Origin of the sequence: Geomonas edaphica, assembly GCF_004917075.1 — a bacterium.
GTDB classification, from domain to species: domain Bacteria; phylum Desulfobacterota; class Desulfuromonadia; order Geobacterales; family Geobacteraceae; genus Geomonas; species Geomonas edaphica.
Genome location: NZ_SSYB01000001.1, coordinates 1 through 57,671 on the forward strand (window position 1 = coordinate 1; position 57,671 = coordinate 57,671).

The window sequence follows — 57,671 nt, forward strand, 5'->3', positions numbered from 1 at the left end:
CCCTGCTGCGTCGGTGGTGGTCACACTTGCATCAATAGCGAGGTCCGTATCGGCGGCAAGCTTGCTGCCCGGGACGTTGATGCTGAAGGTCCTGGATGCGTCCACGGTGCCGGTGTAGTTCGTCCCGTCGACGGTAATGGTTACAGTGTCGCCGGTTTGCACGTCACCGCCCACAGTGCCGGTAACGGCGACAGTCCCGGCAGCCTCGGAGATATTCAGCACGTTATCGGAAGTAATGCCATTGACCGTTACAGATGCAGTCGGTGCAGTGACATCTTTGGTGTATGCCTGAGTCGTCGTGGCAGTCGTAGCATTACCTGCTGCATCAGTGGTGGTCACACTTGCATCAACGGTGAGATCCGCATCGGCGGCCAGTTTGCTGCCCGGGACGTTGATGCTGAAAGTCCTGGAGGCGTCCACGGTGCCGGTGTAGTTCGTCCCGTCGACGGTAATGGTTACGGTGTCGCCGGTCTGCACGTCACCGCCCACAGTGCCGGTAACGGCGATGGTCCCGGCAGCCTCTGAGATGTTCAGCACGTTATCGGAAGTGATGCCATTGACCGTTACCGATGCAGTCGGTGCAGTGACATCTTTGGTGTATGACTTCGTCGTCGTGGCAGTCGTAGCGTTACCGGCTGCATCAGTGGTGGTCACACTTGCATCAACGGTAAGATCGGCATCGGCGGCAAGTTTGCTGCCAGGGACGTTGATGCTGAAGGTCCTGGATGCGTCCACGGTGCCGGTGTAGTTCGTCCCGTCGACGGTGATGGTTACAGTGTCGCCTGTCTGCACGTCACCGCCCACAGTGCCGGTGATGGCGGCGGTCCCGGCCGCCTCAGAGATATTGAGGACGTTATCCGAGGTGATGCCATTGACCGTTACAGATGCAGTCGGTGCAGTGACATCTTTGGTGTATGCCTTGGTGCTGGTTGCAGTGGTGGAGTTCCCTGCTGCGTCGGTGGTGGTCACACTTGCATCAATAGCGAGGTCCGTATCGGCGGCAAGCTTGCTGCCCGGGACGTTGATGCTGAAGGTCCTGGATGCGTCCACGGTGCCGGTGTAGTTCGTCCCGTCGGCGGTAATGGTTACAGTGGCGCCGGTCTGCACGTCACCGCCCACAGTGCCGGTAACGGCGACAGTCCCGGCAGCCTCGGAGATATTCAGCACGTTATCGGAAGTAATGCCATTGACCGTTACAGATGCAGTCGGTGCAGTGACATCTTTGGTGTATGCCTTCGTCGTCGTGGCAGTCGTAGCGTTACCGGCGGCGTCAGTAGTGGTTACGCTGGCATCGACGGTAAGATCCGCATCTGCAGCAAGCTTGCTACCCGGGACGTTGATGCTGAAGGTTCTGGAGGTGTCCACTGTGCCGGTGTAGTTGGTCCCGTCAACGGTAATGGTTACGGTATCGCCGGTCTGCACGTCACCGCCCACGGTGCCGGTGACGGCGACGGTGCCTGCGGCCTCGGAGATGTTGACTACGTTATCCGCAGTGACGGTATCGATCGAGATGCTGGCCGTAGGCGCCTTTGTATCTACGGCGAGATCTTTGGTCGCTTCAACGGTGTTGGCGTTGCCGGAGAGATCGCTGAATGTCCCTGTACCTACGCTGACGCGCATCGCGGCATCTTCCGTGTCAGCCGCCGGAGTGTAGGTCGCTGTGTAATGGGTCGCATCCACCTTGGTGAAGTTCGACAGCGAACCGCTTTCAACACTGATGTCGCCTACGGTGAAGGTTGCGTCCACATCCTCACTGAAGCTGAAGGTCACGGTGGTGGTTTCGCCGGCTTTCAGACTGTCCTGTCCGGCGGTTATGGTGACGGTCGGCGGAGTCGCGTCTCCAGGGGCGGGAGTGCTGTTCGTCACTGCCTGGCCGACGAGATTTGCCGCCGCGTTGCCCGCCACATCCTGGATCTTGTTGGTCCCGGCGGTGTAGGAGACCGTCACTGCGTCGCCGTTCGCTACGGCGCTTCCGAGGGTGAGGGTGATCGTCTCCGCGGTGGTGTCGACGGCGACGTTACTGACCGTAACCGGGGTGACGCCGTTCACCAGCACCGAGAAGTCGCCGGTCGCCGGAGAGGTGGATGCGAAGCCCGATGCCGCCTCGTTGTAGGAGAGCACCAGGGTCGAGCCGTTCGCGGTAGCCGATGAAAGGGATGGAGCGGTGGTGTCGATCTGCACGGCTAACGCGGAGGAGGGGAGGGAAGCGTTGCCGGCGGCGTCGGTCACCGTTGCGGAGAAGCTCTTGTTTCCCTGTACCAGCGTCGACGAGGCGATGTCGACGTGCCCAGCCGTGATGTCTGCACCGGTCAAGGTTGCGGTCCCTACCAGCGTGACCCCTTCGTAAAGGTTGACCACATCGCCTGCAAGCGGGGCGCTGCCGCCTGTTCCGTTGAGCGTGACCCGGATGGTGGGGGCGGTCGCGGAGGTGATGTAATCGGAATTGCTTATGCCGCTATCCGAAAAGGCGACAAGGTCGATACTTGGCGCGGCCGGCGGCGTAACATCGACCACACCGACAAAGACGCTGGAACGGGCCGCGGAAGAGGTGTTGCCGGCGGCGTCGGTTGCCGAGATGTCGAAGGTTCTCGTTCCCGTGCTCGGGCTGCCTGCGCTGTTTTGGTACTGCAGATCCCGAACGACCGCCTGTGCCTCGGCTGCGGTCAGCGGCTCGTAGTTCGCCTTCTGGATGGTGAACACTCCCGAAGCAAAGGAGACGTTGACCGCGATACCGCCTACGGTCACCGAGCTAACGGCGCCATCGCTGCCGTTAGCTGCGAGTGTGGTGGCCCCGAAGGTGAGTTTCTCGCTGCTGCCGTCGAGAAGACCGCCCACGGTAACCGTGATCCTGGTGACCTGGTCGGAGGCTTCCGAAACCGTAGCCGGATCGGCGTTGGCATCCAGACTGACGGCCGAGCCGGCCGTGCTCGTGCTGCGGTTTATACTTCCTGCGTCGGAAGGGGCGAGGTCGATCGCTGGGGCGGTGGCATCCTGGATGGTCAACTCCTTGGAGGTCCCGTCGCTCGTCTTGTTACCTGCCGTGTCGCTTATCGTCGCCGTAACGTCGTACTTCCCATCAAAGCCCGATACATCCGCGTTCTTCGGTACGAGAGCATCGCCGCTTGGGATGGTGAGGCTCCAGGTATGGGCTGCGTTGTCGTAGCTTAAGCTGCTGTCGCCGGTGCGGTAGGTGACGCCGTTCACGGTGACGGAGAGGCTCTCGCCTGCGCCCAAGGTGGCCGTCCCGGTGATGGTTGGAGTGGTGTCGCTCGTCGTCTGGGTGTTCACGGTGACCGCTCCGGCCGGTGCGGTGCTGTCGACCACGATGGTCTGCGTCGCCGTGGTGCCGCTCACCGCCTGCAGGGTGTAGGTGCCGTCGGTCAGCGTGGTACCGCTGTAGTCATAGGTCCAAACGCCGGAACCGTTCGCGGTCACGGTGATCCCGGAGAAGGTGTGGCTGGGGCCGGAGAGGCTCAGTGTGACCGTGGCGCCGGGAGAGGCTGAACCGGTGAATTTAAGGGTGTTGTCGCTGGTAACGAAGTCACCTGGGACCGACGTGTCAGTGTTGATGGAGTCGATAGAGGCGGTACCGGACTTGTCGTGCTGGGCGGCGGCGTTGGCAACGTAGGTGTTCCCCGCGTCATCGTAGTACCTGGCCGTGACGGAAATGGTGCCGTTGGCAAGCGCAGAGAGGTTGAGGGCGCTCATGCTCCAGCTGTTTCCGGTGACGGTCACGGTGTCCATGATGGTCGAGACTCCGTCGGTGACGGTGATGACGAGCGTGCTCCCGTCGGCTATGCCCGTCGTGCTCCCTTTAACCACCACGGCGTCGTCCTCGCTGCCGCTCAGGATGCCGTTAGCGTTCCCCTGCCAGTCGAGCGGGCCGGTGACGGCGACGGTCGGTGCGTTCGTGTCCACGGTGAGCTTCTGGAAGGTGGTCGCCGAGTTGCCGGCGGCATCCGTTCCCGAGGCGCGCACCCCGACCGTCCCGGAAAGCGGCGTCGAGGTGGCCACCGACCAGGTCCCCCCGGTCTGCACCGTGGCGAGGTAGCTCTGCTGGTCGCTCCAGTCGCCGTCGTTGTTCGGGTCGATGGTGACCGTGATGCTGCTTCCGGCGGGGAGGTCAGTGCTGCCGGTGATGGTCGGCGTGCTGCTCGGGGTGCGACCTCCCGAGGTGAAGCCGATGGCCGGCGCTACTATGTCCACCGTAAGCGGCTGGGTTGCTATGGCGGTGGAGCCGTTAAGGTTCGTCCCGCTTGCCGTCACCCCGACCGTCCCAGCGAAGCCGCCGTCGGGAAGCGAGCCGCTGTAGGGGAGCGCGGTCCCTGTGTCGATGGACCAGGTCCCGCCCGTCACCACCGCGTAATAGGTGACGCTGTTGGCTGTGGCGGGGTTGTTGTCGGGATCGAGGGCGATGCTGATCACCGAGCCGTCCGGCAGGTTGGTGGTGCCGCTGATCACGGGAGTCGGATCGTTGGTAAGCGTGGCCGAGCCGATGGCCACGCTGGGCGGCGTCGGTTCGTAACCCTGGGAGCCTGTTGCCGCCAGCGACCCTTTCCCTGAAATCGATCCGGTGGCGGCCAGTGCGCCGACGCTTACCGTGACAGAACCGGTTACGGCCAGGGAAGGGGTGACGGAAAGGGTGTAGGTCTTGCCGTCCACGGTGGTGAAGGTCCCCTTGGTGCCGTTGCCGACGGTGATATCGGTCGTGTCGAAACCGGTCACGTTCTCACTGAAGGTGAAGGTGAAGGTGACGGGGTTACTCCCACCGAGGGTGCCCGGGACGTTGTCGGTGATGCTCAGCGTGGGCTGGCTCAAAACGAGGGTCGGGTGCGACACGGTGGTTACCGCCGAGCTGGTCGCGGTGTCGGTCACCTGGGCGGTAACGTTGAGCACGCCGTTGTTCAGCGTCTTGATGTCCGCGTTGGTGAAACGCGCCGTCCATGTCCCCGAGGTGTTGGTGACGTTGGAGGTGAGGGCGGTGACGCTGTGCCCGGCACCGTCGTCGATGGTGATGGTGAAGGAGCCCGCCGCCGCTGTGGTGAGGCTCGTGGTGCCAGAGATGGTGAGTCCGGAACTGATCTCGTCGGGCGCTGAAGTGATGACGTTGTCCCCGGCGATGGTGCCGATGGCGATGGTCGCGGTCGACGCGGTCTGGCCCTGTTTCACCTGCTGGGCCGACTTTATCGCCTGCTGCACGATGTTCCCAGCGTTGTCCGTGTAGGTGCTGGTCGGTTTCACCTTGATGTCGACGGTCCCGCTGTTGCCGCTGATCAGGTTGGTGCCGTTCGGTGTGGTGACGGTCCAATTACCCGAAGCATCGGTGGCCACCGCGGTGGAGGACCAGACGAGCGTGGAGGTCCCGGCCAGGTACACCTCCACGGTGAGGTTCGTGCTCGGGCATTCGCTTGTGCCGCTGATGATGGCCTGGTTCTTCGCGATGACCGACTGGGTCTGGATCGTGATGAGCGGCGGCGTCTTGTCGTGGGTCACCGCTGTGCTGGTCGCCTCGGCCGAGGTGCCGGTCACCGTCGCCTTGACCGTAAGGGTCCCATCCGAAAGCGTGGAGAGGTTGAGGCCGGTGGCGCTCCATGTGGTGCCGGAGACCGTCGGGGTGACGTAGATGGTGTTGCCGTAGATGTCCGAGACGGTGAGGCTCACGCTCGAGCCCCCCTGCAACGTGCCGCTGATGGTGACGTTGTCGTCCTCGAGGGAGTTGAGCTTCGCATCCCCGGTGATCCGGTTCGCCGTGGTGTTCCCGGAGGCGATGGCGGTCTCGATGGTGGATATCGTGACCGCCGGTGTTTGCTGCACAAGGGTCAGCGTCTGGTTCGTGACCGCGGAGTTCCCACCCGTGGTCGCCGTCACCTTCACCCCGATCTGTCCCGAATAGGCGCTCGGCTCGCTCCCCGAGACCGGTGCCGCCGGCCCCGTGTCGACGGCCCATGTCCCGCCCGAGACGGTCGCGTTGTAGGTGATCGCGTCGCTCCAATTGCCGTCGTTGTTCGGGTCGATGGTCACGGTGACCGATGTGGCGTTCGTGGTCCCGGAGATGAGGGGTAAGGTTGTAGTCTGGGTGCTCGCCGAAGTGATGGAGACGTTCGGTGCGCTCGTGTTGATCACGAGTTCCCCGGTCGTTGGGTCGCTTACGCTTAATCCACTGCGGGTCACCGTGGCGGTGACCGGGTAGGTGCCGGAGGTAAGGGCGTTGGGGACGAGAGACCAAGTGTTGCCGTTGACGGTCAGGGCCGGGGAGGTGCCAGTGGTGTAGGTCGTCCCGTTCACGGTGACGGAGAGGACGTCGCCGGTGATGTTGGTCCAGGTGCCGCTGATGGTCGGCGCGGTGGCGTTGGTGGTGAGCGGCGTCACGGTTGGCACATTAAGGGCCGTAGTCGTGGTGATGTTGCCGGCTGCATCGGTACCACTCGCCGAGATCTTCGCATAGGGAAGGATGCCGGTGGCGGAGAGCGATCCGGTAGCAGGCAGGACTGCCCCGGTATCGACACTCCAGGCCCCGGCGGCTCCGACGATGGCGAGGTAGGTGACGGCGTCGTTGGTGGCTGCGTTGTTGTCCGGGTCTACGGTGATCCGTATCGTGGAACCGGCGGGGAGGTCGGAGGTCCCCGATATAACCGGTGTGGCATCGTTAGCCGAGGCCCCTTGGCTTATGGTGACCACCGGCGCGACCTTGTCGTGCAGCACGGAAGTCGTTGCCGCGGTGGAACCGGTGAGTCTGCCCCCGGAGGCGTCACCAGTACTCCAGAGCTCCGCGGTCACGCTGAGGGTGCCGTCGTTCAGCCCGGAGAGATCGCGTCCGGAGAGCGACCAGGCGGCACCGCTTACCTGGGTGTATCCGATGCTGCTGTTGGTACCGTCGCTGACCGTCACCCTCACCCAGCTGCTGTTGGCGACTGTGGAGGAGGTGGTCCCGGTGATGGTGACGCTTGCATCCTCAGGGGAGCCGCCCGGGTAGTGCGAGAGGTTGCCGTCCCCGATCGGCGAGGTGATGTTGACCGAGAGTGCAGCGCTTATCGGTTGGCTCGTCGACATCTGCGCGGTGAAGGCACCGAGCGAGGAGAATGTGGCGTTCTTGTCGTAGCTCGCCCCGACCCCGTTCAGGTCACCGTTGATCGGGCCGGGCTGGGTCTGGGTGAAGTTCACGTACTGGACCACGGTGTCCTTGGTGAACCCCTGGATGCCGGTCGTGCCGCGCGGCCCGGTCACCCCGTTGCGGTCGACGGGGGAGGGCATGGCGAGGACCGTCGCCATGTCGGCCACCGGGATGCGCCAGCTGACGAAGACGTCCGTCTTTCCGTCGTTGCCGAGGTCCGCATCCCCGTTCCAGTTCGGGTCGCTGGCCGAGGAAACCGCCACCACCGAGTAGTTGCTCGAGGTGAAGGCGTACACGCCGTTGTTCGCAAGCCATCCGGCTGGGAGCGGCGATGTGGTCGTGGTGCTGGGGGATGTGTTGAGGCCCGTCCCGGGGTCGAGTATTTTAACCGCCTGGGCGTTGTTGCGGCCGTCGACCGACATGAAGAGATCGATCCTGCCGTCCAGGTTCGCGTCGATGCCGACGATTGCTACGCCGCCGAAGTTGGTGGAGCTCGTCGGGTTGTCGATCCGCATGCGGTAGACCAGCGTGTCGTCCGAGGTGGTGGCCGTGCCGTTGTCGTCGTATGCTGCGTAGAGCGAACCGTGCGCTGCATCGCCCACTATGTCGGTGTCGGCCGCCCCGGCCTGGCTGTCGCCTACCGGGTCCTTGGAGGCACCGTACATCACCGGGACCCACGCCGAGGAACCGCCCAGGGAGACGAAGGAGAGACGATCCTGGTAGGCTGCGGCCCCTTCCTTGGTCAGGAGCGTCGAGGCCTCGATGGGGCCGGTGGTCGACTCGAGGACCCAGTCCGCGCCAAGCGCAGCTGCGCCGGTACTGTTGGTGGATGCGGCGACGTCCGCCCCGGTAACCTTCGCTATCCCCTGGATCAGCGCTTGTCCCTCGCTACCCTGGGCGATGTTGCAGCCGTAGATCAGGATGTCGCCCCCCTTGTCGAGGTGGGAGCTCCAGGCGGCGAGATCTGCGGCATGCGCGGATAGGTTCGCGGTGGTGAGTTCGGTAGATCCGAGGGTGATATCCCCGGTGCTGCCGTGCCCAACGATGTGGATCGCTGAGACGTTGCCTGTTTTTTGCAGTGCGTCGGTGATCTGCTGGATGCCGTCCTTGTTAGGGTCGATGAGGAACACCTGCACCCCCGGGCGGATCCCGGCGATGAGGCTTGCGGCGTCGGGTGTCGTTGCGTCGACGAAGGCGATCTCCACACCCCTGGTGGCGGCAGCGCCTACGTTTGCAGCAAGCGGCTTGACCAGGAGCGAGGCGAAATCGGTCGCGTCGCGATGGACGCTGGTCGCCTTTTCTGCGGCGAGAGGGGAGGTGCTTTCAGCGTGGTGGTCATCGGCTATTACCGCGACGGTCGGCACCGCCGCCGCGTCGAACATGAACCGCTGTTCGAGGGCCAGCAGGTAGCTACCTCCTGCGGAAACCCGGTGTTTCTGTGTCAGCGTGGGGCCGCCTTTTCCCTTGCTTGCGACGTTCTCGGCGACGACCTGCCATGCTTCCTTAACTCTGCTCCAGACGAGGCGATAGCACTTATTCATCATCCTGCTCCTTGGTAACGCACTTAAAGAAGGATCGGCTGCTCACATAAGGCTTCGATCACTTCTGGGCACTCTCACAGGCAAACACGGCAAGCAAGGAGAAGGTTACAGGAAACTCACACGCGACTGCACTATTGCCCTATGTCAGATTTGGGTAAGGAAAACCGGCGCCTAGCATTTTGCAACAAGCGGACCATATACTGACGGCCATGGGTAATAACTGCAAAGTGCTGTTATTACGTATCTTTTGTCGATCGCTGATCCGTATTTTCGGGTGCAAGCCTCTAAGTTTTGGTCAAAATAATGACCGGACTAAAACAGCGTGTCCCCTGAAGGGACAAACGGGTGCGCCGGGAACGGATGGATATCCTTCGGGGGGACAATGGCGGGTACTCGGAGCTTTCAGGAAAGTGAAGACTCGGTTGTATCTGGAAGCAGGTGCCGGGGAAAGGGTGGGGCGGGGCGTAGGCAAAAAGAAGACCCCCCTGGGAGGTAGTTCAGGGGGGCCAGGTGAAGCAACAACGAGGTGATAATGTGAATACCACAGAGGTTTTGCTTTGTAAAGATAAAATAATTAGTTTTTGTAAATTTTGTATAGCGCCCGTAGTATCCGCTTGAAACGCGTCATTGAGCAATGAGCAGGATGCTCCCGTACCTTTTAAAACGGTTTAGGCAGGTTCTGCCATAGCTCCTTCCGTTCATCGTATTTGCTCAACTTATCGATTACGCATTTTAACGGTGCGGCATAGATCGTTTCATAGATGAACTCACCGGCCGAAAGGTCCATGGCAAAGGCAAGGTGTTCTTCTTCAATACTGAAACGGGCATTGATGCTGCCCGTGTTCCCTCGCGCATCCAACCTGATCCACTTTTTGAGGCTGGCCAGATACACGCCGTTGAAACCGTGCAGGATCAGTTCGTTATTGAGCGGCGGGTCAAGCCGCAGCACTTGGTAGCAGAGACCTGCAGGTATGTCCACTGCTCGCAGTAACGCTGCCAGTAGGTGACTTTTCGCGAAACAGATCCCGGTGCCATGGCATAGGACTTCGCTGGCCGTACAGGTCACGATGTCTACTCCGGCGTCACTGGAATGTGTGATGGTGTCTCTCACCCATTCGTACAGAGTGCGGACCCTCTGGATGTCGTCGGTCAGTGACCTGGTAAGATCAAGTGCCTTCTGCCGCACCTCCTGTGCCTTCCAGTCGACGATGGAGTCTGAAACGAGGTAGTCTTCGATCTTGTTGGATTCAAGTTTCATGTATTATCCTGACGCGTCGGGCCCAACTCCTTTACGATTTCGTAGCGAAGCTCGACCATTCCGGTGCCCATCTGCTGGACTGACGTGAGGCGTAGCACAGGGCTCAAGATGCGCCGCGGAAGTAGCGGTTTACCCTTGCCCAAGATGGCCGAGCCGACCTGAACGATGAGCTCGTCAAGCAGTCCGGCGTCGTAGAACTGTCCAGCCAGGTCGCCGCCTCCAACCACCCAAATATTCTTCTCTTTCGCGGCTACGCGCATCTCACTGAACACATCTGCTACGCTCCCTTTACAGAACCTGATGTCGGCTCCCTGAATCACGGGGAGGACACGGTTGGTGAATATCCACGTCGGCTGCGTATATGGCCAAGGGGAACCAGTCTCCGCGGCGACAGAGTCTGCGTTACGGAGAATCCACTCATAAGTGGAAGACCCCATGGCCAATGCTCCGACCTCAGCGATGAACGTCGGGTAGCTAGACTCTTCCAGACTACCAAGCGGAAAGAGCCAGTCCAGCGAATCGGTCTCGGTCGCAATGAAGCCGTCAAGGGTTGAAGCGACATAGTATTGAGTTTTCACGAATGCTCTCTCCCATGTATTTGCGACTCCACGTGCCACTGAGGGCGCAGAGGTTTCTGTCACAGAAACCATATAATTGAATTCCGGATTTTAGGTTCAGCTTGTCGTCTCGTCAACTTTCGAATGAGACATGCTGTGTCGGGACAGGCGGCGCCATGCTGCTGGTGGCTGTAAAAAGTGAAGAGGGGAGAAAAGAAAAAGGGCCTACAGTGTGATCACTGTAGGCCCTTTCTATTTGGAGGCGGCAATCGGATTTGAACCGATGAATGAAGGATTTGCAGTTTAAGTAATCCTTATTTTCAGGCTGTTTCACGGCGGTTCACGTCATTTCAAATTAAAGCCTAACATATTGACAATGCACCATTTTTCGTGTAATTATCTTTTCAGGGTGTTTCACGACATACCGTCCAAGCACAGACTTTTTTACAGCGATATTACAGCGATCGCTGCAAAAAACACGAGGGGAAAATGGCACGAACCAAAAGCACGATGTTCACCGACACCATGATACGGAAGCTGAAACCCGAGGAGGTGAAGTACACTCGCTCCGAGGGGAACGGGTTCACCGTCAGGGTACTTCCTTCCGGGGCAAAGGTCTGGCTTTACCTCTACGGGATGGATGGGAAGCGCTGGGAGCTGAACCTTGGGACCTATCCGCAATTGTCGCTGGAGGAGGCGCGGGACCAGTTCGAGGCGGCCCGCAAGAAGGTGAAGGGGGGAGTGAACCCGGCTACCGAATCCGAGGAGGTGGCGGAAGAGGTGCCTGAGGAACGAAGACGTGACCTCACTTTCGACGAGTTGGCCCGGGAGTACATCGCAAACAACGTCGAGGGGCAGCTTGTCGAATCATCGGTGTACGGCATCAAGCGCATACTGTTGACGACGGGGAAGAAGGGGACCCTCGATGATTTTAAGACCTGGCGCTCCAGGAAGGTCGCGAGCATTACGACGGAGGAGACGGCGAAGCTCGTCAAGGACGTCTCGGTGAGGTCGGCGGCAGCCGCGCGTAACCTGATCCGCGCTGCGCGGCCAATGTTCTCCTATGCACTGGCGCGGGAGATAGTCAAGACGAACCCCTTCATCCTCGGTAGTGTGAAGAGTTTCCTTTCCAAGCCGGTGCAGGTGAGGCTGGTTCCTGGCGTCAGGAGCAGGACCTTCAGCGAGGATGAGATAAGGCATTTCTGGAAGGAACTCTCCAAGGCCACCGGGGGCATTGAGGCGAGGAATGCCCTGCGCCTGATCCTCCTCACTGGGCAGCGACCGGGCGAGGTGCTAGGGCTGCACTCTGACGAGATCGAGGGTAACTGGTGGACGCTTCCAAAGGAGAGGACCAAGGCCCGCTACGACAAGAACCGCATGGACCACCGTGTATTCCTGGTGCCCGAGGCGCTGGCGCTGATCGGTGACAAGAAGGGATACATTTTCGAGTCGCGGGTGAAAAAGCGGGGGGGCGGGGAGGCAGAGCTGAGACCGATATCGACCAACGCCCTCGGGCATCTGGTTCTTGTAAACAAGTACCTTGGACTGCCTCCATGGGGGCCGCACGATCTGCGCCGTACCTGCCGCACCTACATGTCCGACATCGACGGCATCAGTGCGAGCGCCGCCGAGGCGATCCTGAATCACGCCAGGGAAGGGACCAAGAAGAACTACGACCACCACCGGTACCTTCGCCAGATCGAGACGGCCCTTACTCTTTGGCGCGATAAGTTGGTGGAGATCATGGGTGAGCCGTTGGTTCGGGAATTGCCGGATAACGTGATACCAATCAGGCGGCGAAACGTGGAGGCATAGGAGTTGGGCTGGAGGAGGCACAATGCGGACGTGTTGAAATCCAGCCAAAGTAGTGATTTTTAGCTGATGAGTTGACTGATGAATAGGAGAAAAATGTCTCACGGGATGAAGGCTGTGCCTCTGGGGGGCTTCCAAGGTGGGCGCGCAGCAAACAGGATGCTGGAAAGACAGCGAAAGGCGGTTTGACGACCGCCCCCGCTTTTTGATCGCTATAGGTTGTTTTTTAGCCAGTTACCACCTTCTTCGCTGAAACCTCTCCATGCCGCTGCATCGTTGGAGACATCAATGACCAAAAGCTCGTCGTTTCTGTCGAGGAACGGTGTAAGGTGGTCCCTCATTTGTACAGGCGTCTTCGTCGTCTTAACTAGCCACGTCGAGTCAAGGTGATGCCACCACGCCGCCTCTGCCTTGATAGCTGTTATAAGTTTTTTGTAATCCTCGCTGGTCTCTTCCTTATTTAAGTCGTATCCTATCAGTAATGTACCCAAAATTTCTTCTCCTTTGTGTTAGGGATCCCGGACTATCCCTGCCGAGACTTAAGGGCCTTTGGGAATCAGATTTTCCTTGCGAGGCCCTTCTCCTTTGTAATAAAAAGAGAACGCGTTCAGGATCGCGAGGCACCGACCTTGCCATACCGGAGTGGTAGCTCCCCCATCTTTGCAGAGAAGGGGGAGCTTTTTCTTTTGTGAGGTTAACGTAGGAAAAATAAACATGGCAGCTGTAAAAATAAAGGCTTGTAAGGTGACTGTAGAAATTATTTTAAATTAATGGGGTGGTGTGAGACCCTCAATGACAGGTAGGTAGGGTTGGTTTCAAACGGAACTATCAGAGCATTAGTGAGTGCGTCTTTTAGTTTATTATTTTTTTATGAGACTATATTTGGGCTGACTTGTGTTTTATTTAATGATACTGTGCCAAACACTCAGACCGGAGAAGTCCATTTGGCGTCTTTACCCGGTGCGTGAATTTACCGCTGGAGGGATGTATGCCACCGCAAGTCAGAAAATTCTTTTTTGATTTCTACCAACTCGAAACGGCTGCGGGCAATGCTGGTTTGGCGCCCATGGCTCCTCTCCATGTTTTAGAGGAGTTTAAGAGAAAATTTGATACTCCTGGAGAGAATACGGTTCGGACGCTGAACGGGAAAACCCTTGAGCTGCGTAATATTGAGCGCACTGAGTATGGCTTTAGGGGGATTATTGGCAAGTACAGACGATCCCAATTACCCCATGCGGCTGTCCCTGGTGGTGACGAAAGGGAGCTAGAACTAAACGCAGATGAGCATTTAGTAGAGAAGTCATATTTCAAGTTTTTTTCAGATTATTCACTGCTGGTCTTGCAGCGAAACCATTTTGCGGTAGGTCCAGTATACTTAGGCATGTACTTGTCCATTAATGGATATACCACCATACTCAACCCCGTAATCGAACCGGCTGATTTGCAAATGCTGATGAGAAATACTACTCAGGTCAGAAATATCAAGATGACAATTGCCAGACCTGTAAATCCAGAACTTTTCCAAAATATTGAACACGATTTCACTAATTCAATTATTGCCAGTTTGAACTCATCTAATTCAGCATCTATCAATATCTCACTTAGAGGAGATGGACATTCGCTAGACCCAACGAAAAGATATCTGGAAAGATCACTCAAGAATGCTATTCTTGAAATTAAACGTAACTTCGATCTGAAAAAGGCTAATATTGGGCTTGAAGAAAACGGCGTGGTACATCCAGTGGATCTTGTTACTGATCGTCTTGCTACTACCAAAGATATTCAGATGGTAGGGCGATACCCAAGTGCCGTGGATATGTGGGATGGATTGCGTGAGGCAAGGCAGGTTAAAGAAGTTGAATTAGTTGCCTATTTTGGAGCTCTAAATGGGCCAAGGCTCAGGTAAACATACTTACACTCTGCTTGCAGTGGTTGGTTCTGCCTTGGCGGCCTACGCCTCATTGGGACCTCTCGCTCAACTCAGTGTTTCAACCATGCAGCCACTTGCATCTACTGTTGCCACAGTAGCTGGAATTCTGGTCGGATTTTTAATGGCATCAGTAACGATCATCATGTCAGCTAACAACAATGCTTTGGTGCAGAATACTAAACTCACTAATTACTTGCCTGGGTTGTTGCATAGATTGCACGTGGCCATGGCTTGGCTAATATCTGTATGCGTTATTTTTCTTGTGTGTATGGTAATCCCAGAAACTTCCTTCATTCAAACTGATTTGTCAGTCTTGAATGGTAAAAAGTACTTACTTATCGTACTCGATGTTGGTGTGTTTATTTTCTGTATGTCCTTATACAATTTCATTATGGTTTGGAAAGAATTTACTAGATTTGCAAAAATATTATAGATTGTGAGGAAGGAACGTGCCAAAGACAAGAAACGTTGTGAAGCATCTAAGTGTTGAACAGGCTAAAGGTAGGAGAATTTGTCATGCCAATGCAAAACATACGATTGAACCTGGGGAGTACCATCTAGCTCAAGAGACGGCTCCGATGGTCCGGGAAAATATCTGTTTGAAGTGTGCTGGGAAAATACTTGATGTTGCACAGCAACATTTAACTGACTTGCGACAACAGCTGGATGTGTAAAAATTTCCCCACCGCACCAACGCTTTGACTTTGGGTATAGGAGTACTACGTCGGGAAGAGAGGCCCGGCCATCCAGGGTTGCAGCACATCGCTTGATCACGCTTCTCAGTTTGAAGGTGTGGGGCCGCTTCTCATTCGGGAGACGACGAATCGATGTTGCTGGCTTCTGTCGCCAGCATCCATTAGGCATCAGCAGAACATTTCATATTCTGATTGTAAGTCATCATATTCGACTAATAGAAGCAATAATCCCTTCAGAGGTACCCTCATTGCTTGAGTAAATGAAAAGTACTCGCCGGTGGCTGCTATCTCAAATTTGTGTATTTTCTCAAGTATTCCAAAGATAGTAGAGTATGTGTATATAAGTACAGTAGATGAATCTTTCAGTACAATCTTTGAAGATTTTGATAATTGACCGAATAAAGCAGTATTAAAGTATTCGGTTTCAGATGATAGGGCAAACCCTCCAAGAACATTAGTTAAATAGTCAATGTGAACTGATCTCGAATAATGATTATATAAAGTCTCTCTAGTTTGTGCCATCAGGTTATTATTGTCAAACCAGATGCGCCGCTCTATTGCATTCAAATGACTATTCAACTTTTTAGGCTTAAAATGTTTATACCACAGTTCCCTGGCTTCTTCCGAGGCCCTCCCTTGGCAGTACAACCGGAATAACTCTCTGTCTGATAGTATTGACAAAAGTAGCCAGCAGTGTTCCAGTAAAACCCTGATAAGTGATCTTGCCGGAGTATTTAGCCCACTTTCTACTAACTTTAAAATTGAAATAGAATAATTAGATATAACGATTAAAGAAGAGCTAAGCACGAAATTCGGGTTAGGATTACTTGCACCAAGCCAGTCTGCTGGAAGCATCTCTACCTTGTCGTGCTCTACAGCTAGCGCAAGAAACCCGAAAAGAATTCCGCATACGTACCCTATACTTAATAATTCCGATAATTCACTTCTGCTCTCGATAAAAGTCTCTCGTTGACAGTCACTGAAAAACCTGTCGAGAACGTCAAGGTTACTAAGCTTAGCCGCAGCACGGACTTCTTTAGGACCATTCTTCCGAATTTCACGGAAACATGTCTTCAATATGTTTCTAACATTTTCATTTTGAATATTCATTCTTGTATTTGTGGAATATTGCCACTAATCAGGCCTTCATTGCCTCATCGAGATCTTTAAACTGGTTGATCCGAACGCTGCCGTCCGGGAAACGGGCTACTACCTCCAGGTCGCCTCCCATCGCCTTGATCACGTCTCTAAGGGTGGAGATGTACATGTCGGTCCGCTTCTCGATCCGGGACACGTTGGACTGGTTGGTGTGAAGGCTTTTCGCCATCTGCTGCTGGCTCATCTTCCTCGCTTGGCGCAACTCTTGGAGCGGCATTTCCTTCAGAATCTGGTGGGTCTGCTCTTCCGCCTGGGCGCGTGCGGTAGGCGCCATCTTGGCTCGCAGTTCGCTATATTTCCTTGCCATTGCTATTTACCTCCCTGTTCTTCCACTTCTTCCAGATACTCGTCATAAAGCCGGTCGGCTATTGGGACATTGACCTTGTACCAGCGGCTGTTACCGGTCTTGTCGCCTCCCAAAAGCATTATCGCCGTGCGGCTGGGATCGAAGGCATAGAGCACGCGCAAAGGGCGGCCTTGGTGCTGGATGCGCAACTCCCGCATGTGAGAATGCTTGGAGCCGCTGACGCCTGATGAGTAGGGGAAGGGAAGGTTGGGGCCGCACTCCTCGAGGAGGCCGACCACCGTGTCCACATCGATCTGTGCCGCCTCGGTGAGATCCTCCCACCATTGTCCAAATTCGTCGGTAAACTCGATATCCCATACCATAGAAGGTATATACCTTAGAAGTCATATTTGAGCAACGGTTTTTGCTTGTGTCGCCTCTCCGCTATTGGCGTAACGCCAAAGCGAGGAACTACAAGCCTCTTTTCGGTGTCGATCTTCTCTGCGCCCATATCTCCCTATAGGGGGTAGCGGGAATGCCTGTTGTATGCCGTTTTTGAAAATCTAATCTTCACGGGGCCACTCTGGTGCCTTGATCAGATCCTTGGGGTGCGGCCTTTCGTTTTCTGGCCCCCGTCTGCCCCTTCGGTTCCACTGCGCCCCCTATTTCGTGTAATTGAACCATTTGCTGACACGGTGACGGTTTCCCCTATGTGCACGCGCTTGAGCCGCAAGGCGTTTTCGGGGGCGACGGGCAGAACCATTATCTCCTCGTTCCTTTTGAGAAGCACCAGGAGCTCTCCTTCCACCTTGCACATCCCCGCGAAGACGGCGGAGCCTCTGTCTGCTGGGTCGTAGCGGTGGTGTTTCGGTACGTCTGAGGCTTTCAGCCGAATGGTCTCGCGTTCGGCAATGTATTTCTCAGCGGCGGCCTGGCCTGCTGTCATCTCTCCTTGTCTAGAAATACCCCTTTGCACGCGGTAATCCGGTTTGGCTCCTTGCCGCTCCAAACGATCAGGGACATCATGCGGCCGTAGCACCTGACCCCTGTCGGCCAACTGAAGCACACCGAGTTCTGACAGTTCTCGCAGACGGTTCTGGCCTTGGGGCGGCGGTTTCCGTCCAATGCCTTCGACCTTGGGCTTGCCGTAGCGGGCTGCGTGTCCACTTGCTTTCTCCACAAGGATTCCGGACTCCAGCAACTCCTGGCGGTGGCGCTCCAATCCGGCATCGTCAAAGGTGATGGGCAATCTGCCGACGGCCGCCACCCGGACGACCTGTTCCTTGAAGGCTTCGGTACCGTTGACTGCGATGCAACTGCCATACTTTTCCGAAGCCAAGAGTAGGGCGTCCTGCAGCCCCTCTATTGTGTACCCCCTCGAAATTTGAAGCCTGTCCCCGTCATCGCGTACCACGGTCGAGCCGACGTGATAGATGACCGTTCCTTTTTTGGTGATGCCGTCCCGTTCTGCCACTGTCGGTGCATTCTTCCGGCCACCCTTGCCGGTTACGGTGTTTCCTTTCAGGCCGGTTGCCGCATCGCGGGCCCGCAAAGCGGCTAGGGCCTCCGGGTCCCCCTCGACGGCCTTCGCCCTCAACCAGTCGGCCCATGAACGCCATGGGGATCTGCCATCGACGGCCAAGCGCTCGGCTGTGCATTGCTTTTTGATCCTTCGGATTTCCTCTCGCAATGTGTTGTTGATCACGCCATAGAGGACTCGTTTAATCGCTCCGTTCGCTTTCACCGCCTTGATATTATCCCGCTTTAGCTTTGCTATTCGTTTGGCCGAGTCGACCAGGTACTCTTTGCGCTTCGCTATTTTGGTCTTTTCGGCCGCCCGCGCTGTCGCGGCTACTTGTTGGTCGTCGCGAAACTTCGCGTACAGCTTGGCGGTATCCAGCCGTGAATGCATCGGCTGCGCTTGGTAATGCCTGCCGCTTGTTTTTACGGCTTCCAGATGTGAGAGGTTCTGCAGGAAGTTTTGTCTAAGTGGCGGGGGCATAGCGCCTATTTTGTCGGTCGGCGGGGATAGCACCAGGCGCAGTTTCGCTGCATGTACGACGGCGGCGGCCAGGTCATCGGCCACCCCAGGCCTTTTCCCACCGGCTTGTTTAGTCAGACGTGCCTGCATGACCCGTATGGCATCCACCTCGTCGAGCGGCTCAAAAGCCCCCAGTCGTTTCTCCAGCTTGCTTTTCGACAGTTCCCTTGAAACCGAACTGGCCTTGACGCCAAGGCTGTCACCGTCCGTGATGACGAGACCGTTGCCTCTTCCCTCAATTTTCAACCCGCTGTTGGCCAGCAGGGCGTGCAACTCGGCCCAACTTGTGGCTAGAAGCATCTCTTCGACACACTCGCGCTGGATCCACCCCAACAGGCTTTGCACTCCGGCATGGTGCTCCATGTCAGCAGCACGGTTCTCGCTTCCACTCCTCAACACCTGGTGGTTGTCTGGTTGGAGACCGTATTGCTGTTCGAGTTTTTGGCAGAGTTTCCCCAGGGTTGTGTGATCATAGTAAGGATCGTGAATGGTGTGGCGTGTCGGGTGAATCTTGTTAATCGCGATGTGAAAGTGCAGATTGTCCGTGTCGTTGTGGACCACACAGACCCGCTGATGCTCGCTGTAACCTAACTCGTTGCAGATCCTCTCCTCGATCGCTTTCAAAGTGGCGTCAACCGGTTCCTCCCCTGCACGAAAACTAACTATCAAGTGATAGGTTTTGTCTGATACCGCACGTGTATTGCGAGCCTGGGTGTTGAGGACTTCGAGGATGGCGACCTGCCACTCTTCAGATTGACAGTTGCTGACTGCCACAGAGCCGAGACGGTGATGCTTTCCTTGTCTATCGGTTAGATACTTCACCAAACCACCGTAATCGCTCCTGCCCACGGACCTCATTGGTACCTTCTTGGCGATCATGCCACGGCCTCCAGGAACGCAGGTTTTTTAGCGGCTAAAAGTTGAGGTTCACCGCAAGGCCTTTGGTATAACCACGGTGCGCATGATTTCCTGCATCTTGTCCTGTGTGTTCTCGATTTTAGAAAGGAGGGCGAGAATGAGTCTCTCGTCGTACTGCGCCGTGTGCGGGGCGTCGGTAAGCCATAGCTTTAGGAGGCCGCCCAGGCGGCCGAGGTCTCCGTTGATACGTGCTAACTCGTCAACTCGGTCACGGTCCAGGATGTTATGCACCTGGTACCCCAATCCCACGTTCCGCAGATAGGCGGCGACAGGTAGGCCGGTGGTCGCCGCCAACTTCTCGATAGCGGCTTTCTCGTCCGGTCGCACCGGGACGTGCAGTTGTTGCGCACGGGGTGTGTTCTTTTCAGCCATGATGGCCTCTTTGAGGAGTACGGCTTCAAGGTGGGCGACGGCGTCAGCCGTCCAGCCTCGCAGAGCAGGATACCCGTTGAGCACGAAGTGCGAATAAGGGGAAGTGAAGATAGTTAACCGGCTTGCCGGTTAACTAACTTCACATATCCTGCCCCGCTCCGGACAGCGATTATTCCGATACGGTTTTTAGACCATCACAATTTTACCGCAACGTTACATGGAATTAGTGGTATTGAATTAAATTATGCAAAAATTATGAAAGATCAGCGATAGAATTTCGATGCCGGGTTAAAGTAGCGGTACGTAGCGGTAACGTAGCAGTGGCGTAGCGGTAGCGTGGCTGTTACAAAGGCGACAGCGTAGCGATTAAAGAGCTGTAAATTCCGATGGGCAAAATGGGGTGGGCAGACAGATGAAAACTCTTTCTGAACGTATAGCGGCCAGGTGTGTCGATAAAAAGCCGATTCTCTCCAATAAAAAACAGAACCGAGCCGTTTTCCTGACTTTGCGTCCCGACATCATACAGGCGCTCAACGACGGGTGGCCGGTCAGGGCAATATGGGAAACCCTGCATGAGGAGGGAAAGGTGGCTTTCGGTTATTCCGCATTCTGCGGTTACACGAACCGCCTGATCCTGGCTCCGTCCAGCCGCCATCAGAAGCAGCCTACCAATGAGCTTTCCGAGACACACAAAACGGCAAACACTGGAAAGAACGCACCGGAAACAAAAGACACCCCCCAAATAAGCGGGTTCACCTACAACCCTTCGCCCAAGAAGGAGGACTTGTTCTGATGGGCAAGTCCATGCTGTGCTGCAGGCAAGGAATATATGGCGTTCGTTTACCAGGGAGGAGGTCTCGCGTGGAGAGCGACAAATTGATCAGGCGCAGACAGTTGTTGGAGCTGATCGGGATGAGCCATACGACGCAGTGGAGACTGGAGAGGGCGGGGCGGTTTCCGGCGCGGGTAAGGATAGGAACAGGATCGGTCGGGTGGCACTTGGCGGAGGTTGAGGAGTGGGTCAGGGAGCGGGAGAGAAAGAGGGAGCAGGAGGCCGCCCGGGAGGGTAGGGGAGGTGTGACGCTGGAGGCGGGCGTTACCGTCGACGGCTTCCGTGGGAAGAGATGACCTGACCAAGCCCCCCCTTGCTTCGCAATATTTTTTCCTATAAGGTGTACCACCTCTCGTTGTACCATCTCTCTGTCGCCCTCTCATAAAGTTGTGTTGAACACAACTTTTGTTTTGAACCCAACCCCTAAAGGTGTATAGTATGCTTAACGAACCGTTGAAGCGAACCGAGACGAAGAAACTGATCCGGTCCATCTTGAAAGACGGGGATGTCTCCTTTGCTCAACCCCACGCGCTGGAGCGGCTGGAAAAGCACGGCATGTCCACCCTGGATTGCCTGAATGTACTGCGCGGCGGGACCATCGAGGAGGCGGAGTACGAAAACGGGGAGTGGCGCTACCGGGTGCACACCGGGAAGATGACGGTGGTGGTCCGGTTCGAGGACGAGACGGAATTGATGATCGTAACCGCATGGAGGATGCTGAAATGAGATGCCCGGTTTGCGAGCGAGCCGAGTTGGTGGAAAAGGTGCAGAACTACCACTACCGCGAATGCGGCCTCGGTAACGTGGTTCTTACAGGGATCACGGTGAGGAGTTGCCCGGAGTGCGGTGCGCTGGTGCCTAAGATACCCAGGATGGAGGCCCTGCACGACTGCATCGCCCATGCCCTGGTGAAGAAGGAAGAACGGCTCACTCCGGAAGAGATCGTATTCCTAAGGAAGTCCCTCGGTTGGTCTGGTGCCGATTTCGCCGACAACCTGCACTGCGACAAGTCGCAGGTCTCCAAGTGGGAGAACGGGCGGGTGCCGATGAGCAAACAGAACGAGTTGCTCTTCCGCGAGATCGTCGCGCGCGGCAAGAAGATCGACGACTACAAAAGGACCGACGCGGCACGCAAGGAAGCGGGCAAGGTTGGCTCCCTCTTCGTCAGTATGGACGACAGTAAACGCCAGTGGACCGACGAGTGGAGGGAAGCGGCGTAGCGGTACCAGAAAGTGAAGGCATCAGGCGCAAAAAGACCCGGCCACTTTGAAGTGGTGCCGGGTCTTTTTTTACGGCATATGGTCCGGTTATTACGGCACCTATTACGGCATGACAAGGATGCCGTGTCGTCCACTGATGCCTCGATGGAGGGGGGGCGTGCCGGTTCCCGCCTCGCCACGGGGCGGCCGAGGGGTTGCAAAGTTATTGCAGCGATGGTTGGCTGAAAATTTATTACAGCGATTATTACAGCGATAAAAAAAAGGGCTTACGACCTGAAATCGTAAGCCCTTGTTTTTATTGGAGGCGGCAATCGGATTTGAACCGATGAATGAAGGATTTGCAGTCCTTTGCCTTACCACTTGGCCATGCCGCCTTGTGCATCGAAGGAACCCGTATATAACCCGATTCACTTCTCGGTGTCAATGGGAAATTTTTATTTGACGATGACCCGAACGAATTTGTAAAGGTAATCCACGCCGCTCCAGATGGTTATCACGGTCGCGATCCAGAGATAGAACATGCCGACGTTGTGCATGTTCACAACGAGCAGCGGATGATCGATACCGAAGAACCAGTGGTAGTCGTAGTGCAGCAAGAGTCCGATTATGGCGACCAGTTGGAAGATGGTCTTGAACTTACCGAGGTTGCTGGCGGCGATCACGATCCCCTCGGTGGATGCTATGCCGCGCAGCCCCGTGATGATCATCTCGCGCCCGAGGATCACGAGCACCATCCACGCGGGAACCCGGTCGAAGGGAAGGATCATGATGAGCGCGGCCATGACGATCAGCTTGTCGGCGATCGGGTCGAGGAACTTTCCGAACACGGTGACGATCTGCATCTTCCTGGCGAGGTAGCCATCCAGCCAGTCGGTCACCGAGGCGGCGGCGAAGAGGGCCGCGGCCCAGAAGCCGCTTTCCCGCTCGGGCGAAAGCAGCAGGACGCACAGAAGCGGAATGGCCGCGATGCGCACCATGGTGAGGATGTTCGGGAGGTTCATGATCTGGGCTGGGGTAGAGGGCATGCGGTGTCTGCCTTTGCGCTATCGGTAGTTGTTGCGGTAACTGAGTACCTTGGCCACGTAGGTCTGGGTCTCGGGATAGGGGGGGATGCCGCCGTACTTCGCCACGTTGTTGAGGCCGCAGTTGTAGGCGGCGACGGCTAGCGATTCGTTCCCCTTGAAGGTGTCCAGAAGGAACCTGAGATAGCGCACCCCGCCGCGGATGTTGTCCTGGGGGTTGAAGGAATCGGCCACCTTGAGCCCCTGGGCGGTCTTCGGCATGAGCTGCATCAGCCCTTGGGCTCCCTTGGAGGAGACCGCGGTCGGATTGTAGCCGCTCTCGGCGTGGATCACCGCCTTGATGAGCGAACTGTCTACGCCGTACTCGCGCGAGCAGGAGTTGATGATCGGCTCGAACTCGGCCGGATTCCTTGCGTACCCGGGGAGTTTGAAGGCGGTCCGCAGCTTCTTGTCCTTCTTGATGTCCCGCATGAAGATCTTGAAGCGCTTGTCGGTGGGAGCGTCGGTGAAGTGGACGGTACCGTCGGGAGCCTCGTACTTGTATATGTCGGCGCGGACCGGCGTCGATAGGGTGAGCGACAGGGCTGCCGTCATCATGGCGGCCGTCACTGCAATTCGGTGTGACAAATGGAGCATGTGCTTCCTTTTTTAATGGGAAAGAAAATTATGCCACCGAAATATATAGACTAATAAGCATGATAATTCAAGGTCTAATACATCCTTAGAGACGCATAACCTGTCAAAAGTCTTGACAAAAATCTTGGGGGGATCAATAATTTGCGGGTTTTCCAGTACCGGTTCATGCGAAGAACGCAAGGTATCCGCGACGCACCCGAAGCGATCTCCTTTGAGGGCACAGGCCCAACGTTGCCTCCCAGACCCCCTAAAGCTTTTCCTTTTCGTACTCGCGACTGCTGCACGGCTTCGTTTCATACTTCGGGCCTGATGTGGGCCCAATCCAGCTTATGGGGGGAGTAATGAAAGAGAAAACTGATTTTCTTGTGATTGGCAGTGGCATCGCGGGGCTTTCCTTCGCGCTGCAGGCGGCCGCTCACGGCAGGGTCGCCCTGGTTACCAAGAAGGACATTTCCGAATCCGCCACCAACTACGCCCAGGGGGGCATTGCCACCGTATCCTCGGAGGAGGACACCTTCGACGCCCACGTGCAGGACACGCTAGTCGCCGGTGCCGGTGTCTGTCACGAGGACGTGGTGCGCATGGTGGTCGAGGAAGGGCCGCAGGTGATCCGCAACCTGATCGAGTGGGGAGTGCAGTTCACCAAGAGCGGCGACGCCTACGACCTGACCCGTGAGGGTGGCCACAGCGCGCGGCGCATCCTGCACGCCGAGGACATCACCGGCCGCGAGATCGAGCGCGCCCTGGTGCAGGCGGTTTTGAAGCACGACAACATCACCATCTACGAGGACCACATCGCCATCGATCTCGTCACCGAGGCGAAGGTACTCAAGAAGAACCTCGAGGAAAACCGCTGCCTGGGCGCACACGTGCTCGACAGAAAGAGCGGTGAGGTACGCACCTTCACGGCGCGCATCACGCTTCTTGCCTCCGGCGGCGCGGGCAAGGTCTACCTCTATACCTGCAACCCCGACGTCGCCACCGGCGACGGCGTCGCCATGGCCTACCGCGCCGGGGCGACCATCGCCAACATGGAATTCATGCAGTTCCATCCGACCACGCTCTACCACCCGAACGCCCGTTCCTTCCTCATCTCCGAGGCGGTGCGCGGCGAGGGTGCTATCCTCAAGCGCCGTGACGGCACCGCCTTCATGGAGAAGTACCACCACCTAAAAGACCTCGCCCCGCGCGACATCGTGGCCCGCGCCATAGACAACGAGATGAAGACCTACGGCGACGACTGCGTCTACCTCGACATCACGCACCGCGGCGCCGAGTACATCACCTCCCGTTTCCCGAACATCTACCAGACCTGTCTCGAGTACGGCATCGACATGACGAAGGAGATGATCCCGGTCGTGCCGGCGGCGCATTACCTCTGCGGCGGCGTAGCGGTAGACAAGAACGCCGAGACCGACATAAAGCACCTCTATGCCATCGGCGAGGTCGCCTTCACCGGCCTGCACGGTGGCAACCGCCTGGCGAGCAACTCGCTTCTCGAGGCCGCGGTATACGCGGGGCGCGCCTACAAGCACGCGGTGCAGGTCCTGAAAGACGGCGAGTTCAGCTTCCCCCAGATCCCCGAGTGGGACGCCGGTACCGCGACCAACTCCGACGAGATGGTGGTGGTCTCCCAAAACTGGGACGAGATCCGCCGCTTCATGTGGAATTACGTCGGCATCGTGAGAAGCGACAAGCGTCTGGCGCGCGCCATGCGCCGCATCGAGCTCATCCAGGACGAGATCGAGGAGTACTACTGGAACTTCATCGTCACCTCCGATCTCATCGAGCTTAGGAACATCGCCACCGTCGCCCAGTTGATCGTCGCCTGCGCGCAGATGAGGAAGGAGTCGCGCGGCTTGAACTACAACATCGACTATCCGGGCGTCGACGACGTGAACTGGAAATGCGACACCCACATAAAGAAGAAGTTCTGAGGGCTCCATGAGCATAGACGACATCAGGGATCGGATTGACCGGCTGGACAGCGACCTTTTGCGCATCTTCAACGAGCGTGCCTCACTTGCCCTGCAGATAGGGGAGATCAAGAAGGGGCTCGATCTGCCGGTCTACGACCCTGCCAGAGAGAAGCGGATCTTCGCTCGCATGACGGCGGAGAACGAGGGGCCGCTGGATGATCAGGCCATCGTGCGTCTCTTCGAGAGGGTGATCGACGAATCGCGGCGCCTTGAAAGGATCATGACCCGGGGCGAACACTAAAGGAGGTTTGCAGGTGCTGATCGTAATGCGCAAGACGGCCGACGAAAAGGCCCAGGAAGAGATCAAGTCGTACCTCATCGAACGCGGTTTCGACATCCACCAGTCCACCGGAGCAAACCGGGTCATCATAGGCGTCATCGGCGACACCGAGAATATCCCCGAAGCGGATATCCAGGCGTTTCCCGGCGTCCTGCAAGTGGTCCGCATCGCCAAGGAAGAGTGATGCGCCTCAACATAAACGCATACCTCTCGGAGTCGATGAAGGGAGACGGCAAGAGCTTCGAGGAGAAGCGCGGCGCCTACCTCGCGGCTGCGCGCGAATTTCTGGAGCATTTCCGGGAGGAGTCCAAGCGTTCGCACCGGGAGGGTGAGGACGGCATCTCCGTGGTGCAGTCGATAACGGCGATGACCGACGCCCTTGTGACGCGGCTTTTCACCGCGCTCTCAGACGACCTGCAGATGCATAAAAGCGGGCAGCTGGCGCTCGTCGCGGTTGGGGGGTACGGCCGGCGCGAACTGAATCCGTACTCCGACCTCGACCTCCTCTTTCTTTACAGCGGGAAGGAGTCCAAGGTGGTCGAGGAGGCGGCGAACCGCCTGCTTTACTTCCTGTGGGACCTGCGCCTGGACGTCGGCTATTCGGTGCGCACCATAACCGACTGCGTGGAGATGGCGAATAACGACATCACGGTGAAGACGGCGCTTCTCGACGCGCGCCTTCTCACCGGCAGCGAGCACCTCTTCGGCGAGCTGAAGAAGATGATGGTCACCCAGGTGCTCGCCAAGAGAAGCGACGCCTTCATCGGCGAGAAGCTGGAGGAGTTGAGGAAGCGGCGTGAGAAGTACGGCTCCAGCGTCTATATCCTCGAACCCAACATCAAGGAAGGTGAGGGGTGCCTCAGGGACCTGCACACCGCGATGTGGGTCGCCAAGATCAAGTACAAGGTGGACGAGCCGCGCGAGCTGGTTATGAAGGGTGTCCTCTCCGAGGAGGAGATCGGCATGTACTACAGCTCGCTCTCCTACCTCTGGCGCATCAGAAACGAACTCCATTACCTGGCCGGCCGCAAAAACGACCAGTTGACCTTCGAGGCGCAGATCTCCATCGCCCGATTCTTCGGCTATGAGGACCGAGAAAAGACCCTCGCCGTAGAACAGTTCATGCAGGACTTCTACCTCCACGCGAACCGCGTCGAACACTTCAGCTCGCTTCTCATCACCAAGTGCAGCCAGCGCGACGACTCCACCCGCAAGATCCTCGGCTACTTCACGCGCCGTCCCATCGGAGACGGGTTCTACGTCGTTAAGGGGGAACTCGTGGTCCCCGACGAGAGCGTGATCGAAAAGGATCCGGTCCGTCTCATCAAGATCTTCGAGCATGCCCAGAGGCAGGGGGTGGCCCTCGGACTCGCCACGAAGACCCTGATCCGGAACAACCTCGACCTCGTCAACGACAAGTTCCGCCGATCCAAAGAGGCGAATGCCTCCTTCATAAACATCCTGCAGTCCGAGAAGAAGCTCTACGACACCCTGCAGCAGATGCACCACCTGGGCTTTCTGAACCGTTTCATCCCTGAGTTTGAGCGCATCTACTGCAAGGTGCAGCACGACGTCTACCACATCTATACGGTCGACACCCACACCCTCTTCGCCGTCGAGGAGATCGCGAAGCTGTGGCGCGGCGAGCACAAGGAAACCCTGCCGCTTCTGACCCAACTCGCCATGGAGGTCGACAAGCGCTGGCTTTTGCTCCTCGCCGTCTTGTTCCACGACATCGGGAAAGGGGGAGGGGGGGGGCATGCGGAGATCGGTGCCGAACTCACGAAGACCATCGCCCGGCGCATGGGGCTCATCAAGGAAGATTCCGAAAGGCTGCAGTTCCTCGTGCGCCAGCATCTCCTTTTGGCCCACATCGCCCAGCGCCGCGACCTGCACGACGAGCGCATGATCATCCAGTTCGCGCGCCAGATGGAAAAGAGCGAGAACCTGAAGATGCTCTACCTCCTCACCTACGCCGACATAAAGGCCGTGGGGCCGGAGGTATGGACCGAGTGGAAGGCGCTTTTGCTGCAGGAACTCTACGAGAAGGCGTTCACTGTGCTGGAGCGCGGGGACTTCAAACTGGAGGCGTCCGGGGAGCGTGTGCGCCGCGTCAAGCGGACCATCTTCGATCTTCTTGCCGACGACTATCCGGGGCAGTTCATCAAGGACGAGCTGCAGGCGCTCTCCACGAGGCATCTTCTCTCTTACGCCCCCGAGCTCATCGCGGGGCATGTGCGCATCCTGCTGGAGATGCCCAAGACGCAACTGGTGCTGCAGGTGTCCCACGAGGTGGATAAGGGATTCACCAATTGCACGATCTGCACCTACGACGTTCCCGGTCTCTTCTCTATGATCACCGGGGTGATGGCGGCCAACGGCATGAACATCTTAGGCGCGCAGATCCACACTAACAGGAACGAGAAGGCGCTGGATATCCTGCAGGTCAATTCGCCGCAGGGTTTCGTGATCACCGAAGAGAACCGCTGGGCCCGATTCGAATCCGATCTGCGGCAGGTGCTGGAAGGAAAGGTCCGGGTAGGGCAACTGGTGGCGAAAAGGCACCGCCCGAGCATCCTCACCGAGAAGGCGAAGCCGACCGTGCCGGCGCGCGTGGAGATCGACAACGAGGTCTCCTCCGATTACACGGTCATCGACATCTACGCCCACGATAAAGTGGGGCTTTTGTACAGCATCACCAGTACGCTGACGCGGCTAGGGCTCTACATAGGCGTCTCCAAGATCTCCACCAAGGTGGACCAGGTCGCAGACGTCTTCTACGTGAAGGACATCTTCGGCCACAAGATCTCGGATCCCGGCAAGCTCGAGGAGATCCGCAAGGAGCTCCTCGAGGCGGTTGACGGCTAGTGGACAGCTACCTCGACCTCTTCCTGCACTACCTCCTGGTGGAGAAGGGGGCGGCGGCGAACACGGTGGCGGCCTACAGCCGCGACCTCACGCGCTACCTTGCCCACCTGGGGAACCGGGAACCCGGAGACATCCGCCCAAGCGACGTGACCGGGTACTTAACGAGGCTCAAAGGGGAGGGGATCGCGCCGCGAAGCCGGGCGAGGGCGCTTTCTGCGCTCAGAATGCTGCACCGCTTCCTGGTCCGCGAAGGTTACTGCGAGACGAACCCGACCGCCATCATCGAGGCCCCCAAGGGGGTGAAGAAGCTCCCGGCGGTCTTAAGCCCACGCGAGGTGGAGGCGCTACTCGCCGCGCCCCTCGATACCGGCGCCATCGAACTGCGCGACAAGGCGATGCTGGAGCTTCTCTACGCGACCGGGCTCAGGGTTTCCGAGCTGGTGGGCCTCAAGGCGAGCGACGTCAACATCTCCGCCGGTTACCTGATGACGATAGGTAAGGGTGACAAGGAGCGTCTGGTGCCGATGGGGGAGAGCGCGTGCCGTCATGTGCGCGAGTACCTCGGCCAGGCACGTCAGGAGCTTTTGAAGGAGAAGAGCTCACCGCTTCTTTTCATAAGCCGTCTGGGCGAGGGGATGACCCGGCAGGCCTTCTGGAACATCATCAAGAAGAGGGCGCTTCAGTCCGGGGTGAGAAGCGGTATCTCGCCGCACACCCTGCGGCACTCCTTCGCGACGCACCTTTTGGAGAACGGTGCGGATCTGAGGAGCGTGCAGATCATGCTCGGCCACGCCGACCTCTCGAGCACCCAGATCTACACCCACGTGACCCGGGAAAGGCTCAAGCGACTGCACGAAAAGGTGCACCCCAGGGGATGAATAAAAGACTCAACGCAAAGGCGCAAAGGCGCGGAGACGCAAAGAGACCTCCGGAGTTACACCTTTTCCGGTTTCAACCTTTGCGCCTTTGCGGCTTCGCGTCTTTGCGTTAAAGAAGTGTTTCAGTTAACACCAATCACTTATAAGGATGGATGCTATGAAGTACGTGATATTGCTTGGCGACGGGATGTCGGATCACCCGGTCGGTGCACTGAATGGAAAAACGCCGCTGCAGGCGGCAAAAACGCCCAACATGGATTTCATGGCCAAGAGGGGAACGCTCGGGCTCGCGCAAACGGTGCCTGAAGGCTACCCCCCCGGCTCCGACGTGGCGAACCTCGCCATGTTCGGCTACAACCCGGTTGACTGCTACACCGGCCGCTCCCCCCTCGAGGCGGCAAGCATGGGTGTATCCCTCGGGCCGGACGACGTCGCCTTCCGCTTAAATCTCGTGCACCTGGAGCCGCGCGGCGGCAAGCTGATCATGGAAGATTATTCGGCCGGGCATATCTCCACCGCGGACGGCCGCGAACTGGTGGAGGAGTTGCAGCGCCATCTCGGCAGCGAGGAATTCTCCTTCCACCCCGGCGTAAGCTACCGCCACCTCATGGTATGGCATGGCGGCAAGACCCAGATCAAGATGACCCCGCCGCACGATATCTCCGGTCAGGACATAACCAGTTACATGCCGGTGGGAGAGGGGAGCGACCGCCTCATCTACCTGATGAACGCCGCTCAGCTGGTCTTCCACAACCACCCGCAATACAAGCGCCGCGCCGAGAAGGGTGAGACTCCCGCCAACTCGATCTGGCTTTGGGGGCACGGCAAGGCACCCGCCATGGATAAGTTCACCACCCGCTTCGGCCTCTCAGGCGCGGTGATCTCGGCAGTCGATCTCATCAAGGGAATCGGCGTCTACGCAGGCCTCGACATCATCAACGTCCCCGGTGCGACCGGCTACCTGGACACCAACTTCGACGGCAAGGCCCAGGCCGCGGTCGAGGCGCTCAAGGAGCGTGACTTCGTGTTCGTGCATGTAGAGGCGCCCGACGAGGCGTCGCACTCCGGCAAGCTGGAAGACAAGATCAAGGCGATCGAACTCTTCGACGAGAAGATCGTCGGCCCGGTGCTCGAAGGGATTAAGCAGTACGGCGCGTACCGCATCCTTTGCGCCCCCGACCATCCCACGCCGGTCGCCCTCATGACCCATACCGGTGAGGCGGTTCCCTTCGTGATCTATGCCGGTGAAGATCAGGAGAAGGGGAATGTTGCCGGGTACGACGAGGTATCCGCCACCGCGACCGGCATCAAGGTCGACCCCGGCTACAAACTGATGGAGATGCTGCTGAACCGGTAGTAGCGGTCCCTTCGCCCTCCGGGAGAGGGGTAGGGGTGAGGGAGATGCCGGCAAGGAAGCGTGCTGCACGGGCAAACGGGCCAGTTTCGCTGCCGTCCACATAAAATGAAATCGTCTGCCCTGCACCTTCACATTAAGCGTTGACAACCGCCTGGCGTCGGGTTTTAATGGCGAGTCTATGACCGCCCGACCCACGGTCATGCCCCCGGGCGATATCACACTAAGCTTCAGGAGGAATTTGATGAATCCATTAGCCGCGGAGTTAAACGAGTCTCTGGCCCAGCACAGCCCCCATGTACTGGAGATGCTGTCCGATCTCGGCAAGAACCTCTTCTTCCCCAAGGGAATCCTTACCCAGTCGGCTGAAGCCAAGGATAAAGCCCACAAATTCAATGCCACTATCGGCATCGCCACCGAGAACGGCGGCCCGATGTACCTTTCCTGCATCCAGGACAAGCTGACCTCCTTCGATCCGAAGGACATCTTCCCGTACGCTCCGCCGGCAGGCAAACCCGAGCTGCGCTCCCTGTGGCGCGAGAAGATGCTGCGCGAGAATCCGAGCCAGGTCGGCAAGCACTTCAGCAACCCGATCGTAACCAACGCGCTCACCCACGGCCTCTCCATCGTCGCCGACATGTTCGTCGACAAGGGTGACCACCTGATCCTTCCGGACATGCTCTGGGGCAACTACAACCTGACCTTCGGCACCTGCTCCGGCGCCATCGTCAAGAAGTACCCGACCTTTACTGCGGCGGGCGGCTACGACGTCGACGCCTTCAAGGCCGTCTTGAAAAACTCGGCCGAGGAGAAGGGGAAGGTAATCGTGCTCCTTAACTTCCCGAACAACCCGAGCGGCTACACCCCGACCGTTGCCGAAGGTGACGCCCTCGTCGCCGCCATCAAGGAAGTTGCCGAGTCCGGCTGCAACGTGGTCGCCATAACCGACGACGCCTACTTCGGTCTCTTCTACGAGGACAGCCTGAAGGAGTCGCTCTTCGGCAAGCTGGCCAACATCCACCCGCGCATCCTTGCAATTAAGCTCGACGGCGCCACTAAGGAAGAGTTCGTCTGGGGCTTCCGCACCGGTTTCGTCACCTTCGCCGACGGCAACGACTACGAGAACGCACCGGTCATGAACGCCCTCGAGAAGAAGGCGATGGGCATCATCCGTGCCCGCATCTCGAACTGCCCGCATCCGTCCCAGACCTTCGTCATCGAGGCGCTGCGTTCCCCGGACTTCCTCAAGCAGAAAGAGGAGAAGTTCGAGATCATGAAGGGGCGTGCGCTCAAAACCAAGGAAGTCCTCAACAGCGGCAAGTACGACAGCGCCTGGGATTACTACCCGTTCAACTCCGGCTACTTCATGTGTCTGAAGCTTAAGAACGTGGATTCCGAGAAGCTGCGCGTGCACCTCCTCGAGAAATACGGCGTCGGCGCCATCTCCACCACCAAGACCGACCTTCGTATCGCCTTCTCCTGCATCGCCGAGGAGGACATCCCGGAACTGTTCGACATCATCTACAAGGGTGCACAGGACCTGGCTTAAAACCTAACGGACGTTCAACGTTCAACGTTCGACGTTAACAACTCAAAAGCCCCTGACGCTAGCGCGCAGGGGCTTTTTTGTTGCTTCGAAGCAGGGATGATATGTCGTGACGTCAACATTCTCTCTACCCGGTGTTCCGGCATCTAATTCCCGAAGAACAATAAAGGGCCCCCCGAAATGCAGAGGGCCCTTTTTGAGTTGAGGCTGCGAACGTTGAACGCTGAACGTTGAACGTGTTTTAGTTTATGAGTTTGCCGATCGCCCCCAGGCGCGGGCGCATCTTCTCGCTGTCCCAGGACCAGTACTTGATGAAGGCAAGCCCCTTGATCTTCTCCCTGGTCACGAAGCCCCAGAAGCGGCTGTCGTAGGAACGGTCGCGGTTGTCGCCCATGACGAAATAGGAGTTGGGGGGGACCGTGACCGGGTCCTTGAAGTCCCTCGGGTTCATCTCCTTCGGGATCAGGTCCGCCTCCTTGTGCACCTCGTGCGGGTTGGCGTAAAGCTTCCCGTTCACGTAGACCCGCTTGTTCTTCACCTCGACCACGTCGCCCGGAACGCCGATGACGCGCTTGATGAAGTCCTTGGACGGGTCCTCAGGGTACTGGAACACGATGACGTCACCCTGCTTCGGATCGCGCAGCTTGAGGATCTCCGTGTCGGTGAAGGGGATCTTGGTGCCGTAGATGAACTTGTTGACCAGCAGGTGGTCGCCGATGGCGAGGGTGTCCTCCATGGAACCGGAGGGGATCTTAAACGCCTGCACGATGAATGTGCGGATCACCAGGGCGAGAAGGATCGCGATGATGATTGATTCGGCATACTCGCGGACGATGTGTTTCGCCTTGACGGGTTTGGTCGGTTTCGCTGCAGGCTCGGCGGGCTTTTCTTCGCAGACGTTCTTGTAATCTTCCATGTGCTGTTGCTTCCTTTTTGGATGATGGGAGGGCGTAAAACGTCCTCTTCGTGGCTACCCTTCGACTTTCAGGATGGCGAGGAACGCCTCTTGCGGCAGCTCCACGTTCCCGACGTTCTTCATGCGCTTCTTGCCTTCCTTCTGCTTCTCCAAAAGTTTCCGCTTCCTCGTGATGTCGCCGCCGTAGCACTTGGCGAGAACGTCCTTTCTCATCGCCTTGACCGTCTCGCGGGCGATGACCTTGGTCCCGACCGCGGCCTGGATGGCAATCTCGAACATCTGGCGCGGGATCAGTTCCTTCATCTTGGAGACGAGTTCCTTGCCGCGGTAGTAGGCCTTGTCCTTGTGTATGATGAGCGAGAGCGCGTCCACCACCTCGCCGTTGATCATGATGTTCAGGCGCTGCAGCTCGCTCTGGCGGTAGTTCAGGAGCTCGTAGTCGAGCGACGCGTAACCCTTGGTGATCGATTTCAGGCGGTCGTAGAAGTCGAGCACCACCTCGTTCAGCGGCAGTTCGTACACGACCATGACGCGGGTGGGCGTCAGGTACTTGATCTCGCGCTGCACGCCGCGCTTCTCCTCGCAAAGGGCGAGGATCCCACCCACGAACTCGTTCGGGACGTGGATCGAGGCGAGGATGAAGGGCTCCTCGACGTAGGCGATCTCCTGGGTCGGCGGGAGCTGGTTTGCACTCTGGATGCTGATCATGCTCCCGTCCGTCATGTGCACGCGGTACACGACGGTAGGTGCCGTGGTGATGAGCTCCAGGTTGAACTCGCGCTCCAGGCGCTCCTGGATGATCTCCATGTGCAAGAGACCGAGGAAGCCGCAGCGGAAGCCGAAGCCAAGTGCCAGCGAGGTCTCCGGGTCGTAGGAGAAGGAGGAGTCGTTCAGCTTGAGCTTGGCGAGCGCGTCGCGCAGGTTCTCGTACTGGGCAGTGTCGATGGGGTAGAGCCCCGAGAACACCATCGGCTTCACTTCCTTGTAGCCGGGGAGTGCCGCGTCGCAGGGGTTGTGCAAAAGGGTGACCGTGTCGCCTACCTTGGCGTCGGCGACCTCGCGGATCCCCGCGATGATGAAGCCTACCTCGCCTGCGGTGAGCGCCGGGGTCTCGCGCATGTCCGGGGCGAAGACGCCGGCCTTCAGCACCTCGTAGGACTTGCGGTTCGACATGAGCTGGATCTTGTCACCCTTCTTCAGGGTTCCGTCCACGATGCGCACCAGGATGATGACGCCTTGGTACTGGTCGTACCAGGAGTCGAAGAGAAGCGCCTTCAGCGGCTTGCCCGGGTCACCCTGCGGCGGCGGGATCTTCTTGACGATCTCCTCGAGGATATCCTTGGTGCCGATCCCCTCCTTGGCGCTCGCGAGCACGGCGTCGTGGGTGTCGAGTCCGATGATCTCCTCGATCTCCGCCTTCACCCGTTCCGGCTCGGCGGCGGGGAGGTCGATCTTGTTCAGGACGACGAACACCTCGAGGTTGGCGTCGAGTGCCAGGTAGACGTTGGCGAGCGTCTGCGCCTCCACCCCCTGCGACGCGTCCACGACGAGGAGTCCCCCTTCGCAGGCGGTCAGGGAGCGGGAGACCTCGTAGGTGAAGTCAACGTGGCCCGGGGTGTCGATCAGGTTGAGAATGTAATCCTTGCCGTCATCGGCACGGTAGTTGAGCCGGACGGTCTGTGCCTTGATGGTGATGCCGCGTTCGCGTTCCAGGTCCATCTTGTCCAGGAACTGGTCCTGCTTTTCACGGGAGGATACGGTGCCGGTGAATTCGAGGAGGCGGTCGGCGATGGTCGACTTGCCATGGTCGATGTGGGCGATGATGGAAAAGTTGCGGATGTGCTCGATTACCATATGGTCCTTTATCACGCGGAGATTAACTCATGAAGGATATAGAAGCGACCCGTAATTGTAAAGGGATTTCTGGTTCGCTAACCTTTGCCTGTTGGTCATATTTCCACACTCACTGTGTGGAAATGTTTTGCTTTTCCACCGCTGCTGAAGGTATAAAAGTGCCGTCGCGAAAACGTAGTTGTCATGCCGTTCGGCGCAGGCGTTGCGGCCATGAAACGAGTCGTGGGAGGGGATATGGGGATGTACCGTGAGGTGATCGAGCATGAGGTTTTTCCGGCGCTTGGGTGTACCGAGCCGATTGCCGTGGCTTACGCCGCGAGCCTTGCCGCCGCACAGCTGGAGGGAGAACTGGCACGGGTAGCGGTGCTCGCCGACCCAGGCGTCTTCAAAAACGGCTTCGCGGTCACCGTGCCTGAGACCGGCGGGCTCAAGGGAAACGTCATCGCCGCGGCACTCGGGGCGCTCGTCGCCCGCCCTGAACTCAAGATGGAGATACTCTCCGGCGCCACCAAGGAACTGCTGCGACAGGCGAAGCTCCTCGTGGAGCGGGGCGAGGTCTCCGTCTCTCTCGCCGGAAAGGAGGGGGGGCTGCACATCGATGTCACCGTCCACCGGGGGGGAGGCGTGGCGCGCGCCGTGCTCTCCGGCGGCCACACGAACCTTGTACGGTTGGAGCGCGACGGGGAGGTCCTCGTACAGGTCGAGCGCGACTCGGCTGGGGAGGAGAACCACCGCTACCGCGCCGAACTGAAGGAGATGACCCTCTCCGGCCTCATATCCCTGCTCGACGAGGTGAATGAAGAAGACCTCGCCTACCTTAAGCGCGGCGTGGAGATGAACCTGCGCATAGCGGAGGCGGGGAAGGCGCTCACCAAGGTGGGGTATTACGTCGAGGAACTGGTGCGCAAGGGCTTTCTACTCTCCGACGTTGTCTCTTCGAGCAAGATCCTCACCGCTTCCGCATCGGACGCCCGCATGGCCGGGCTTTCCTTTCCGGTCATGTCCAGCGGCGGTAGCGGCAACCAGGGGATCGTGGCGATCCTCGTCCCCTATAACGTGGGGCTCTTCTTCCGGATCCCTGAAGAGACCATCCTCAAGAGCATCGCCCTGTCGCACCTGGTTAACGCCTACATCAAGTGCCACACCGGGGACTTAGCGCCCATCTGCGGTTGTGCCATCGCGGCGGGCGTCGGCGCGGCCGTTGCCATCGTCTACCAGCAGGCGGGTGCGGACATAGAGAAGATGAACCTCGCGGTGAACACCATCATAAGCGACATCGGCGGTATGCTCTGCGACGGGGCGAAGGGGGGCTGTGCCCTGAAGGTGGTGAGTTCGACCGACGCCTCGATACGTGCCGCCTATATGGCCCTGTCCGGGCACGGCATAACCGAGGAGGAGGGTTTCGTGGGTGCGAGCGCCGAAGAGACCATCCGTAACCTAAGCCGGATCACCGACGACGGCATGTCCCAGGCCGACGACACCATGTTGAGTATCATGCTGGAAAAGAGGCGCGGGGCCCCGCGAGGGTAAAGAAAAGGCGGCCCGCGCTTTCGCGCCGGCCGCCTTCGTGTCGTCGTCTTCCGCCTGGGCGGTGGTTTCCCTGGGTAAGCCGATCAGGCGAGCCTAAACTGCCCCACCAGGCGCTGCAGGTCCTGCGAGAGTCCGGCCAGATGGCTCGCCGCGGTTGCGCAGGTCTGGGCGCCCCTCGAGGTGTCCTGCACTACTTCAGTGATCTGCAGGATGTTGTTAGTGATCTCGCCGGTGGTGGCGGTCTGCTCCTCGGCAGCGGTGGCGATTTGGTTCACCTGCTCGGTTACCTCGCTGATCTGCCGCAGGATCTCCTCAAGCGATTGCCCCGATTTCGATGCCTCCCTGGTTCCGCTTTCCACCTCGCGAACCCCTTCCTCCATGGCGGAAACCGCCGCCTTGGTCTCGGACTGGATCGACTTGATCATCTCGCCGATCTCGCGGGTGGCGCGGGTGGTACGCTCAGCAAGTGCCCGCACCTCGTCGGCCACGACGGCGAAACCACGTCCCTGTTCACCGGCGCGTGCCGCTTCGATGGCGGCGTTGAGCGCAAGCAGATTCGTCTGGTCGGCGATGTCCTCGATGGTGCCTATGATGGCGCCGATCTGGTCGCTCCGTTCGCCGAGCCCCTCGACGGTGGAGGCGGAGGCCTTCACTTGGGTGGCGATGCGGTTCATGACCTGCACGGTCTGCTCAACGACCATTCTGCCGTCCCGCGCGCGGCCGGTCGCCTCCTCGCCACCGGTCGCAGCCCTGTGGCAGCTCTGTGCGATCTCGGAGGAGGTTGCCGCCATCTCTTCGCTGGCCGTCGCCACTGTGCCGGTCTGGGCCGCCACTTCTTCTGCGCCAGTCGCGATCTGTTCGGACGTGGAGTGCAGCTGGTTCGCCGCCGCAGCGACCTCGTGGGAATTCTCGACGACCTTGCTCAGCGTGTCGTTAAGCTTCCCGGCCATCTCGTTCACTTCCGCGGCCAGCATCCCCATCTCGTCCCGGGTATCGATGTTGGAGCGGGCGGTCAGGTCGCCCGCCGCCACCTGTGCCAGGGTGTCAAAGACCTTTTTTAGCGGCACGCTGATCGAGTTCGCGATCAGGTACCCCACCAGTGCCATGAACAGTGCTGCCACGAGGGCCAGCACCACGAGGAAGACCTGTGAGGCGTGGTAACCGGCGAGGTCCTTTTTGTATGTGTCCACCGCCTCCTTGGAGTTGAAGGCGACGAGGTCGGAGACAGCGGCGGCCGGGCTCTTGTAAAGCGGGGCTACCGATTCGGTGGCGAACTTTACCGTCGCCCTGCGTGCCTCGACGTTACCCAGGGAATCCTGACTCATCTGCTGCAACTTGCTCCCCTGGACGAGGTACTGCTCGTACCCCTGTTTGAAGAGTTGGATCAGCTCTTTCTCCTTGGGCTCCAGGTTGAACTTCTGGAACTTGGCCTGCCCCTCCTCGATGCTCTTCTTGCGTTGCGCAAGGTCGTCGGCTTTTTCCTTTATGAGCGCCGGGTCTTCCAGCAGCATCATGTAAACCAGGTCCAGCCTGATGGCGAGCAGGTCGTTTTTCAGGTTGTTGATGATCTCGACCTGGCTTACAGAGTCGCTCATGTCGTGTTCATTGCCCGCCATAACCTTCATCTTCTGCAGTCCGGCGCCGACGATGGCTAACAGGGTGACGACGGCGATGGTGACCAGTACTAGACACTTTGTTTTTACTTTCAGGTCCATCCAGAATTTCATGCTTGGCTCCTTCATGCTGTCTGGTTAATGTTCTGTAGCGGCAGCATCTCCACATAATGGTCTAATCGGCGCTTCGTCTGAATACTTGAATGTATTGGCGATTAGTATTGTTTAAGCAGGGGGGCAGGCGGCAGCCGTTGTAACTGCAGGATGGCATGCTACAGTTTCCGCTGGCAGCGGCCTGCCTAAATGAGAGTGAAGGAGCGTGCATTATGTCAGATAGAAGTGGCGTTATCCCTTCCTACACCCCGCCGGATTTCCGTCGTCCGAAGCTCGCTGCGGCACCAGCAGCGAAGGTGGTTCCCGCACCTGCGGACGGCGTCCTGCCGGAGAATTTCCACGCCACCTCGAACCACCCGGAATACGTGCATCTGGGGGGAGGTGAGTGGCTTCTTGCTCCGGAAAGCCGCATGGACTGCGTCATCGTCCTCGCCGGAAGACGTCTCGAGGTGGTCGAGCCACGCCGGGTAAAAAAGGGAGACCAGGTGTTGGTGGGGCGGAGCGAGAACGGCGAGGAGGGTATCTATCTGCACATCGGGGGATTTCTGAACCTATCAGAGCCTTTCGCAGACAAGTTCTCCTTCAGAAGCCGGGGGACCCGTGAGACCCCGTTCTCCCGCTCTTACGACGAGCTGTACCAGGTGCTGCGTCACGACCGGGATCACGGTTACATCGTTTGGGTGCTGGGACCGGCGGTCGCCTTCGACATGGATTCGCGCAACGCCATGCAGGGGCTCTTCGAGGCGGGATACTGCCACGCCCTTCTTGCCGGCAACGCTCTCGCCACCCATGACCTCGAGGCGGCCCACTTCCGCACCGGTCTCGGGCAGAACATATACACCCAGGCCATCATGCCGATGGGGCACTACAACCACCTCGACATCATCAACCAGGCGCGCATGGCCGGAGGGATCCCCCAGTTGATCGACAAGCTGAGGCTTGACGACGGGGTCATGTGCGCCTGCGCGCGGAAGGGGATACCTTACGTCCTCGCCGGCTCGATACGCGACGACGGCCCTCTTCCCGGGGTGATCCAGGACGCGTACCAGGCCCAGGATGCCATGCGGGTGCATGCCCGCAAGGCGACCACCGTGCTCGCCATCGCGACGCAGCTCCACTCCATCGCCTTCGGCAACATGGTGCCCAGCTACCGTGTCGAGGCGGACGGATCGGTGCGCCCGGTCTACTTCTACGTGGTGGACATGACCGAATTTTCCGTGGACAAGCTGGCAAACCGGGGCTCGGCGCAGGCGGTAGGGCTTTTGACCAACGCGCAGGACTTCGTCGTAAACCTCTGGAACCACCTGAAAAAGCAGGGATAGCCTGTAAAAGGAATGATGATGGAGAACAGCGTCAGGATGATAGGGGTCCCGGTTGACCTGGGACAGGAACAGCGCGGCGTGGACCTGGGGCCTGGTGCGCTTCGCTATGCCGGACTCGCGGCGCGCCTCTCGGGGCTTGGGTATCTGGTCGAGGACATGGGGAACCTGCCGGTTCCGGTCAGGGACGTCCTCGGCGCGGAGCGGGAGCAGCGTTACCTCCCCTCGATCACGGCGGTGTGCGAGACCGTCTACCGGGCGGGGGCGAGCGCCGTGGCGCAGGGGTATCTTCCCATTTTCATGGGGGGGGACCATTCCATGTCGGTCGGGTCCATAGGCGGGGTCACCGACGAGCATCCCGCCGCGGTGATATGGGTGGACGCACACGCCGATTTCAACACGCCGCAAAGTACCATAACAGGCAACATCCACGGCATGGCGCTCGCCGCACTCTTGGGTGAGGGGTTCCCCGAGCTGGTCGACGTGGGACGCCCCGGCCCCAAGCTGCACGCCTCCGACATCGTCATCATAGGGCTTCGGGAGCTCGATCCGCAGGAAAGGGTGCGCCTGCGCGAAAGCGGCATCATGGCCTACACCATGCGTGACATCGATGAACGCGGCATGGCGGCGGTGGCGCGCGAGGCGCTGGGAAGGCTTGCCCACAGGACGCGGCTGCACGTGAGCCTCGACCTGGACGGGCTTGATCCCCTCGAGGTGCCCGGGGTGGGGACAACGGCACCCGGCGGCATCACCTATCGGGAGGCGCAGCTGTTGATGGAGATCATCGCCGACTCCGGCCTTTTGAGCTCGATGGATATCGTCGAGATCAACCCGATCCTTGACAACAGTAACCGCACCGCGAAAATCGCCGTCGAGCTTGCCGCCTCGGCCTTCGGCGCGGCAATCCTGTAAAGCGCCGCTCTTTTACTTTGCGCCAAAAAAGAAAAGCCTGTCCGCAGCGGACAGGCTTTTTTTCGTTCAATCGCTGGGCGGCTTATCCGGGGTGGATCAGCTCTTAGGTGGAGCCTGTTGCGGTGCGATATCGTGGTGTTTCACGACCTTCAGCTTTCTCGCCACGAAGACGTAGCCTGCCGGGAGTTTCTGGAACTTGCCGCTCGCCTTTATTTCATCGCCGATCACCGGCTGCTCCCCGCCGGGGCACTTCACCGGGATGTAGAGTTTCTCGCAGCCGGTTTTGCACTCCGCCTCCTTGGTATCCATGATGCCGATCACGGACTTGTCGTACTGGGAGGAGCCGGCCATAACGCCGGTGATGGTGATGGTGCCGGTGTGCGTTTTCGGGCTACCCACTTCGTTTACCCCGATCGTCTTTCCCTCGAATACCTTTACCATCATGAAGATCAAGGCCGCTCCGAGGAGGACCGATATTGCGGTGATTGCTACCTTTTGCATGCTTTTCTCCTGAGTAAATTGGTTGCGCGCGCGCCGAAGCGATGCTCCGTAGGTTTCAGGCCGCCTCGGGTGGGTAGTCTATGCTGCGCACAAAGGAGCTCAGGGGATGCCGCTTCGGCGGGAGCAGGGGGAGGGGAGCCGCGTCAACGGTAACGCGGGCGACGGAGATGGAAGTCTGCAGGATCATGGTGATGCAGGCGAAACAGTGACAGTCGGGCGAGGCGCCGTGCCCTGCACCTGGGACGGGGTGGTCGTCGCAGCCGTTGTCGAGGCAGGAGATGCCAGGGGCCTGTTGCGCCATGGCGGCCGCGGTGGCCGTCAAGCCGCTCAGGGTCAAAACAGAGACCATCAGTATTAAGATGGCAGCTATGCGGAGTGTTCCTCGTTTCACGCCGAACACTTTATGAAGTTTTATCTTATTTTGCAAGCTCAAAACTGGCACGTTCAGTCGTGAAAACCGCGCCTTTCCGGCTCTTTGTGTATGCACGCCTGGGTGGGTGCCGACAAAAAGAAAAGACCCGCACCCCTCAGAGAGAGCGGGCCTTTTGAGTCGGTCACCGTTGTCAGGCTCAGTAACCGGAGACGATGACTTCCAGGTGCCCGTCGTTCGGGCAGAAGATAAGGCCGTGCACCGGTACGTCCTTCGGGATGAGGGGGCTGTTGCGGATGATCGAGGTGACCCGCTCCACGTTTTCTTCCGGGCAGCTGAAGGCGCCCACCCACTGGCCGAGATCCGGGTCGAGGCCTTCGATGGCGGCGGGATCGACACCGCGCTCCACCATCTTCTGCTTGAGCAGGTCCACGTCCACCGACGCCATGCCGCAATCCTTGTGGCCGATCACGAAGATCTCCTCGACGCCTAAGAGGAACACGGCCGCTACGAGGCTGCGGATCACGCCGCCGTTGGGGTCGACCAGGGTATTGCCTGCGTTCTTGATCACCTTGGCGTCGCCGCGCTTGATTCCCATGGCGGGTTCGAGGAAATCGACGAGCCTCGTGTCCATGCAGGTGAATATGGCCAGCTGTTTCTTGGGATCTTTTGGAAGGGGGGGGAACGCGCCAGGTCTGACGAACTTATTGTTGTTGTCGAGAACTTTTTGGAGAAGAGACATTGGTTTCGGTTCCTTGGTTGTCGTTTGTGCAAAACACTTTTCTAAGCCCAAAGTCCCTGCAAGTCAAGGAAAAGAGACCCCCGCCCGGTATACGGGCGGGGGCGTACGTGTCTAGACGTTCTGCACATCGACCACGGCGATGGCGGCCATGTTGACGACATCGTTCACGTCGTCGCCGCGCTGCAGCACGTGCACCGGCTTGTTCATCCCCATAAGGATGGGGCCGATCGCCTCGGCGCCTCCCAGGCGGCGCAAAAGCTTGTAACAGATGTTGCCGGAGTTTAAGTCCGGGAAGATGAGCACGTTCGCCGGTGTCTTCAGTTTGGAGAAGGTGAATCCGTCGAGGAGCTCGGGGACCACCGCGGTGTCCGCCTGCATCTCACCCTCGACGATCAGGCTGGGGGCGCGCTCCTTGACGAGTTCGACGGCGCGCTTCACCTTTCTCGTCTGCGGGTGGTCCACCGAGCCGAAGTTCGAGAAGGAAAGCATGGCGATTCTCGGCTCGATGCCGAGCATGGCGACCTTCTCTGCGGCGAGAATGGCTGTCTCGGCGAGCTCCTCTGCGGTCGGGTCGATGGTTACCGTGGTGTCTGCCAGGAAGTAGACCTCCTTCTTGAACACCATCATGTACAGGCCGTGCACGCTGGAGAGACCGGCCTGCTTGCCGAGCACCTGCAGCGCCGGGCGGATCGTCTCCGGGTAATGCGTGTCGATGCCGCCCAAAAGGGTGTCGGCGTGCCCCTGCGCCACCATCATGGTCGCGAACTGGACTCGCGACTTTCTGCGCATGATGCGCTGGCACTCGGTGAGGGTGAGTCCCTTTCTCTGGCGCCGGCGGTAGAGCTCCTGCGCGTACGACTCGGTGTGCTCCGACTCGGTCGGATCGACGATCGGTACGTCCAGGTCGAGGTTCAGCTCGTCCATCTTCTGCAGGATCTTCTTTTTGTCTCCGACGAGGATCGGCTGCGCGATTCCCTCCTCGACGAGGGTCTGGGCCGCACGCAGGATCTTCTCGTTGTCACCCTCGGGGAAGACGACCTTCTTCGGGTCGCTCTTCGCCTTGTTGATGATCATGCGCATGACCTCTTTGGATTTGCCCTGCGAGCACTCGAGTTGCTCGATGTACTTGGCCATATCCTCTATCGGCTGGCGTGCGACGCCGGTGTCCATGGCCGCCTGGGCGATCGCCGGTGCCACGTGCAAAAGGACGCGCGGATCGAAGGGCTTCGGGATGATGTAGTTGACCCCGAAGGTGAACTTCTCGTTGCCGTAGGCCTTGGATACGGAATCGGGCACTTCCTCGCGGGTAAGCTTCGCAAGCGCATGCACGGCGGCCAGCTTCATCTCCTCGTTGATCGCGGTGGCACGGACGTCGAGGGCGCCGCGGAAGATGAAGGGGAAGCCGAGCACGTTGTTCACCTGGTTCGGGTAGTCGCTTCTGCCGGTCGCCATGATGACGTCGCCGCGCACGGCGTGCGCCTCTTCCGGGGTGATCTCCGGGTCCGGGTTCGCCATGGCGAAGATGATCGGATTTGGCGCCATGCTGCGGATCATCTCGGGGGTGAAGGCGCCTTTGGCGGAGAGCCCGAAAAGGACGTCGGCCCCGGCCGCGGCCTCTTCGAGGGTGCGGAAAGGCGTGTCGGCCGCGAAGAGCTCCTTGTAGGGGTTCATCCCCTCGACCCGCCCCTTGTAGATGACACCCTTGGTGTCGCACATGATCATGTTGTTCGGTTTCACGCCGAGCGCTATGGCGAGCTTCGCGCATGAGTTCGCCGAGGCGCCCGCCCCGTTCACCACGATCCTGATCTCCTCGATCTTCTTGCCGGTCAGCTGCAGCGCGTTCAGAAGGGCCGCGGAGGAGATGATGGCGGTGCCGTGCTGGTCGTCATGGAAGACCGGGATGTTCATGGTCTTTTTGAGCGTCTCCTCGATGTAGAAGCACTCCGGCGCCTTGATGTCCTCGAGGTTTATGCCGCCGAAGGTGGGCTCCAAAAGCTGGCACGCCTTGATGATCTCGTCCGGGTTCTCCGTGTTCAGCTCGATGTCGAAGACGTCGATGTCGGCGAAGCGCTTGAAGAGGACACCTTTCCCCTCCATGACCGGCTTGCCGGCGAGAGCGCCCAGGTTACCGAGCCCGAGCACCGCGGTGCCGTTGGACACCACCGCGACCAGGTTCCCCTTGGCGGTGTATTTGTAGGCGTCATCCGGATTCTGCTGAATGGCGAGGCAGGGCTCGGCGACCCCGGGAGAGTAGGCTAGCGACAGGTCCGCCGCGGTCTGGCACGGTTTGGTGGCGATGACTTCGATCTTGCCCTTCCTGCCGCTGGAGTGATAGTCCAGTGCCCCTAACTTTTTGCTCATGTAAGTCCTCCTTTGACCCATTGGGTGAGCGGCTGCCCGCCATTGAAACGGTCTGCTTCCGGTTATGCCTCTACTTGGTGACCACGACCAGCACCTTGACCTCCTTGCCGTCGTGGCTTAGGAGCCGGTGTCCCATGCTCGATTCGAAGTAGAGGGAATCCCCCTCGTGCAGGGTGATCTTGTTGTCGTCCAGGATGAAGTCGGCGTTTCCCCGCATGACGTAGATGAATTCCTCGCCGTCGTGGCTGTAGGTGTTCGCCTCGGGCGCCTTTTCGGTCAGGGTGACCATGAAGGCGTCCATCTTCTTGTTTTGTTTGTAAAAGGAGAGCGATTCGTAGAAGTACCCCTGCTTGGTACCCTCCTTGGAGATGACGCGCGGGACGATGTGGCGTTCGCCGGCGCGGACGACCTCGAACTTGCGGTCGTCCTCGTCCTCGCTGAAAAGCTGCGCAAGCTTGATGTCGAAGAACTTGGCGATCTTGGAGAGCGTGGCGATCGGCGGGGAGACGTTATCGTTCTCGATCTGCGATATGAGTGCCGGCGAGAACCCCGTCTCCGTGGCCACCGCCTGCAGGGTCAGTTTTCTCGCAAGGCGGAGTTTCTTCAGTCGCGGACCGATGTTGTATTCTGACATTCGCCGTTCCTCTGCATAATAATCCAGCGTTTTACTTCGGCTAAAATTATTCAGTTTTGGTAAAAAGTCAATTCAATAATGAACTGGTAGGTAAATTTAATCTTTCGGCTAAGGTTGCGTCGATACTGGAGCGGGCGACATTATGGCATCACAATGTAGGTGGTGTCTAGGGGAGAAGTGGTGTTTACCGGGATTTAAAATGATGTTTATTGAAGGTGAACAGGTGAAGTGTGGAAGCGCCGGATATGACGAGGCGGAGATCCTCCGCCTCCTCTTGGGTGGCTAGCGGTGTCGTCGCGAAGCGAGGCGGGACTTAGGAGATGCAGCGGTTCAATTCGGCGAGCAGTGCGTCCAGGTTCACCTTGTGCACCGTCGCACCATGTTCGAGCTGCTCGAACTCGGCGATCTGGCAGTCGTAGCAGTCCAGGCCGTAGCGTTCGAAGACGGGAAGGGTCTGCGGGTAGCGTCTGAGGATGTCGCTGATGGTCATCTCCTTGCTGATCATGTTTTCCTCCCGATGGTCCTTGGCTCGTTGAAAGCCTGGTAATAAAAAAGGCGCCGCTCAACGCAAACGCCTCTTATCAGTGTATCGCAGCCGCCCTCCCGGTCACCGCGCCGGCCTGAACTTCTCGTCCAGGGCGTTTTTCACCAGGGGCGGCACCAGCTTGTCCACCGGGCCGTTCAGGTGGCTCACCTCTTTCACGATGGAGGAGGAGAGGTAGCTGTAAGGGACCGAGGTCATCATGAAGAGGGTCTCCACCTCGCGGGTGATGTTGCGGTTCATCTGGGCCAGCTGGAATTCGAACTCGAAGTCGGAGACGGCGCGCAGGCCACGGATGACCACGGTGGCGCCCGCTTGGCGCACGTAGTCGACGAGGAGTCCTTCGAAGGTTTCCACCCTTGCCTGGGGGCGGTCCTTGAGGATCTCGGTGAGCATGTCGATCCGCTCCTGCACGGTGAAGAGCGCGTTCTTCTCGGAATTGCGGGCGACGGCGACGATTACGCCGTCGAAGATCTTGAGGGCCCGGTCGATGATGTCCAGGTGCCCGTAGGTCACGGGATCGAAGGAACCGGGATAGACAGCTACTCTCAGGGGCACGTTTCACCTCTGTCTGTAATGGTCAGGAAGGAGAGGGCGGTGTCGCCGTAGATGCGGCGCTCGCTCTCCTTTAGCCTGCCGAAGCGCGTGGGTACATCCTCTTTTACCGAGAATTCGGCGATGACCGTGGTGCCGCCGTCGACGACCGGCGACTGCGCGAGCAGCTCCAAAAGCCTCTGCGTGTGTCCCTCGCCGTATGGGGGGTCGAGAAACACGAGGTGGAACGGGGGCTCCCCGCGCGAGAGCCACTTGAGCGCGGCGCCTGCCTCCTGCACCACGACCCTCGCGTGCTCCGCAAGCCTCGTCAGCTCCAGGTTCTTGCGGACCAGTTCCGCGGACTCGCGGTGCGCATCGACGAAAAGGGCGAACTCCGCGCCTCGGGAGAGCGCCTCGATGCCCAGGTTTCCGGTGCCGGCGAAGAGGTCTAGAACCCGCATCCCGGTCAGGTCGCCAAGGCGGCTTACGAGGATGCTGAAAAGCGCCTCCTTCACCCGGTCCGCGGTCGGCCGCACCCGCATGTTCTTGGGCGCTGTCAGCTGGCGCCCGCGCGCGCTCCCTGCGATCACCCGCATGAGGACCACCACAGGTCTTGATACATCATGGCCTCTCCTTTGGGCGTTTTCGTCGTACGGCTTACCTTTGATCCGGACGTTTCTTCCGGTTCTGACAGTACGTCGCACGCAGCTCTATTAGCACGATGCAACCACCGCGTCAATCAACTTTGCTGTTGACAGTGTCGGCGACCAGTATATAAATTACGTACTTTTAGCTGATTCAGCAGGGGGGCGGATGAGAGACGGCATTGCCATGGAGCGCACCGATCTGGCCAGTTACGCGGCCACGAGCGCCACATCCCGAGGGCGGCGCTACCAGGAGGAGTTCAGGGACAACCGTCCCGCCTTCGAGAGGGACCGCGACCGCATCATTCACTGCGCGGCGTTCCGTCGTCTGGAGTACAAGACCCAGGTCTTCGTGAACCACGAGGGGGACTATTACCGCACCCGGCTCACCCATTCCCTCGAGGTGGCCCAGATAGGGAAGGGGATTGCCAGAAGGCTCGGTCTCAACGAGGAGCTGACCGAGACCCTGGCGCTTGCCCATGACCTCGGGCACACCCCCTTCGGCCACACCGGCGAGGAGGTGCTGAACCGGCTCATGGAGGGGTGCGGCGGCTTCGAGCACAACCTGCAGTCGCTTAGGGTGGTCGACGAGCTCGAGGAACGCCATCCGGGCTTCAACGGGCTGAACCTTTCCTGGGAGGTGCGCGAGGGGATCGTGAAGCACTCCTCGCAGTACGACACCCCCTGCGCGACCTATGCCGAGTTTCTTCCCGGCGTGGTACCCGCCATCGAGGCGCAGCTCATCAACTTCGCCGACGAAATCGCATATAACAACCACGACATAGACGACGGATTGAAGTCCGGTTACATCAACCTGAACCAGTTGAAGAAGGTCGATCTCTGGAACGAGGTGCACGAGCGGATCCTCGAGAAGTACCCATCCATCGACGTCGAACGCGGTGTCTGCCAGACGGTGAGCGCGCTCATCGGCGTTCTCATCCTCGACCTCGTCGAGACCACCGCGCAGAACATCGAGAAGCTCGGGATAAGGACCCAGGAGGACCTGCGCCGCGTGAACCTCCAGGTGGTCTCCTTCAGCCCCGCCATGGCCGAAAGAAACGCGGCGCTCAAGCGCTTTTTGTTCCAGAACCTCTACCGCCACTACAAGGTGGAGCGGATGCGGGTGAAGGCAGAGCGTTACCTGGCCGAGCTGTTCGAGGTCTACCTGAAGCACCCGACGCTTCTTCCCCAGAAGCACCAGGTGAAGATGGAGCGGGAAGGGCGCGAGCGGGTCATCTGCGACTACATAGCAGGCATGACCGATCGCTTCGCCCTTGACGAGTTCAAAAGGCTCTTCGAACCCTACGAGCGAGTCTGACTCTATACCTACGCTTGCAGGCAGCGCTCCCCGTGTCAAAGGGGAGCGCTGCCGCCTCTCCTGCCTCTCTTTTCACATCCACGCGCCCCGCTGTGACAGTAAAAAAATCACGTTCCTACAGAGACATAGCCTTGCAAACCGCAACGATTGTGTCACATTCTTTTCAAGATCCACACTCTCCTTCACACTGTCCTTCCTTTTGAGCATGGAGGTGGCCGATGGACTACTCTCTTAAAGAGTTGCTTGACGTCCCGAGGTTGCACGAACTGCTCCGTTCCTTCAACGAAATATACCACATGCCTTCCGCGGTCATCGATGTGGACGGCACGGTCCTTACCTCTACCGCCTGGCAGGACATCTGCAAAAGGTTCCACCGGATGATCCCGGAGCTGCGCAAATTTTGCGTTGAGGAGCAGCAGCGGGCGAAGGCTCCCGCCAGGGCAGGTCGGCACGTAACACACCGCTGCCCGATGGGGCTTGTGGATGTGGCTGCGCCGATCGTCGTTGACGGACACCATCTTGGCGATGTTTTCGTCGGACAGCTCTTCACCGAACCGCCGGACGAGGAGCGTTTCATCGAACAGGCGCGCCGCTATGGTTTCGACGAGATCGATTACCTCGAAGCGATACGCACCGTTCCGCTTTTTACCGAAGCGGATCTGCACAGCAACCTGACCTTCATCCATGCCTTGGCGCAGATGCTGGCCGAGCAGGGGATGCAGAACCTGCGCCGCAAGGAGGTTCAGGACGCACTGCACCGCAGCGACCTCAAGTTTCGCTCCGTCATCGAATCAGCTCCCATACCGATCGCCATGAACGACGGCAGCGGGAAGATCCTTTACCTGAACCGATGCTTCAGTGACCTATTCGGCTATACGGTCGAGGATGTCCCCACCGTAGAGCAGTGGTGGCCCCGCGCCTATCCCGACCTCGACTACCGCAACACGGTGGCGTCGGCGTGGGAACGGGAACTTCATGAAGCCCGGACAACCGGCCGTCCTTTCGCCCCGATCGAGGCGAGGATCGTCTGCAAGGACGGCGCCACGCGCACCGCGCTCTGCAGCGCCATCTGGCTTCCGGAAAGCTTCACCGGTACCAGCGTGGTTTTTCTGTACGACCTGACCGAGCGCAAGAAAATGGAGGAACAGCTCACCCAGAGCGAGGAGAATTATCGCTGCATCTCAGAGATCACCTCCGACTTCGTCTACAAGTGTTCCCGGATGGGCGACGCACCCTACAGTGTAACCTGGGCTGGAGGCGGACTAAAGGTCATGTCGGGCTACAGTCCCCGGGAGATCTGCGAGGTCGGCTGTTGGATGGGTACGGTGCATCCCGACGATCGGGAACGGGTCATGGCGCACATGATGGCGATGCTTCCGGGCGAGCAGGATGTCATAGAATTCCGGATGATCAGCAAGGAGGGGGAGGTGCGCTGGATCTCCGAGACGAGCCTTTGTGTCGCCGGGAAGGCGGCAGGCGAGCTGGTACGCTACGGCGCGTCGAGGGACGTGACCGAGATGAAGAAGGTCGAGGCGAAGCTCGAGATGATCCGGATCAGCGTCGACGCCGCGTCCGACGCCATATACTGGATCCGCGGGGACGGCCGTATCATAGACGTCAACCCCGCCGCATGTCGCAGCGTCGGGTACACCCGCGAAGAAATTATGGGGATGCGGGTATGGGATCTCGACATCCAGCATAAGGAGGACGCCTGGCTCAAGCACTTCGAGGAGTTGCGCACTCGGGGCACCATAGTTTTCGAATCCAGACATAGAACCAAGGGTGGCGGCACTGTGCCTATCGAGGTTGTGGCAAACTACGTTCACTTCGATCACCAGGAACTCAACTGCGCCTTCGTCCGTGACATCGCCGAACGCAAGCAGGCGGAGCGGGAGCGGCAAAGGCTTCAGGCCCAGAAGCTCGAGAGCCTGGGGACCCTGGCCGGTGGCGTCGCTCACGACTTCAACAACATCCTCACCTCCATCATCGGCAACGCCGACCTCGCGATGATGCAGCTTTCCCCCGAATCTCCCGTGCTTGGAAACCTGCAACGCATCGAAAAATCGGCCGAGAAGGCTGCCGATCTGGCCAGGCAGATGCTGGCGTACTCGGGCAAAGGGAAGTTCCTCGTACAGTCACTGGACCTCTCCAGGCTGATCGAAGAGATGGAGGGAGCCATCAGGGACGCCGTGCCGGAGCCGGTGCAACTGCGTTATCAACTGGCCACGTCGCTCCCCCCCGTCGACGCGGACCCTGGCCAGATCCGCCAGGTTGTCATGAACCTCGTGTGCAACGCCGCCGAAGCGATAGGGGATAGGGAAGGGGTGATCGAGCTTTCCACCGGGGCCCAGCACTGTGACGGCGGCTTTTTCCGGGATGCATGGCCCGTGCACCCGGGAGGCGAAGGGCGCTACGTTTTCATCGGTGTCTCCGATAACGGCTGCGGCATGGACCAGGACACCGCGGGTCGGATATTCGATCCCTTCTTCAGCACCAAGTTCACCGGCAGGGGCTTGGGGATGGCCGCGGTGATGGGGATCGTCAGGGGGCACCGGGGCGGCATCAAGGTGCTCAGCGACCCAGGCGTGGGAACCACGATACGCGTCTTTCTTCCAGCCGCGCAGGAAAGCCCCAAGGTCGTAGAAGCTGCCGGGGGGACAGGGCTTTGGCAGGGACACGGGCGCGTGCTGCTGGTGGACGACGAGGACGAGGTGCGCAGCGTGGGGGGCGAACTCCTGAAAGCGCTCGGCTTCACCGTCGTCACCGCTGCCGACGGTGAGGAGGCGGTACAGCGTTTCAGCGAGAGCCGTGATTTCAGCTTCGTCATCCTCGATCTGACCATGCCGCGCATGGATGGGGAGCAGTGTTACCGCGCGTTGCACTCCATCGATCCTGTGGTGAAGGTGATTATAGCCAGCGGTTACAGTGAGCAGGAGGTGGCAAGGAAGTTTACCGGCGCAGCGGTGACCGGTTTTGTACAGAAGCCATACCGCCTTGCAACGCTGCGCGACGCGGTGCGGAAACTTCAGTGAGACTCAAATGTCGACGAGGTGTACTTTCTGTGTAAACGCTTCAACGGTGAGAGTGCGCTTGAACCTCTTAGGAAATATGGTATCTAAAGCCATCTGAGAATTCCTACTTACAGAGGTGATGGCAATGGCGTATTTCGAGTGGACCGACTCACTGAGTGTGAAAGTGAAGGAGATCGACGAGCAGCACAAAAAACTTGTCGATATGTTGAACGCCCTGCATGACGCGCACATCGCGCGCGTGGGGAAGGAGGCGCAGAAGGAGATCATCTCAAGCATGGTCAGCTACGCAAGAACTCACTTCGACGCCGAGGAGGAGTACATGCGCAAGCTGCAGTATCCGGCTCTCGCGGAGCACAAGGAAGAGCACGCCGCATTCGCGGAGAAGGCGCTCGAACTGCAGGCGAGGGTCGACAACGCAGGACTCATCTTCACCGCGGAAATTCTCGAATTCCTCAAACGCTGGCTGCAGGATCACATCCAGGGGACGGACATGAAGTACTCCTCCCATTTCAACGCCTGCGGTGTCTGCTGACCTTTTACCGGCCAGACAAAAAAGCCTCCCTGCCGGAGCGGGGAGGCTTTTTATTGTCCTTGTGGTTGGCCGCTACTTCCCTTTGGGAAGTTCCAACTTCGGCTCCTTTGCCGGCTTGTAAAGGAGCATGGTGCGCCCGAGCACCTGGGCGAGCTCGGCCTCACAGGCGGTGCACAGCTCCTCCGCAACGCTATGGCGGTCCATGAGGCAGCTCTCCAGCACCTTTACCTTGATGAGCTCGTGGGCGGCGAGCGCCTCGCAGGTTTCGCGGATCAGCGCCTCGCTCACGTCACTCTTGCCCACCTGTATCACCGGTTTCAGCCCGTGTCCGAGTGCCCGGAGAAATCTCTTCTGTTTTCCTGTCAACATCACGTCTTCCTTTGTCCTCGATGCGCTATACCGCTCTTTGCGGCTGCCATGAGTCAATAAATTCCCATACGGTCCGAGCCTTATAGCATTTTGCCACGACTATGGCAAGGGCAGGGGAGGACACCCCGGAAGCATTATTACAGAGGAGACGGAGGTTTTCAGATTCAACGGAGTAAGCTGCCGTTATCGGCCTTCTCTGTGGCCCCTCTATAACCTCCTCGGTTGCCGCTTTATCGTGCGACATTTATTGTCAAATCTTAATCTAAATCTTTATGCTTTACCTCCTCTTTTCCTTGACTCTGCGGACCCTCGATGCTACTTTGTCACAAATTTATCGTTGCCTTTTAAATTAGCCCCGTGAGGTTAGCAAAGGTGAAGCATAAAGTACTCTTTTACTATCTAAAGGAAGAGCCTTTTCGCCCACCTGCGCGGAAAGGCTTTTTTTAATTACGCGCCCCGGCGCAACACTTTCACGACAGGCGCTTACGCCGATGACAGGGGGTTATTATGGCTGAAAACACTGTGATACTGGACGGCACCGGCGTAAAAAGGGCGCTCACCAGGATAGCCCACGAGGTGCTGGAAAAGAACAAAGGGGTCGAAGGGCTCGTGCTGGTCGGCATCAGGACCGGCGGCGTATATCTCGCTCAGGAACTAGGTGACCGCTTGAACGAAATCGAGGGGGTCGAAGTCCCCGTCGGTGCCGTGGACATCACCATGTACCGCGACGACATAAAGGGGCACCACGAGCACCTGCCGGTCGGCAAGACCGAGCTCCCCTTCTCCGTGGAAGGGAAAAGGGTCGTGCTCGTTGACGACGTCCTCTTCACCGGCCGCACCATAAGGGCCGCCATGGACGCCATCATCGACCAGGGGCGTCCCTCCTGCATCCAGTTGGCCGTGCTGGTGGACCGCGGGCACCGCGATCTGCCGATTCGCGCCGACTTCGTCGGCCGCAACGTGCCGACCAGCCGCAGCGAGAACATCATGGTTGCTTTCGACGCCGACAACAAGCCGACCGAAGTCATCCTGCAGAAGTAACTGTTTGCTCCCCCGCAATGGGGGAGGGAGCTTTTTTGTGATTGTCTGATCGTTTCAACGCGCCTCGCACGGTGCATGGCGTAAAACTTGTTTCTTGGGGGGGGACCATGGGTTTTCGGCACAAAGACATCATTGCCCTGAAGGATCTGAACAAAGAGGAGATTGAGCTGCTCCTCGACACGGCGGACAGTCTCAGCGAGATCAACCGTCGGGACATCAAGAAGGTGCCGACCTTGCGCGGCAAGACCGTGATCAACCTCTTCTACGAGGCTTCCACCAGGACCCGCACCTCCTTCGAGATCGCCGCGAAAAGACTCTCCGCCGACGCCGTGAACATCACCGCGTCGACCAGTTCCGTCACCAAGGGTGAGACCCTTTCCGACACCGCAAACAACCTCCTCGCCATGAAGCCCGACATCATCGTAATGCGCCACTCCATCTCCGGCGCGCACGAGTACCTCGCCAAAAGGGTCTCCTGCTCCGTGATCAACGCGGGCGACGGCGCGCATGAGCACCCCTCCCAGGGGCTTTTGGACATGCTCACCATGCGTCAGAAGTTCGGCAAGCTCGAGGGGCTCAAGGTAGCCATCGTAGGCGACATCACGCACAGCCGCGTCGCACGCTCCGACATCTACGGGCTCACCACCATGGGCGCCCATGTTTTCCTCGCCGGTCCCCCGACCATGATGCCGATCGGCATCGAGCGGCTTGGCAACGTCACCGTCTGCAAGGACATGCGCGAGGCGGTCGACCAGGCCGACGTCGTGATGATGCTGAGGATCCAGCTGGAGCGTCAGGGGAAAACCCTGCTTCCCAGCATGCGCGAGTACGCCCGTTATTTCGGTTTAAACCCTGCCGTGCTTGCTCTTGCGAAGAAGGACGCCATCGTCATACATCCAGGCCCGATCAACCGCGGCGTTGAGCTCTCCTCCTTCGTCGCCGACTGCGACCAGTCGCACATCCTGAAGCAGGTGGAAAACGGCGTAGCGGTCCGTATGGCCATGCTGTATCACGTCTGCGGCGGCGAGCCCGTCGAATAGAACCGAGAGGACGTTCAACGTTCAACGTTCGACGTTAGGCTTTAGTCGAACCGGATGTTGAATCTTAACTTTCCTGGAATGAAGCAGCCGTTCCGCTTTGGATGCTACGGGCAGGGCGGCATCTTGAACGTTGAACGTTGAACCTTGAACGGGTTTAGGAGGGTATAAAGATGAATCTTCTGATAAAAGGCGGGCGGGTGATCGATCCTTCGCAGGGGATCGACGAGACCATGGACATCCTCATCGCGGACGGCGTCATCCTGGAACTGGGCAAGGGGCTCGGCTCCCCGGAAGGGTTCCAGGTGATCGACGCTTCCGGCCTCCTGGTGACCCCGGGACTAATCGACATGCACGTGCACCTACGCGATCCGGGCCTTGAGTACAAAGAGGACATCGCCACCGGCAGCCGCGCCGCTGCAGCCGGCGGTTTCACCTCGGTTGCCTGCATGCCGAACACCTCTCCGGTAATCGACAACAAGGCGGTGGCAAGCTACGTGGTCAACAAGGCCAAGAGCGAAGCACTGGTGAACGTGTTCCCGGTCGGTGCCATCACCAAGGGAAGCAAGGGTGAGAGCCTGGCCGAGATGGGCGACCTGAAAGAGGCCGGCTGCGTCGCGGTTTCCGACGACGGCAAGCCGGTTTGCAGCACCGAACTCATGCGCCGCGCCCTCGAGTACGCAAAAGGGGTCGGCATCACCGTGATCTCCCACTCCGAGGACCTCGCCCTGGTCGGTGAAGGGGTGATGAACGAAGGGTTCGTTTCCACCGAGCTCGGCCTCAAGGGGATCCCCTGGGCTGCCGAAGACATCGCAGTGGCCCGCGAGGTGTACCTGGCCGAGTTCGCCGGCGCACCGGTCCACATAGCACACATCTCCACCGAAGGCTCAGCGCGCATCATCAGAAACGCCAAGGTGCGCGGCGTGAAGGTCACCTGCGAGACGGCGCCGCACTACTTCACCCTGACCGATGAGGCGGTGCGCGGCTACAACACCAACGCCAAGATGAACCCGCCCCTGAGAAGCGACGCCGACGTCGCCGCGATGAAGGCCGGTCTTGCCGACGGCACCATCGATGCCATCGCGACCGACCATGCGCCGCATCACCTGGACGAGAAGGACGTCGAATTCAACCTCGCGCTGAACGGTATCATCGGCCTTGAGACCTCGCTGCCGCTCTCCCTGAAACTCGTCGATGAGGGGGTGCTGGACCTTGAAGGGCTCATTTCGGTAATGTCGTGCAACCCAGCCAAAATCCTCGGTGTTGATCGCGGCACACTTAGGGCTGGTGCGGTGGCCGATGTCACCATCATCGATCCGGCGAAAGAGTGGGAAGTTGATGCGGCAAAGCTTGAGAGCAAGTCTAAAAACTCCCCGTTCATCGGCTGGAAGATGAAAGGCAAGGCGGTGTACACCGTCGTCAAGGGACAGGTGGTGTACCAGGCGTAACATCGCTCCACACTCCTCCCCCTGGCGTGGGGAGGTCGGGATGGGGAAGCTGGTTGGAAGGAGATGCTGCGCATCCCCCTCCCTGTCCCTCCCCCTCCGGGGGCGGGAACCAGATTCCACCGGAAGAGACCATAGAGAAGATACGCGCCTCTTGGCGCGGCAGAAATATAACGGATTCGGGAGAAGATACATGAAAGCAGTACTGGCTCTGGCGGACGGCCGGATTTTCAAAGGGAAGGCCTTCGGCGCAACGGGCGAAACAAGCGGCGAGGTGGTGTTCAACACCGCCATGTCCGGCTACCAGGAAGTGCTCACCGACCCCTCGTACCGGGGGCAGATGGTCACCATGACCTACACCCAGATCGGCAACACCGGGATCAACCCCGAGGACATCGAGAGCAACCAGCTCTACCTCTCCGGCTTCATCGTCCGCGAGTACCTCGACTGCTACTCGAACTACCGCGCCACCATGAGCCTCGATGCCTACCTGAAGGAAAACGGTGTGGTCGGCATCCAGGGGATCGATACCCGCGCGCTCACCCGGCACCTGCGCGACAAGGGCGCCCAGAACGGCATCATCTCCACCGTCGACTTCGACCCGGAGAGCCTGGTAAAAAAGGCGCGCGCCATTCCGTCCATGTCCGGACTCGATCTCGCCACCGGCGTTACCTGCGAGAAGCCCTACCACTGGACCCAGGGGCTTTGGGACCTGCAGACAGGATACCCCGAGGTGGACCGCAAGGATCTCAAGTACAAGGTGGTCGCCTATGACTTCGGCATCAAGCTGAACATCCTGCGCTGCCTGGTTTCTGCCGGCTGCGACGTGACCGTTGTGCCTGCTACCTTCCCGGCCGAGTCGGCACTCGCCATGAACCCGGACGGCATCTTCCTCTCCAACGGCCCTGGCGACCCGGAGCCGATGAAGGAAGTAATCGAGAACATCAAGAAGTTCGTGGGCAAGAAGCCGATCTTCGGCATCTGTCTCGGCCACCAGCTGCTCGGCCTGGCCCTTGGCGGGCGCACCATCAAGCTCAAGTTCGGCAACCACGGCTCCAACCTCCCGGTCATGGACATGGCGACCAAAAAGGTTGAGATCACCGCGCAGAACCACGGCTTCTCGGTCGACATCCTCTCGCTGCAGAACGTGGCAGGGCTCGCCCACGAGAACCTGAACGACCAGACCGTCGAAGGGATGGCGCACAAGACGCTCCCGATCTTCTCGGTGCAGCATCACCCCGAGGCGTCCCCCGGACCGCACGACTCTCACTACCTGTTCAACAGGTTCGTGGAGCTCATGGAGAAGCATAAGGCGTAGAAGGACGCGTCCTCAGGTTCATGAAATATCTGGAACTATATGAAAGCGGCGAGCTGACCCGGCGCATAAAGGCCGCCTACGCCCGCCTCGCAGCATGCGACATCTGCCCCCACGCCTGCGGCGTGAACCGCCTGGTGGGAGAGACGGGGCTTTGCGAAAGCGGCAAGGAAGTGCGCATCGCCTCCGCCAACGTGCACCGGGGGGAGGAACCGCCGATCTCCGGAACCCGGGGCTCCGGCACCATCTTCCTGTCGGGCTGCACCCTGAACTGCAAGTTCTGCCAGAACTTCCCGATCAGCCAGCTTAGAAACGGAACCGATCTGACGGTGGGGCAGTTGGCCGACAAGATGGTCGGGCTGCAGAAAAAGGGTGTGCACAACATAAACTTCGTCACGCCGACCCACTTCACGCCGCAGATCCTGGCTGCCCTCTACCTAGCCATCCGCAAGGGGTTCAGGATTCCCATCGTGTGGAATACGAGCGGTTACGAGAGCCTCGAGACCCTCGAACTTCTGGACGGCGTGGTGGATATCTACCTGCCGGACATGAAGTACTGCTCGAATGAAGTGGCGGTAAGGCTCTCCGGCGCCAAGGGGTACACCGAGGTGAACCGGCGGGCGCTTCCGGAGATGTTGAGGCAGGTTGGGCATCTTCAGTGTGACGATGATGGTATCGCGGTGCGCGGCCTGATCGTGCGTCA

At 58.9% G+C, this 57,671-nt stretch carries 48 protein-coding genes and 1 tRNA gene (1 of these 49 running past the window's edge); 25 read left to right on the plus strand and 24 right to left on the minus strand.

Translation table 11 applies throughout. The features are described from left to right. From E8K79_RS00005 to E8K79_RS00015, 3 genes are all read right to left on the minus strand, one after another. Nucleotides 1-8,652: Ig-like domain-containing protein (locus tag E8K79_RS00005; protein ID WP_162604564.1), on the minus strand; the 8,652-nt coding region annotated here is incomplete at its 3' end. 658 nt (nt 8,653-9,310) lie between these two features. Then, nucleotides 9,311-9,910, minus strand: coding sequence for a transglutaminase-like domain-containing protein (locus tag E8K79_RS00010; RefSeq protein WP_136512918.1), 600 nt, complete (start codon nt 9,908-9,910; stop codon nt 9,311-9,313). Next, nucleotides 9,907-10,488: a dihydrofolate reductase family protein gene (locus E8K79_RS00015; RefSeq protein ID WP_136512919.1), complete on the minus strand. Its 582-nt coding sequence runs from the start codon at nt 10,486-10,488 to the stop codon at nt 9,907-9,909. The genes E8K79_RS00010 and E8K79_RS00015 overlap by 4 nt, the downstream gene beginning before the upstream one ends. A 468-nt stretch (nt 10,489-10,956) precedes the next feature. On the opposite strand from E8K79_RS00015, the gene E8K79_RS00020 reads away from it, so the two are divergent. After that, nucleotides 10,957-12,282, plus strand: coding sequence for a tyrosine-type recombinase/integrase (locus E8K79_RS00020; protein WP_136512920.1), 1,326 nt, complete (start codon nt 10,957-10,959; stop codon nt 12,280-12,282). Nucleotides 12,283-12,491: 209 nt separating this feature from the next. Here E8K79_RS00020 and E8K79_RS00025 read toward each other — a convergent pair whose 3' ends face one another. Beyond that, nucleotides 12,492-12,770 carry a SinR family protein gene (locus E8K79_RS00025; protein ID WP_136512921.1) on the minus strand — a complete coding sequence of 93 codons (279 nt, stop codon included), beginning with the start codon at nt 12,768-12,770 and terminating at the stop codon, nt 12,492-12,494. Nucleotides 12,771-13,267: 497 nt separating this feature from the next. Between E8K79_RS00025 and E8K79_RS00030 the strand changes: the two genes are divergently transcribed. Beyond that, the gene (locus E8K79_RS00030) at nt 13,268-14,185 is read left to right on the plus strand and encodes a DUF6731 family protein (protein WP_136512922.1); all 918 of its coding nucleotides are present in this window, start codon (nt 13,268-13,270) and stop codon (nt 14,183-14,185) included. Then, entirely contained in the window at nt 14,166-14,642 is a 477-nt protein-coding gene (locus E8K79_RS00035; RefSeq protein WP_136512923.1) for a hypothetical protein, read from the plus strand. The genes E8K79_RS00030 and E8K79_RS00035 overlap by 20 nt, the downstream gene beginning before the upstream one ends. A gap of 430 nt (nt 14,643-15,072) precedes the next feature. On the opposite strand, the gene E8K79_RS00040 is transcribed toward E8K79_RS00035, so the two are convergent. From E8K79_RS00040 to traJ, 5 genes are all read right to left on the minus strand, one after another. Then, nucleotides 15,073-16,014, minus strand: coding sequence for a hypothetical protein (locus E8K79_RS00040; RefSeq protein WP_136512924.1), 942 nt, complete (start codon nt 16,012-16,014; stop codon nt 15,073-15,075). A gap of 28 nt (nt 16,015-16,042) precedes the next feature. Then, complete coding sequence (locus tag E8K79_RS00045; protein ID WP_136512925.1) at nt 16,043-16,369, minus strand: XRE family transcriptional regulator; 327 nt, start codon at nt 16,367-16,369, stop codon at nt 16,043-16,045. A 2-nt stretch (nt 16,370-16,371) separates the two neighbouring features. Continuing rightward, entirely contained in the window at nt 16,372-16,731 is a 360-nt protein-coding gene (locus tag E8K79_RS00050) for a type II toxin-antitoxin system RelE/ParE family toxin (RefSeq protein ID WP_136512926.1), read from the minus strand. Between the two features lie 212 nt (nt 16,732-16,943). After that, on the minus strand, nt 16,944-19,268 hold the full coding sequence (gene traI, locus E8K79_RS21035) for a TraI/MobA(P) family conjugative relaxase (RefSeq protein ID WP_162604565.1): 2,325 nt from the start codon (nt 19,266-19,268) through the stop codon (nt 16,944-16,946). Nucleotides 19,269-19,316: 48 nt separating this feature from the next. Continuing rightward, the gene (gene traJ / locus E8K79_RS00060) at nt 19,317-19,679 is read right to left on the minus strand and encodes a conjugal transfer transcriptional regulator TraJ (protein ID WP_136512927.1); all 363 of its coding nucleotides are present in this window, start codon (nt 19,677-19,679) and stop codon (nt 19,317-19,319) included. 412 nt (nt 19,680-20,091) lie between these two features. On the opposite strand from traJ, the gene E8K79_RS00065 reads away from it, so the two are divergent. The 4 genes from E8K79_RS00065 to E8K79_RS00080 all read left to right on the plus strand — a co-directional run bounded on the left by E8K79_RS00065 (nt 20,092) and on the right by E8K79_RS00080 (nt 21,731). Beyond that, nucleotides 20,092-20,472: a TraK family protein gene (locus E8K79_RS00065; RefSeq protein WP_136512928.1), complete on the plus strand. Its 381-nt coding sequence runs from the start codon at nt 20,092-20,094 to the stop codon at nt 20,470-20,472. A gap of 68 nt (nt 20,473-20,540) precedes the next feature. Beyond that, on the plus strand, nt 20,541-20,807 hold the full coding sequence (locus tag E8K79_RS00070) for a helix-turn-helix transcriptional regulator (RefSeq protein ID WP_136512929.1): 267 nt from the start codon (nt 20,541-20,543) through the stop codon (nt 20,805-20,807). Between the two features lie 142 nt (nt 20,808-20,949). Further along, nucleotides 20,950-21,237, plus strand: a complete 288-nt coding sequence (locus E8K79_RS00075; RefSeq protein WP_136512930.1) for a DUF4258 domain-containing protein — start codon at nt 20,950-20,952, stop codon at nt 21,235-21,237. Then, nucleotides 21,234-21,731, plus strand: a complete 498-nt coding sequence (locus E8K79_RS00080) for a type II TA system antitoxin MqsA family protein (protein ID WP_162604566.1) — start codon at nt 21,234-21,236, stop codon at nt 21,729-21,731. The genes E8K79_RS00075 and E8K79_RS00080 overlap by 4 nt, the downstream gene beginning before the upstream one ends. A gap of 299 nt (nt 21,732-22,030) precedes the next feature. On the opposite strand, the gene E8K79_RS00085 is transcribed toward E8K79_RS00080, so the two are convergent. The 3 genes from E8K79_RS00085 to E8K79_RS00095 form a co-directional block, all read right to left on the minus strand. Further along, nucleotides 22,031-22,105: transfer RNA gene (locus tag E8K79_RS00085), tRNA-Cys, on the minus strand. A 60-nt stretch (nt 22,106-22,165) separates the two neighbouring features. After that, nucleotides 22,166-22,756: a CDP-diacylglycerol--glycerol-3-phosphate 3-phosphatidyltransferase gene (gene pgsA, locus E8K79_RS00090; RefSeq protein WP_135870316.1), complete on the minus strand. Its 591-nt coding sequence runs from the start codon at nt 22,754-22,756 to the stop codon at nt 22,166-22,168. 18 nt (nt 22,757-22,774) lie between these two features. Continuing rightward, nucleotides 22,775-23,350, minus strand: a complete 576-nt coding sequence (locus E8K79_RS00095; protein WP_246038061.1) for a transglycosylase SLT domain-containing protein — start codon at nt 23,348-23,350, stop codon at nt 22,775-22,777. A 380-nt stretch (nt 23,351-23,730) separates the two neighbouring features. On the opposite strand from E8K79_RS00095, the gene nadB reads away from it, so the two are divergent. The 7 genes from nadB (at nt 23,731) to E8K79_RS00130 (ending at nt 32,297) form a co-directional block, all read left to right on the plus strand. After that, entirely contained in the window at nt 23,731-25,326 is a 1,596-nt protein-coding gene (nadB, locus tag E8K79_RS00100; protein WP_135870314.1) for an L-aspartate oxidase, read from the plus strand. 7 nt (nt 25,327-25,333) lie between these two features. Further along, a complete protein-coding gene (locus tag E8K79_RS00105; protein ID WP_135870313.1) occupies nt 25,334-25,609 on the plus strand; it encodes a chorismate mutase in 276 nt (91 codons plus the stop codon). Between the two features lie 13 nt (nt 25,610-25,622). Beyond that, complete coding sequence (locus tag E8K79_RS00110; RefSeq protein ID WP_135870312.1) at nt 25,623-25,832, plus strand: hypothetical protein; 210 nt, start codon at nt 25,623-25,625, stop codon at nt 25,830-25,832. Beyond that, nucleotides 25,832-28,516 (plus strand): [protein-PII] uridylyltransferase, encoded by a 2,685-nt coding sequence (gene glnD / locus E8K79_RS00115; RefSeq protein WP_136512932.1) that lies wholly within the window; start codon nt 25,832-25,834, stop codon nt 28,514-28,516. Before E8K79_RS00110 ends, glnD begins: the two co-directional genes overlap by 1 nt. Further along, on the plus strand, nt 28,516-29,394 hold the full coding sequence (xerD, locus tag E8K79_RS00120; protein ID WP_136512933.1) for a site-specific tyrosine recombinase XerD: 879 nt from the start codon (nt 28,516-28,518) through the stop codon (nt 29,392-29,394). The genes glnD and xerD overlap by 1 nt, the downstream gene beginning before the upstream one ends. Nucleotides 29,395-29,551: 157 nt before the next feature. Beyond that, nucleotides 29,552-30,751, plus strand: a complete 1,200-nt coding sequence (locus tag E8K79_RS00125; RefSeq protein ID WP_136512934.1) for a cofactor-independent phosphoglycerate mutase — start codon at nt 29,552-29,554, stop codon at nt 30,749-30,751. 241 nt (nt 30,752-30,992) lie between these two features. Next, complete coding sequence (locus E8K79_RS00130) at nt 30,993-32,297, plus strand: aminotransferase class I/II-fold pyridoxal phosphate-dependent enzyme (protein WP_136512935.1); 1,305 nt, start codon at nt 30,993-30,995, stop codon at nt 32,295-32,297. Nucleotides 32,298-32,535: 238 nt separating this feature from the next. On the opposite strand, the gene lepB is transcribed toward E8K79_RS00130, so the two are convergent. Beyond that, complete coding sequence (gene lepB, locus E8K79_RS00135) at nt 32,536-33,210, minus strand: signal peptidase I (protein WP_136512936.1); 675 nt, start codon at nt 33,208-33,210, stop codon at nt 32,536-32,538. 54 nt (nt 33,211-33,264) lie between these two features. After that, complete coding sequence (gene lepA, locus E8K79_RS00140; protein ID WP_135870460.1) at nt 33,265-35,064, minus strand: translation elongation factor 4; 1,800 nt, start codon at nt 35,062-35,064, stop codon at nt 33,265-33,267. 234 nt (nt 35,065-35,298) lie between these two features. Between lepA and E8K79_RS00145 the strand changes: the two genes are divergently transcribed. Further along, complete coding sequence (locus tag E8K79_RS00145) at nt 35,299-36,594, plus strand: L-cysteine desulfidase family protein (protein WP_136513935.1); 1,296 nt, start codon at nt 35,299-35,301, stop codon at nt 36,592-36,594. 83 nt (nt 36,595-36,677) lie between these two features. Here the strand turns inward: E8K79_RS00145 and E8K79_RS00150 are convergent, their stop codons facing one another. Next, nucleotides 36,678-38,321 (minus strand): methyl-accepting chemotaxis protein, encoded by a 1,644-nt coding sequence (locus E8K79_RS00150; protein WP_136512937.1) that lies wholly within the window; start codon nt 38,319-38,321, stop codon nt 36,678-36,680. 212 nt (nt 38,322-38,533) lie between these two features. Here E8K79_RS00150 and E8K79_RS00155 point away from each other — a divergent pair, with 212 nt between their 5' ends. Beyond that, nucleotides 38,534-39,643 (plus strand): putative NPN-dependent ornithine cyclodeaminase, encoded by a 1,110-nt coding sequence (locus E8K79_RS00155; RefSeq protein ID WP_136512938.1) that lies wholly within the window; start codon nt 38,534-38,536, stop codon nt 39,641-39,643. 18 nt (nt 39,644-39,661) lie between these two features. After that, nucleotides 39,662-40,552: an arginase gene (rocF, locus tag E8K79_RS00160; RefSeq protein WP_135870304.1), complete on the plus strand. Its 891-nt coding sequence runs from the start codon at nt 39,662-39,664 to the stop codon at nt 40,550-40,552. Between the two features lie 96 nt (nt 40,553-40,648). Here rocF and E8K79_RS00165 read toward each other — a convergent pair whose 3' ends face one another. From E8K79_RS00165 to rsmD, 8 genes are all read right to left on the minus strand, one after another. After that, complete coding sequence (locus E8K79_RS00165) at nt 40,649-41,053, minus strand: hypothetical protein (RefSeq protein ID WP_135870303.1); 405 nt, start codon at nt 41,051-41,053, stop codon at nt 40,649-40,651. Nucleotides 41,054-41,108: 55 nt separating this feature from the next. Continuing rightward, nucleotides 41,109-41,375, minus strand: a complete 267-nt coding sequence (locus E8K79_RS00170) for a hypothetical protein (protein WP_162604567.1) — start codon at nt 41,373-41,375, stop codon at nt 41,109-41,111. Between the two features lie 247 nt (nt 41,376-41,622). Further along, on the minus strand, nt 41,623-42,165 hold the full coding sequence (locus tag E8K79_RS00175; protein WP_135870301.1) for a beta-class carbonic anhydrase: 543 nt from the start codon (nt 42,163-42,165) through the stop codon (nt 41,623-41,625). A 111-nt stretch (nt 42,166-42,276) separates the two neighbouring features. Beyond that, entirely contained in the window at nt 42,277-44,526 is a 2,250-nt protein-coding gene (locus E8K79_RS00180) for an NADP-dependent malic enzyme (protein ID WP_136512940.1), read from the minus strand. Nucleotides 44,527-44,596: 70 nt separating this feature from the next. Next, on the minus strand, nt 44,597-45,160 hold the full coding sequence (locus E8K79_RS00185; RefSeq protein WP_129125840.1) for a helix-turn-helix domain-containing protein: 564 nt from the start codon (nt 45,158-45,160) through the stop codon (nt 44,597-44,599). A gap of 313 nt (nt 45,161-45,473) precedes the next feature. After that, complete coding sequence (locus E8K79_RS00190; RefSeq protein ID WP_129125839.1) at nt 45,474-45,665, minus strand: DUF1858 domain-containing protein; 192 nt, start codon at nt 45,663-45,665, stop codon at nt 45,474-45,476. Nucleotides 45,666-45,767: 102 nt separating this feature from the next. After that, nucleotides 45,768-46,259, minus strand: coding sequence for a pantetheine-phosphate adenylyltransferase (gene coaD, locus E8K79_RS00195; protein ID WP_135870299.1), 492 nt, complete (start codon nt 46,257-46,259; stop codon nt 45,768-45,770). Beyond that, nucleotides 46,250-46,831: a 16S rRNA (guanine(966)-N(2))-methyltransferase RsmD gene (gene rsmD, locus E8K79_RS00200; RefSeq protein WP_135870298.1), complete on the minus strand. Its 582-nt coding sequence runs from the start codon at nt 46,829-46,831 to the stop codon at nt 46,250-46,252. Before rsmD ends, coaD begins: the two co-directional genes overlap by 10 nt. A 217-nt stretch (nt 46,832-47,048) precedes the next feature. Here rsmD and E8K79_RS00205 point away from each other — a divergent pair, with 217 nt between their 5' ends. The 3 genes from E8K79_RS00205 to E8K79_RS00215 all read left to right on the plus strand — a co-directional run bounded on the left by E8K79_RS00205 (nt 47,049) and on the right by E8K79_RS00215 (nt 51,761). Next, entirely contained in the window at nt 47,049-48,197 is a 1,149-nt protein-coding gene (locus E8K79_RS00205; protein ID WP_136512941.1) for a deoxyguanosinetriphosphate triphosphohydrolase, read from the plus strand. 218 nt (nt 48,198-48,415) lie between these two features. Next, the gene (locus E8K79_RS00210; RefSeq protein WP_136512942.1) at nt 48,416-51,229 is read left to right on the plus strand and encodes a PocR ligand-binding domain-containing protein; all 2,814 of its coding nucleotides are present in this window, start codon (nt 48,416-48,418) and stop codon (nt 51,227-51,229) included. A 124-nt stretch (nt 51,230-51,353) separates the two neighbouring features. Next, nucleotides 51,354-51,761 (plus strand): bacteriohemerythrin, encoded by a 408-nt coding sequence (locus tag E8K79_RS00215; protein WP_162604568.1) that lies wholly within the window; start codon nt 51,354-51,356, stop codon nt 51,759-51,761. Nucleotides 51,762-51,833: 72 nt separating this feature from the next. Here the strand turns inward: E8K79_RS00215 and yhbY are convergent, their stop codons facing one another. Next, nucleotides 51,834-52,130, minus strand: coding sequence for a ribosome assembly RNA-binding protein YhbY (gene yhbY, locus E8K79_RS00220; RefSeq protein WP_135870294.1), 297 nt, complete (start codon nt 52,128-52,130; stop codon nt 51,834-51,836). A gap of 507 nt (nt 52,131-52,637) precedes the next feature. Here yhbY and pyrR point away from each other — a divergent pair. From pyrR to E8K79_RS00245, 5 genes are all read left to right on the plus strand, one after another. Further along, entirely contained in the window at nt 52,638-53,171 is a 534-nt protein-coding gene (gene pyrR, locus E8K79_RS00225) for a bifunctional pyr operon transcriptional regulator/uracil phosphoribosyltransferase PyrR (RefSeq protein WP_135870293.1), read from the plus strand. 107 nt (nt 53,172-53,278) lie between these two features. Next, nucleotides 53,279-54,211 carry an aspartate carbamoyltransferase catalytic subunit gene (locus tag E8K79_RS00230; RefSeq protein WP_136512943.1) on the plus strand — a complete coding sequence of 311 codons (933 nt, stop codon included), beginning with the start codon at nt 53,279-53,281 and terminating at the stop codon, nt 54,209-54,211. Nucleotides 54,212-54,381: 170 nt separating this feature from the next. Beyond that, complete coding sequence (locus tag E8K79_RS00235; protein WP_136512944.1) at nt 54,382-55,656, plus strand: dihydroorotase; 1,275 nt, start codon at nt 54,382-54,384, stop codon at nt 55,654-55,656. 190 nt (nt 55,657-55,846) lie between these two features. Continuing rightward, nucleotides 55,847-56,971 (plus strand): glutamine-hydrolyzing carbamoyl-phosphate synthase small subunit, encoded by a 1,125-nt coding sequence (gene carA / locus E8K79_RS00240; RefSeq protein ID WP_136512945.1) that lies wholly within the window; start codon nt 55,847-55,849, stop codon nt 56,969-56,971. Between the two features lie 20 nt (nt 56,972-56,991). Continuing rightward, nucleotides 56,992-57,671 carry the 5' portion of a radical SAM protein gene (locus E8K79_RS00245; RefSeq protein ID WP_136512946.1) on the plus strand. It continues 232 nt past the right edge of the window, so only the first 680 of its 912 coding nucleotides appear in the window; its start codon is at nt 56,992-56,994; the stop codon falls past the right edge of the window.

Coding starts and splice junctions, on each gene's coding strand:
- E8K79_RS00010 (WP_136512918.1), bottom strand. CDS start 9,910: ATGAAACTTGAATCCAACAAGATCGAAGACTACCTCGTTTCAGACTCC.
- E8K79_RS00020 (WP_136512920.1), top strand. CDS start 10,957: ATGGCACGAACCAAAAGCACGATGTTCACCGACACCATGATACGGAAG.
- E8K79_RS00030 (WP_136512922.1), top strand. CDS start 13,268: ATGCCACCGCAAGTCAGAAAATTCTTTTTTGATTTCTACCAACTCGAA.
- E8K79_RS00035 (WP_136512923.1), top strand. CDS start 14,166: ATGGGCCAAGGCTCAGGTAAACATACTTACACTCTGCTTGCAGTGGTT.
- E8K79_RS00040 (WP_136512924.1), bottom strand. CDS start 16,014: ATGAATATTCAAAATGAAAATGTTAGAAACATATTGAAGACATGTTTC.
- E8K79_RS00045 (WP_136512925.1), bottom strand. CDS start 16,369: ATGGCAAGGAAATATAGCGAACTGCGAGCCAAGATGGCGCCTACCGCA.
- E8K79_RS00050 (WP_136512926.1), bottom strand. CDS start 16,731: ATGGTATGGGATATCGAGTTTACCGACGAATTTGGACAATGGTGGGAG.
- traI (WP_162604565.1), bottom strand. CDS start 19,268: ATGATCGCCAAGAAGGTACCAATGAGGTCCGTGGGCAGGAGCGATTAC.
- traJ (WP_136512927.1), bottom strand. CDS start 19,679: ATGGCTGAAAAGAACACACCCCGTGCGCAACAACTGCACGTCCCGGTG.
- E8K79_RS00065 (WP_136512928.1), top strand. CDS start 20,092: ATGAAAACTCTTTCTGAACGTATAGCGGCCAGGTGTGTCGATAAAAAG.
- E8K79_RS00075 (WP_136512930.1), top strand. CDS start 20,950: ATGCTTAACGAACCGTTGAAGCGAACCGAGACGAAGAAACTGATCCGG.
- E8K79_RS00080 (WP_162604566.1), top strand. CDS start 21,234: ATGAGATGCCCGGTTTGCGAGCGAGCCGAGTTGGTGGAAAAGGTGCAG.
- pgsA (WP_135870316.1), bottom strand. CDS start 22,756: ATGCCCTCTACCCCAGCCCAGATCATGAACCTCCCGAACATCCTCACC.
- E8K79_RS00095 (WP_246038061.1), bottom strand. CDS start 23,350: ATGATGACGGCAGCCCTGTCGCTCACCCTATCGACGCCGGTCCGCGCC.
- nadB (WP_135870314.1), top strand. CDS start 23,731: ATGAAAGAGAAAACTGATTTTCTTGTGATTGGCAGTGGCATCGCGGGG.
- E8K79_RS00105 (WP_135870313.1), top strand. CDS start 25,334: ATGAGCATAGACGACATCAGGGATCGGATTGACCGGCTGGACAGCGAC.
- glnD (WP_136512932.1), top strand. CDS start 25,832: ATGCGCCTCAACATAAACGCATACCTCTCGGAGTCGATGAAGGGAGAC.
- E8K79_RS00125 (WP_136512934.1), top strand. CDS start 29,552: ATGAAGTACGTGATATTGCTTGGCGACGGGATGTCGGATCACCCGGTC.
- E8K79_RS00130 (WP_136512935.1), top strand. CDS start 30,993: ATGAATCCATTAGCCGCGGAGTTAAACGAGTCTCTGGCCCAGCACAGC.
- lepB (WP_136512936.1), bottom strand. CDS start 33,210: ATGGAAGATTACAAGAACGTCTGCGAAGAAAAGCCCGCCGAGCCTGCA.
- lepA (WP_135870460.1), bottom strand. CDS start 35,064: ATGGTAATCGAGCACATCCGCAACTTTTCCATCATCGCCCACATCGAC.
- E8K79_RS00145 (WP_136513935.1), top strand. CDS start 35,299: ATGGGGATGTACCGTGAGGTGATCGAGCATGAGGTTTTTCCGGCGCTT.
- E8K79_RS00150 (WP_136512937.1), bottom strand. CDS start 38,321: ATGAAATTCTGGATGGACCTGAAAGTAAAAACAAAGTGTCTAGTACTG.
- E8K79_RS00155 (WP_136512938.1), top strand. CDS start 38,534: ATGTCAGATAGAAGTGGCGTTATCCCTTCCTACACCCCGCCGGATTTC.
- rocF (WP_135870304.1), top strand. CDS start 39,662: ATGGAGAACAGCGTCAGGATGATAGGGGTCCCGGTTGACCTGGGACAG.
- E8K79_RS00165 (WP_135870303.1), bottom strand. CDS start 41,053: ATGCAAAAGGTAGCAATCACCGCAATATCGGTCCTCCTCGGAGCGGCC.
- E8K79_RS00175 (WP_135870301.1), bottom strand. CDS start 42,165: ATGTCTCTTCTCCAAAAAGTTCTCGACAACAACAATAAGTTCGTCAGA.
- E8K79_RS00180 (WP_136512940.1), bottom strand. CDS start 44,526: ATGAGCAAAAAGTTAGGGGCACTGGACTATCACTCCAGCGGCAGGAAG.
- E8K79_RS00185 (WP_129125840.1), bottom strand. CDS start 45,160: ATGTCAGAATACAACATCGGTCCGCGACTGAAGAAACTCCGCCTTGCG.
- E8K79_RS00190 (WP_129125839.1), bottom strand. CDS start 45,665: ATGATCAGCAAGGAGATGACCATCAGCGACATCCTCAGACGCTACCCG.
- rsmD (WP_135870298.1), bottom strand. CDS start 46,831: ATGCGGGTGATCGCAGGGAGCGCGCGCGGGCGCCAGCTGACAGCGCCC.
- E8K79_RS00205 (WP_136512941.1), top strand. CDS start 47,049: ATGAGAGACGGCATTGCCATGGAGCGCACCGATCTGGCCAGTTACGCG.
- E8K79_RS00210 (WP_136512942.1), top strand. CDS start 48,416: ATGGACTACTCTCTTAAAGAGTTGCTTGACGTCCCGAGGTTGCACGAA.
- E8K79_RS00215 (WP_162604568.1), top strand. CDS start 51,354: ATGGCGTATTTCGAGTGGACCGACTCACTGAGTGTGAAAGTGAAGGAG.
- yhbY (WP_135870294.1), bottom strand. CDS start 52,130: ATGTTGACAGGAAAACAGAAGAGATTTCTCCGGGCACTCGGACACGGG.
- pyrR (WP_135870293.1), top strand. CDS start 52,638: ATGGCTGAAAACACTGTGATACTGGACGGCACCGGCGTAAAAAGGGCG.
- E8K79_RS00230 (WP_136512943.1), top strand. CDS start 53,279: ATGGGTTTTCGGCACAAAGACATCATTGCCCTGAAGGATCTGAACAAA.
- E8K79_RS00235 (WP_136512944.1), top strand. CDS start 54,382: ATGAATCTTCTGATAAAAGGCGGGCGGGTGATCGATCCTTCGCAGGGG.
- carA (WP_136512945.1), top strand. CDS start 55,847: ATGAAAGCAGTACTGGCTCTGGCGGACGGCCGGATTTTCAAAGGGAAG.